This window comes from Micromonospora sp. 15K316, assembly GCF_004348525.1.
Lineage (GTDB): Bacteria > Actinomycetota > Actinomycetes > Mycobacteriales > Micromonosporaceae > Micromonospora.
The window spans coordinates 1-57,671 of sequence record NZ_SMKG01000003.1 but is presented as its reverse complement, the minus strand read 5'-3'; the positions used below and the strand labels follow the sequence as shown (position 1 = coordinate 57,671).

At 72.2% G+C, this 57,671-nt stretch carries 45 protein-coding genes and 1 pseudogene (1 of these 46 running past the window's edge); 20 read left to right on the top strand and 26 right to left on the bottom strand.

Features of this window, described 5'->3' with window-relative positions; translation table 11 throughout:
• On the top strand, positions 1–17 hold the 3' end of the coding sequence (locus E1211_RS01710) for a GntR family transcriptional regulator (protein ID WP_132344637.1). 202 nt of this gene lie to the left of the window's left edge; 17 of the gene's 219 nt are visible here — the last part of the coding sequence; the start codon falls outside the window, past its left edge; it ends in the stop codon at positions 15–17.
• Between the two features lie 22 nt (positions 18–39).
• On the opposite strand, the gene glgB is transcribed toward E1211_RS01710, so the two are convergent.
• Genes glgB through glgA form a run of 3 tightly spaced genes read right to left on the bottom strand, consistent with a single transcriptional unit; the run spans position 40 to position 5,497 of the window.
• Positions 40–2,154: a 1,4-alpha-glucan branching protein GlgB gene (gene glgB, locus E1211_RS01705; protein ID WP_132344635.1), complete on the bottom strand. Its 2,115-nt coding sequence runs from the start codon at positions 2,152–2,154 to the stop codon at positions 40–42.
• On the bottom strand, positions 2,142–4,238 hold the full coding sequence (locus E1211_RS01700) for an alpha-1,4-glucan--maltose-1-phosphate maltosyltransferase (protein WP_132344633.1): 2,097 nt from the start codon (positions 4,236–4,238) through the stop codon (positions 2,142–2,144). Before E1211_RS01700 ends, glgB begins: the two co-directional genes overlap by 13 nt.
• A 38-nt stretch (positions 4,239–4,276) precedes the next feature.
• Positions 4,277–5,497: a glycogen synthase gene (gene glgA, locus E1211_RS01695; RefSeq protein ID WP_132344631.1), complete on the bottom strand. Its 1,221-nt coding sequence runs from the start codon at positions 5,495–5,497 to the stop codon at positions 4,277–4,279.
• A 70-nt stretch (positions 5,498–5,567) separates the two neighbouring features.
• Here glgA and glgC point away from each other — a divergent pair, with 70 nt between their 5' ends.
• Positions 5,568–6,800, top strand: coding sequence for a glucose-1-phosphate adenylyltransferase (gene glgC, locus E1211_RS01690; protein ID WP_132344629.1), 1,233 nt, complete (start codon positions 5,568–5,570; stop codon positions 6,798–6,800).
• A 77-nt stretch (positions 6,801–6,877) separates the two neighbouring features.
• Complete coding sequence (gene pgm / locus E1211_RS01685; RefSeq protein ID WP_132344627.1) at positions 6,878–8,521, top strand: phosphoglucomutase (alpha-D-glucose-1,6-bisphosphate-dependent); 1,644 nt, start codon at positions 6,878–6,880, stop codon at positions 8,519–8,521.
• Positions 8,522–8,608: 87 nt separating this feature from the next.
• Here pgm and E1211_RS01680 read toward each other — a convergent pair whose 3' ends face one another.
• A complete protein-coding gene (locus E1211_RS01680) occupies positions 8,609–9,532 on the bottom strand; it encodes an NAD(+)/NADH kinase (protein ID WP_132344625.1) in 924 nt (307 codons plus the stop codon).
• Positions 9,533–9,682: 150 nt separating this feature from the next.
• On the opposite strand from E1211_RS01680, the gene E1211_RS01675 reads away from it, so the two are divergent.
• Positions 9,683–11,095: an oligosaccharide repeat unit polymerase gene (locus E1211_RS01675; protein WP_132344623.1), complete on the top strand. Its 1,413-nt coding sequence runs from the start codon at positions 9,683–9,685 to the stop codon at positions 11,093–11,095.
• 125 nt (positions 11,096–11,220) lie between these two features.
• Positions 11,221–12,525 carry a lipopolysaccharide biosynthesis protein gene (locus E1211_RS01670; RefSeq protein WP_165947133.1) on the top strand — a complete coding sequence of 435 codons (1,305 nt, stop codon included), beginning with the start codon at positions 11,221–11,223 and terminating at the stop codon, positions 12,523–12,525.
• A gap of 93 nt (positions 12,526–12,618) precedes the next feature.
• Here the strand turns inward: E1211_RS01670 and wecB (E1211_RS01665) are convergent, their stop codons facing one another.
• Together wecB (E1211_RS01665) and E1211_RS01660 are read right to left on the bottom strand one after the other, a co-directional pair.
• Complete coding sequence (gene wecB, locus E1211_RS01665) at positions 12,619–13,695, bottom strand: non-hydrolyzing UDP-N-acetylglucosamine 2-epimerase (protein WP_132344619.1); 1,077 nt, start codon at positions 13,693–13,695, stop codon at positions 12,619–12,621.
• Between the two features lie 7 nt (positions 13,696–13,702).
• Positions 13,703–14,908, bottom strand: a complete 1,206-nt coding sequence (locus E1211_RS01660) for a glycosyltransferase (protein WP_132344617.1) — start codon at positions 14,906–14,908, stop codon at positions 13,703–13,705.
• A gap of 239 nt (positions 14,909–15,147) precedes the next feature.
• Between E1211_RS01660 and E1211_RS01655 the strand changes: the two genes are divergently transcribed.
• The 4 genes from E1211_RS01655 to wecB (E1211_RS01640) are packed head-to-tail and all read left to right on the top strand — an operon-like array spanning position 15,148 to position 19,665.
• Complete coding sequence (locus tag E1211_RS01655; protein ID WP_132344615.1) at positions 15,148–16,188, top strand: SDR family NAD(P)-dependent oxidoreductase; 1,041 nt, start codon at positions 15,148–15,150, stop codon at positions 16,186–16,188.
• Positions 16,182–17,309: an NAD-dependent epimerase/dehydratase family protein gene (locus E1211_RS01650; RefSeq protein ID WP_132344613.1), complete on the top strand. Its 1,128-nt coding sequence runs from the start codon at positions 16,182–16,184 to the stop codon at positions 17,307–17,309. Before E1211_RS01655 ends, E1211_RS01650 begins: the two co-directional genes overlap by 7 nt.
• Positions 17,306–18,544, top strand: coding sequence for a glycosyltransferase family 4 protein (locus tag E1211_RS01645; RefSeq protein WP_132344611.1), 1,239 nt, complete (start codon positions 17,306–17,308; stop codon positions 18,542–18,544). Before E1211_RS01650 ends, E1211_RS01645 begins: the two co-directional genes overlap by 4 nt.
• On the top strand, positions 18,541–19,665 hold the full coding sequence (gene wecB / locus E1211_RS01640) for a non-hydrolyzing UDP-N-acetylglucosamine 2-epimerase (protein ID WP_132344609.1): 1,125 nt from the start codon (positions 18,541–18,543) through the stop codon (positions 19,663–19,665). The genes E1211_RS01645 and wecB (E1211_RS01640) overlap by 4 nt, the downstream gene beginning before the upstream one ends.
• A 204-nt stretch (positions 19,666–19,869) precedes the next feature.
• Here the strand turns inward: wecB (E1211_RS01640) and E1211_RS01635 are convergent, their stop codons facing one another.
• The 6 genes from E1211_RS01635 to E1211_RS01610 all read right to left on the bottom strand — a co-directional run bounded on the left by E1211_RS01635 (position 19,870) and on the right by E1211_RS01610 (position 28,085).
• Positions 19,870–21,744: a polysaccharide biosynthesis protein gene (locus tag E1211_RS01635; protein ID WP_132344607.1), complete on the bottom strand. Its 1,875-nt coding sequence runs from the start codon at positions 21,742–21,744 to the stop codon at positions 19,870–19,872.
• A gap of 144 nt (positions 21,745–21,888) precedes the next feature.
• Complete coding sequence (locus E1211_RS01630) at positions 21,889–22,533, bottom strand: acetyltransferase (protein ID WP_132344605.1); 645 nt, start codon at positions 22,531–22,533, stop codon at positions 21,889–21,891.
• A complete protein-coding gene (locus E1211_RS01625) occupies positions 22,530–23,681 on the bottom strand; it encodes a DegT/DnrJ/EryC1/StrS aminotransferase family protein (protein WP_132344603.1) in 1,152 nt (383 codons plus the stop codon). The genes E1211_RS01630 and E1211_RS01625 overlap by 4 nt, the downstream gene beginning before the upstream one ends.
• Positions 23,678–24,361, bottom strand: coding sequence for a sugar transferase (locus tag E1211_RS01620; protein ID WP_305792191.1), 684 nt, complete (start codon positions 24,359–24,361; stop codon positions 23,678–23,680). The genes E1211_RS01625 and E1211_RS01620 overlap by 4 nt, the downstream gene beginning before the upstream one ends.
• A gap of 244 nt (positions 24,362–24,605) precedes the next feature.
• A complete protein-coding gene (locus tag E1211_RS01615; RefSeq protein WP_132344601.1) occupies positions 24,606–25,073 on the bottom strand; it encodes a hypothetical protein in 468 nt (155 codons plus the stop codon).
• Between the two features lie 594 nt (positions 25,074–25,667).
• Positions 25,668–28,085: a Tex family protein gene (locus E1211_RS01610; RefSeq protein ID WP_132344599.1), complete on the bottom strand. Its 2,418-nt coding sequence runs from the start codon at positions 28,083–28,085 to the stop codon at positions 25,668–25,670.
• 62 nt (positions 28,086–28,147) lie between these two features.
• On the opposite strand from E1211_RS01610, the gene E1211_RS01605 reads away from it, so the two are divergent.
• On the top strand, positions 28,148–29,659 hold the full coding sequence (locus tag E1211_RS01605) for a deoxyguanosinetriphosphate triphosphohydrolase family protein (RefSeq protein ID WP_132344597.1): 1,512 nt from the start codon (positions 28,148–28,150) through the stop codon (positions 29,657–29,659).
• On the opposite strand, the gene E1211_RS01600 is transcribed toward E1211_RS01605, so the two are convergent.
• The 4 genes from E1211_RS01600 to E1211_RS01585 all read right to left on the bottom strand — a co-directional run bounded on the left by E1211_RS01600 (position 29,656) and on the right by E1211_RS01585 (position 34,170).
• Positions 29,656–30,804: an MBL fold metallo-hydrolase gene (locus tag E1211_RS01600; protein WP_132344595.1), complete on the bottom strand. Its 1,149-nt coding sequence runs from the start codon at positions 30,802–30,804 to the stop codon at positions 29,656–29,658. The genes E1211_RS01605 and E1211_RS01600 overlap by 4 nt on opposite strands.
• A 125-nt stretch (positions 30,805–30,929) precedes the next feature.
• Positions 30,930–31,958 carry a serine hydrolase gene (locus tag E1211_RS01595; protein ID WP_243709286.1) on the bottom strand — a complete coding sequence of 343 codons (1,029 nt, stop codon included), beginning with the start codon at positions 31,956–31,958 and terminating at the stop codon, positions 30,930–30,932.
• An 86-nt stretch (positions 31,959–32,044) separates the two neighbouring features.
• Entirely contained in the window at positions 32,045–32,989 is a 945-nt protein-coding gene (locus tag E1211_RS01590; protein WP_132344593.1) for an SDR family NAD(P)-dependent oxidoreductase, read from the bottom strand.
• Positions 32,986–34,170 carry a zinc-dependent alcohol dehydrogenase gene (locus E1211_RS01585; RefSeq protein ID WP_132344591.1) on the bottom strand — a complete coding sequence of 395 codons (1,185 nt, stop codon included), beginning with the start codon at positions 34,168–34,170 and terminating at the stop codon, positions 32,986–32,988. The genes E1211_RS01590 and E1211_RS01585 overlap by 4 nt, the downstream gene beginning before the upstream one ends.
• A gap of 146 nt (positions 34,171–34,316) precedes the next feature.
• On the opposite strand from E1211_RS01585, the gene E1211_RS01580 reads away from it, so the two are divergent.
• Both E1211_RS01580 and E1211_RS01575 read left to right on the top strand, forming a co-directional pair.
• Positions 34,317–34,886: an RNA polymerase sigma factor gene (locus E1211_RS01580; protein WP_132344589.1), complete on the top strand. Its 570-nt coding sequence runs from the start codon at positions 34,317–34,319 to the stop codon at positions 34,884–34,886.
• A 19-nt stretch (positions 34,887–34,905) separates the two neighbouring features.
• Positions 34,906–35,871 (top strand): CU044_5270 family protein, encoded by a 966-nt coding sequence (locus E1211_RS01575; RefSeq protein WP_132344587.1) that lies wholly within the window; start codon positions 34,906–34,908, stop codon positions 35,869–35,871.
• Between the two features lie 102 nt (positions 35,872–35,973).
• Here E1211_RS01575 and E1211_RS01570 read toward each other — a convergent pair whose 3' ends face one another.
• Genes E1211_RS01570 through E1211_RS01560 form a run of 3 tightly spaced genes read right to left on the bottom strand, consistent with a single transcriptional unit; the run spans position 35,974 to position 39,408 of the window.
• Positions 35,974–36,735 (bottom strand): succinate dehydrogenase/fumarate reductase iron-sulfur subunit, encoded by a 762-nt coding sequence (locus E1211_RS01570; protein ID WP_132344585.1) that lies wholly within the window; start codon positions 36,733–36,735, stop codon positions 35,974–35,976.
• Positions 36,732–38,669 (bottom strand): fumarate reductase/succinate dehydrogenase flavoprotein subunit, encoded by a 1,938-nt coding sequence (locus tag E1211_RS01565; RefSeq protein ID WP_132344583.1) that lies wholly within the window; start codon positions 38,667–38,669, stop codon positions 36,732–36,734. Before E1211_RS01565 ends, E1211_RS01570 begins: the two co-directional genes overlap by 4 nt.
• A 1-nt stretch (position 38,670) precedes the next feature.
• Entirely contained in the window at positions 38,671–39,408 is a 738-nt protein-coding gene (locus E1211_RS01560) for a succinate dehydrogenase cytochrome b subunit (protein WP_132344736.1), read from the bottom strand.
• A 29-nt stretch (positions 39,409–39,437) separates the two neighbouring features.
• Here E1211_RS01560 and E1211_RS01555 point away from each other — a divergent pair, with 29 nt between their 5' ends.
• Positions 39,438–40,373 (top strand): LysR family transcriptional regulator, encoded by a 936-nt coding sequence (locus E1211_RS01555; RefSeq protein WP_132344581.1) that lies wholly within the window; start codon positions 39,438–39,440, stop codon positions 40,371–40,373.
• A gap of 74 nt (positions 40,374–40,447) precedes the next feature.
• Here the strand turns inward: E1211_RS01555 and E1211_RS33180 are convergent.
• Positions 40,448–41,089 (bottom strand): annotated as a pseudogene (locus E1211_RS33180) (DUF998 domain-containing protein); the annotation flags it as partial.
• 95 nt (positions 41,090–41,184) lie between these two features.
• The gene (gene hrpA / locus E1211_RS01545; protein ID WP_132344577.1) at positions 41,185–45,225 is read right to left on the bottom strand and encodes an ATP-dependent RNA helicase HrpA; all 4,041 of its coding nucleotides are present in this window, start codon (positions 45,223–45,225) and stop codon (positions 41,185–41,187) included.
• 118 nt (positions 45,226–45,343) lie between these two features.
• Here hrpA and E1211_RS01540 point away from each other — a divergent pair, with 118 nt between their 5' ends.
• Positions 45,344–45,784, top strand: coding sequence for a cytidine deaminase (locus tag E1211_RS01540; protein ID WP_132344575.1), 441 nt, complete (start codon positions 45,344–45,346; stop codon positions 45,782–45,784).
• A gap of 28 nt (positions 45,785–45,812) precedes the next feature.
• Here the strand turns inward: E1211_RS01540 and E1211_RS01535 are convergent, their stop codons facing one another.
• Positions 45,813–46,172 (bottom strand): YciI family protein, encoded by a 360-nt coding sequence (locus tag E1211_RS01535; protein WP_132344573.1) that lies wholly within the window; start codon positions 46,170–46,172, stop codon positions 45,813–45,815.
• Positions 46,173–46,323: 151 nt separating this feature from the next.
• Here E1211_RS01535 and E1211_RS01530 point away from each other — a divergent pair, with 151 nt between their 5' ends.
• Genes E1211_RS01530 through E1211_RS01515 form a run of 4 tightly spaced genes read left to right on the top strand, consistent with a single transcriptional unit; the run spans position 46,324 to position 50,387 of the window.
• A complete protein-coding gene (locus E1211_RS01530; RefSeq protein ID WP_132344571.1) occupies positions 46,324–47,370 on the top strand; it encodes an iron ABC transporter permease in 1,047 nt (348 codons plus the stop codon).
• A complete protein-coding gene (locus E1211_RS01525; RefSeq protein ID WP_243709285.1) occupies positions 47,367–48,461 on the top strand; it encodes an iron chelate uptake ABC transporter family permease subunit in 1,095 nt (364 codons plus the stop codon). Before E1211_RS01530 ends, E1211_RS01525 begins: the two co-directional genes overlap by 4 nt.
• A gap of 46 nt (positions 48,462–48,507) precedes the next feature.
• Positions 48,508–49,437, top strand: coding sequence for an ABC transporter ATP-binding protein (locus tag E1211_RS01520; protein ID WP_132344569.1), 930 nt, complete (start codon positions 48,508–48,510; stop codon positions 49,435–49,437).
• Positions 49,437–50,387: an ABC transporter substrate-binding protein gene (locus E1211_RS01515; RefSeq protein ID WP_132344567.1), complete on the top strand. Its 951-nt coding sequence runs from the start codon at positions 49,437–49,439 to the stop codon at positions 50,385–50,387. Before E1211_RS01520 ends, E1211_RS01515 begins: the two co-directional genes overlap by 1 nt.
• 134 nt (positions 50,388–50,521) lie before the next feature.
• On the opposite strand, the gene E1211_RS01510 is transcribed toward E1211_RS01515, so the two are convergent.
• Both E1211_RS01510 and E1211_RS01505 read right to left on the bottom strand, forming a co-directional pair.
• Positions 50,522–51,415: an endonuclease domain-containing protein gene (locus E1211_RS01510; protein WP_132344565.1), complete on the bottom strand. Its 894-nt coding sequence runs from the start codon at positions 51,413–51,415 to the stop codon at positions 50,522–50,524.
• A gap of 164 nt (positions 51,416–51,579) precedes the next feature.
• On the bottom strand, positions 51,580–52,224 hold the full coding sequence (locus tag E1211_RS01505; protein WP_132344563.1) for a hypothetical protein: 645 nt from the start codon (positions 52,222–52,224) through the stop codon (positions 51,580–51,582).
• A 232-nt stretch (positions 52,225–52,456) separates the two neighbouring features.
• Between E1211_RS01505 and E1211_RS01500 the strand changes: the two genes are divergently transcribed.
• Positions 52,457–53,449: a DUF4331 family protein gene (locus E1211_RS01500; RefSeq protein WP_132344561.1), complete on the top strand. Its 993-nt coding sequence runs from the start codon at positions 52,457–52,459 to the stop codon at positions 53,447–53,449.
• Positions 53,450–53,455: 6 nt separating this feature from the next.
• On the opposite strand, the gene E1211_RS01495 is transcribed toward E1211_RS01500, so the two are convergent.
• A complete protein-coding gene (locus E1211_RS01495) occupies positions 53,456–55,960 on the bottom strand; it encodes an RNA helicase (protein WP_132344559.1) in 2,505 nt (834 codons plus the stop codon).
• A 217-nt stretch (positions 55,961–56,177) separates the two neighbouring features.
• Positions 56,178–56,807: a tRNA (guanosine(46)-N7)-methyltransferase TrmB gene (gene trmB, locus E1211_RS01485; RefSeq protein ID WP_243709284.1), complete on the bottom strand. Its 630-nt coding sequence runs from the start codon at positions 56,805–56,807 to the stop codon at positions 56,178–56,180.
• Positions 56,808–57,029: 222 nt separating this feature from the next.
• Here trmB and E1211_RS01480 point away from each other — a divergent pair, with 222 nt between their 5' ends.
• Positions 57,030–57,656: a hypothetical protein gene (locus E1211_RS01480; RefSeq protein ID WP_132344555.1), complete on the top strand. Its 627-nt coding sequence runs from the start codon at positions 57,030–57,032 to the stop codon at positions 57,654–57,656.
• Positions 57,657–57,671: the final 15 nt, after the last annotated feature.

The following is a 57,671-nucleotide window of genomic DNA, read 5'->3' as shown; positions in this document are numbered from 1 at the left end:
TCTACGTGGCGGAGTGACACCGCCTCCGCGGCGTAGCGTCTACCGAGAACTGTCACCAGGGCTGAGCCAGAGGACGCCGAGCGGGGGCACCTGGAGCGCCGCGGACGCCGGTAGGCCATGCCACGGCACGTCCTCGGCGTGCACTTCGCCCAGGTTCCCCACGCCGGAGCCGCCGTACGGCTGGGCGTCGGTGTTGAGCACCTCCCGCCAGGTGCCGGCCGCGGGCAGGCCGACCCGGTAGTCGGGCAGCGGTTGCGCGGAGAAGTTGGCCACGCAGACCAGCGTCTGCCCGTCCGGGGCGATCCGGATGAACGAGACGGTGTTGTTGGCGACGTCGTCCCCGGCGATCCAGCGGAACCCGGCCGGGTCGGTGTCCTGTGCCCAGAGCGCCGGGGTCTCCCGGTAGCGGCGGTTCAGGTCGGCGACGAGCCGCTGCACGCCGGCCCGCGCCGGGTCGTGCAGCAGGTACCAGTCGAGGCCGCGCTCCTCGCTCCACTCCCGGTCGTCGCCCAGCTCGCAGCCCATGAAGAGCAGCTGCTTGCCCGGGTGCGCCCACATGTACGCCAGCAGCGCCCGCACGTTGGCCAGCTTCTGCCAGGTGTCGCCGGGCATCTTGCCGACCAGCGAGCCCTTGCCGTGCACCACCTCGTCGTGGCTGATCGGCAGCACGTAGTTCTCGCTCCAGGCGTACGCCAGGGAGAAGGTCAGCTGGTGGTGATGGTGCTGGCGGTAGATCGGGTCCTTCGAGGTGTAGAGCAGGGTGTCGTGCATCCAGCCCATGTTCCACTTGAACCCGAAGCCCAGCCCGCCGTCCGAGGTGGGTCGGGTCACCCCCGGCCAGGCCGTCGACTCCTCGGCGACCATCAGCGCACCCGGGTGGTGCTTGTAGACGGTCGCGTTGACCTCCTGGAGGAAGGCGATGGCCTCCAGGTGCTCCCGGCCGCCGTACTGGTTGGGGGCCCACTGCCCCTCCGGACGGGAGTAGTCCAGGTAGAGCATCGAGGCGACCGCGTCGACCCGCAGCCCGTCGACGTGGAACTCCTCCAGCCAGTAGAGCGCGTTGGCGACCAGGAAGTTGCGCACCTCGCGGCGACCGAAGTCGAAGACGTACGTGCCCCAGTCGGGATGCTCGCCCCGGCGCGGGTCGGGATGCTCGTAGAGCGGGGTGCCGTCGAAGCGCGCGAGGGCCCACTCGTCGCGGGGGAAGTGCGCCGGCACCCAGTCGAGGATCACGCCGATCCCGGCGGCGTGCAGCCGATCCACCAGGTGGCGGAACTCGTCCGGGTCACCGAAGCGCGACGTCGGCGCGTAGTAGCCGCTGACCTGGTAACCCCAGGAGCCGCCGAACGGGTGCTCCATCACCGGCAGGAACTCCACGTGGGTGAAGCCCAGCCCGGTGACGTACTCGGTCAGCTCCTCGGCCAGCTCCCGGTAGCCGAGACCGGGCCGCCACGAACCGAGGTGCACCTCGTAGACGCTCATCGGCTCCTGGTGCGGCAGCGCCTTCGCCCGCCGGTCGAGCCAGGCCGCGTCGGACCACTCGTACGTCGAGCGGTGCACCACCGACGCGGTGGCCGGCGGCACCTCCGCGTACGCGGCGAGCGGGTCCGCCTTGTCCCGCCAGTGGCCGTCGGCGCCCAGCACCCGGTACTTGTAGCGGGCGCCGGCCCGCACCCCCGGCACGAAGATCTCCCAGACGCCGCTGGAGCCGAGCGAACGCATCGGCCAGCCGTCGTCCGGGGCCCAACCGGTGAACTCGCCGACCACCCGCACGCCGCGCGCGTTCGGCGCCCACACGGCGAACGCGACCCCCTCGTCGAAGACCCGCGCGCCGAGCGCCTCCCAGAGCCGCTCGTGCCTCCCCTCGCCGATCAGGTGCAGGTCCAGCTCACCGAGGGTGGGCGGGTAGCGGTACGGGTCGTCGTGGGCCGCCCCGTCGACCTCGACCCGGTAGTCGAGCACGGTGCCCGGCACGGTGGTCTCGAAGACACCTGCGTCGTGGACCCGCTTCATCGGGTGGCGCTCGCCGTCGACAAGCGCGGCGACGTCGGTCGCGCCCCGGCGCAGGGTACGGATCGTGGTCCGGCCGTCGGCCGGGTGCGCACCGAGCACCGAGTGCGGGTCGTGGAAGTGGCCGGCGATCAGCTGGTCCATCGGAGCTCGTCCTTCTGGGCGGGGGTGGTCGGGGCGGCGCCGCCGGAGAGGTCCTCGGGAACGGACTCGGTGGTGAGCTCCGCCGGGGCGGTGGCGAACCCGGTCGGCGTCTCGGGCGGGGCCGGGCGGCGCACGGTCAGCACGTGCGCGGGTTGCAGGTACGGGTCGAGCCGCACCGCGTTGCGCTGCCCCCAGTCGTAGCTGGCGCCGGTCAGCTCGTCGTGCACGGTGAACCGTTCGTGCCAGTCCAGACCGAGCGCCGGCATGTCGAGCGTCGTGTTGCCCCACTGCACCCCGCCGGGGTCGAACGAGCAGACCACGATGACCGTGTCGCCGGTGTCGGCGTCCCGTTTGGACCAGCAGAGCAGCGCCGGGTTGTCGATGTCGTGGAAGCGCAGGTTGCGCAGCCGGTGCAGGGCGGGATGCTCCCGGCGTACCCGGTTGAGGGTGGCGACGAACGGGGCCAGCGACCGCCCCTGCTCCTGGGCGCCGGCCCAGTCGCGGGGACGCAGCTCGTACTTCTCGTTGTCCAGGTACTCCTCGGCGCCGGGGCGGGCCTCGTGCTCGAAGAGCTCGAAGCCCGCGTACATGCCCCAGGAGGGGGAGAGCAGCGCGGCCAGCACCGCCCGGATCTTGAACATCGGCGGGCCGCCGTGCTGCAACGACTCGTGCAGGATGTCCGGGGTGTTCGGCCAGAAGTTCGGCCGCATGTAGTCGGCCGCCGCCACCAGCTCCTCGCAGTACTCCCGCATCTCCGCCGCGCTCGTACGCCAGGTGAAGTACGTGTACGACTGGGTGAAGCCGATCTTGCCGAGCCCGTGCATGATCGCCGGTCGGGTGAACGCCTCGGCGAGGAAGAGCACGTCCGGGTCGACCTTCTTGACCTCCCGGATCAGCCAGTGCCAGAAGTCGAACGGCTTGGTGTGCGGGTTGTCGACCCGGAAGATGCGGATGCCCTCGCCGACCCAGTGCAGCACCACCCGCAGAATCTCCGCCCGGATCCCCTCCGGGTCGTTGTCGAAGTTCAGCGGGTAGATGTCCTGGTACTTCTTCGGCGGGTTCTCCGCGTACGCGATCGTGCCGTCGGCCCGGGTGGTGAACCACTCCGGGTGCGCGGTGACCCACGGGTGGTCCGGCGCGCACTGCAACGCCAGGTCCATCGCCACCTCCAGCCCCTGCTCGGCGGCGGCGGCGACGAACTCCCGGAAGTCCTCCGCCGTACCCAGGTCGGGGTGGATCGTGTCGTGGCCACCTTCCGCGGCGCCGATGGCCCAGGGGGAGCCCACGTCGTCCGGCCCGGCGGTGAGCGAGTTGTTGGGGCCCTTGCGGTTGACCCGGCCGATCGGGTGGATCGGCGGCAGGTAGAGCACGTCGAAGCCCATCGCGGCCACGCCGGGCAGTCGCTGCGTCGCCGTGGCGAAGGTGCCGGAGCGGGCCGGCGCGTCGACGGTCGCCGCGACGGCGCCCTCGGAGCGGGGGAAGAACTCGTACCAGGCGGAGAAGAGCGCCCGCTCCCGGTCCACCCAGAGCCGGTGCTCGTCACCGGCGGTGACCAGTTCCCGCACCGGGTGGGCCCAGAGCAGGTCGGCCAGCTCCAGCGCCGGCCCGACCCGCCGTGAGAGCTCGCGGTCGGCCTCGCGCAGCGCGGCGGCGGCGCGGGTCACCCGCTGCCGCTGCGCCGCCGGCACCCCGGACACGGCGGTCTCCAGCAGCTGGGCGCCCTCGGCCAGGTCGTTGGCGAGCTCCACCGGCCCCTGTCCGGCGGCGAGTTTCTTCGTCACCGCGTTCTGCCAGGTGAGGTACGGGTCGGCGAACGCCTCGACGTGGAACGTCCACTCGCCCACCGCGTCCGGCCGGATGGTGGCGTGCCAGCGGTCCTGCCCCGGCTCGCCGGGGCGCATCCGGGTGAACGGCCGGGTCACGCCGTCCGGGCCGCGCCACACCACGTTGCAGCCGAGCGCGTCGTGCCCCTCGCGGTAGGCCCGGGCCGCCACCGGCACCAGCTCGCCGACCACCGCCTTGGCCGGGTAGCGACCGCACGAGACGACGGGGGAGACGTCTTCGATCGGGAACCGTCCACTCACCCCGCCAACCTACTGCGTGTGATCCGCTTCCGCGCGGCTCAGCCGGCGGCGCCCACCGACCGGTAGATCTCCAGCGTCCGCGCCGCGATTGCGTCCCAGGAGAAGTGCTCGACCGCGCGGCGCCGGCCCGCCTGCCCGAACGCCGCCACCCGCTGCGGGTCGCCCAGCAGCTCGTTCATCCGCGCGGCCAGGTCGGCGACGAAGCGCTGCGGATCCAGCGGTCGCCCGGAGCCGTCGGCGGCCTGCTCGATGGGGACCAGCAGGCCCGTCTCACCGGCGGCCACCACCTCCGGGATGCCGCCCGTCGCGGTGGCCACCACCGCCGTCTCGCACGCCATCGCCTCCAGGTTGACGATGCCCATCGGCTCGTAGATCGACGGGCAGACGAAGAGCGTGGCGTGCGTGAGCACCTGGATCACCTCGTGCTTCGGCAGCATCTCGGCCACCCAGATCACCCCGGACCGGCTCGCCCGCAGCTCCGCGACGAGGCCCTCCACCTCGGCCGCGATCTCCGCGGTGTCCGGCGCGCCGGCCAGCAGCACCAGCTGGGTGTCGGCCGGCAGCTCCCGGGCGGCGCGCAGCAGGTACGGCAGCCCCTTCTGCCGGGTGATCCGGCCGACGTAGACCACGCTGGGCAGCGCCGGGTCGATGCCGAGCCGGTCGAGCACGTCCGTGCCCGGATCCGGCGCGTACTGGGTGGTGTCGATGCCGTTGTAGACCACCCGCACCCGGTCGGGGTCGACCTCCGGGTAGGCGGTGAGCACGTCCCGCCGCATCCCCTCGCTGACCGCGATGACCGCGTCGGCGGCGAGCACGGCCGTGCGCTCGCACCACGAGGAGAGCGCGTAGCCGCCGCCGAGCTGCTCGGCCTTCCACGGTCGCAGCGGCTCCAGGCTGTGCGCGGTGACCACGTGCGGCACCCCGTGCAGCAGCTTCGCGGTGTGCCCGGCCAGGTTCGCGTACCAGGTGTGGCTGTGCACCACGTCGGTGCCGGCGCAACCCGCGGCCATCTCCAGGTCCACGCCCATGGTGCGCAGCGCGGCGTTCGCCCCGGTCAGCCCCGGGGGCTCGGCGTACGCGGTGACGCCCGGCTCGGTGCGCGGCAGGCCGAAGCAGTGCACCCGTACGTCGGCGAGTCGGCGCAGCTCGCGGGCGAGGTACTCGACGTGGACGCCGGCTCCGCCGTACACCTCCGGCGGGTATTCACGAGTGAGCAGATCGACGCGCAGCTGGCCGGCTGAGGGGGCGGAGTCGGTCATTCCCGCACCCTAGTGCAGAAGTCCGACCGTACGAGTGGTGAAGTCGTACGTGGCTGGTTAGCGTCTGACCATGGCTGCCAAGGTGCTCGCGATCGTCCTGGCCGGCGGAGAGGGCAAGCGCCTCATGCCGTTGACCGCGGACCGGGCCAAGCCGGGCGTCCCGTTCGGCGGGATGTACCGGATGGTCGATTTCGTCCTCTCCAACCTCGCCAACGCCGGCTACCTCAAGATCGTCGTGCTGACCCAGTACAAGTCGCACTCCCTGGACCGGCACATCACCAAGACCTGGCGCATGTCGACGCTGCTCGGCAACTACGTCACCCCCGTGCCGGCCCAGCAGCGCCGGGGCCCGTGGTGGTTCGCCGGCTCGGCGGACGCCATCTACCAGAGCTTCAACCTGATCAACGACGAGCAGCCCGACTACGTGATCGTCTTCGGGGCCGACCACATCTACCGGATGGACCCCCGGCAGATGGTGGAGGCCCACATCGCCTCCGGCGCGGGCGTCACTGTCGCCGGGATCCGGCAACCGCTCTCGATGGCCGACCAGTTCGGCGTCATCGAGGTCGGCGAGGACGGCCGGCGCATCCGGGCGTTCCGCGAGAAGCCCACCGACGCCGTCGGCCTGCCCGACGCCCCCGACCAGATCTACGCCTCGATGGGCAACTACGTCTTCACCACCAAGGCGCTCTGCGAGGCGGTGGAGCGCGACGCGGAGGACAACACCAGCAAGCACGACATGGGCGGCAGCATCATCCCGATGCTGGTCGAGCGGGGCGAGGCGAACGTCTACGACTTCAAGGACAACGAGGTGCCGGGGAGCACCGACCGCGACCGCGGCTACTGGCGGGACGTGGGGACCCTCGACTCGTTCTACGACGCGCACATGGATCTGATCAACGTGCACCCCGTCTTCAACCTCTACAACTTCGACTGGCCCATCTACACCGAGCAGCCCCCGTACCCGCCGGCCAAGTTCGTCCACCAGTGGGGGGAGCGGGTCGGGCGGGCGGTCGGCTCGCTCGTCTCGCCCGGCGCGGTGATCTCCGGCTCGCTCGTCGAGAACTCGGTCGTCTCCCCGAAGGTGCGGGTGCACTCGTGGGCGCACGTCGACGGCGCGGTGCTCATGGAGGGGGTGGAGATCGGCCGGCACGCCGTGGTCCGCCGCGCGATCCTCGACAAGAACGTCTTCGTACCCGAGGGCGCCGAGATCGGCGTCGACCTGGAGAAGGACCGGCAACGCTATGTTGTCTCCGACAATGGGGTCGTGGTGATCGGCAAGGGCCAGCGCGTCGAGCCGTGACGCCGATCGCCGTACGCATGGAACCGGGCGCCGCCGGGAAGAGAACGGCGTCCACCCCGTCCGAGGAGGTTGCCGCAGTGGCCCACCCCCGTGCCGGTCAGCCGGCCCAGCCCGCCGACCTGGTCGACGTGCCCCGGCTGGTGACCGCCTACTACGCCGAGCACCCGGACCCGGGTGACCCGGCGCAGCGGGTCTCCTTCGGCACCTCCGGCCACCGGGGGTCGAGCCTGCGCCGCGCGTTCAACTCCGACCACATCGTCGCGGTCACCCAGGCGCTCTGCGACTACCGGCGGCAGCAGGGCGTCGACGGCCCGCTCTTCCTGAGCCGGGACACCCACGCCCTCTCCACCCCCGCCGCGGTCGACGCGCTGGAGGTGCTCGCCGCCAACGACGTCACCGTGCTGCTCGACAGCCGGGACGGCTACACCCCGACCCCGGCGGTGTCGCACGCCATCCTCAGCCACAACCGGGGACGCACCGGCGGGCTCGCCGACGGCATCGTGATCACCCCGTCGCACAACCCGCCCGACGACGGCGGGTTCAAGTACAACCCGACCCACGGGGGACCTGCCGACACCGACGCCACGAAGTGGATCCAGGAGCGGGCCAACACCATCCTCGCCGAGGGGCTCGCCGGGGTCCGCCGGATCCCGTACGCCCGGGCCCGCGCCGCCGACACCACCGGGACGTACGACTTCCTCGGCCGGTACGTGGATGACCTGCCGGCGGCGATCGACGTCGACGCGATCCGCGCCGCCGGGGTGCGGATCGGCGCCGACCCGCTGGGCGGGGCGAGCGTCGACTACTGGGGTGAGATCGCCCAGCGGCACGGTCTCGACCTCACCGTCATCAACCCGACGGTCGACCCCACCTGGCGGTTCATGACCCTCGACGGCGACGGGAAGATCCGGATGGACTGCTCCTCGCCGAACGCGATGGCGTCGCTGATCGCCGCCCGCGCCGACTACCAGGTCTCCACCGGCAACGACGCGGACGCCGACCGGCACGGCATCGTCACCCCCGACGGCGGCCTGATGAATCCCAACCACTACCTGGCCGTGGCGATCGGTCACCTCTTCCGGACCAGGTCCCAGTGGGGCCCGGCGGCCGCGGTCGGCAAGACCCTGGTCTCCTCGTCGATGATCGACCGGGTCGCCGCCGACCTCGGCCGGCCGCTGCTGGAGGTGCCGGTCGGGTTCAAGTGGTTCGTGCCCGGCCTGCTCGACGGGGCTGTCGGTTTCGGCGGTGAGGAGAGCGCCGGCGCCTCGTTCCTGCGCCGCGACGGTGGCACCTGGACCACCGACAAGGACGGCATCCTGCTCTGCCTGCTCGCTGCGGAGATCATCGCGACGACCGGCCGGACTCCCAGCGAGCACTGGACCGAGCTCGCCGAGCGTTTCGGCGCGCCGGCGTACGCCCGGATCGACGCCCCGGCGACCCGGGAGGAGAAGGCCGTGCTGGGCAAGCTCTCCCCGGAGCAGGTGACCGCCACCGAGCTGGCCGGCGAGCCGATCACCGCGACGCTCACCACGGCCCCCGGCAACGGCGCGCCGATCGGCGGGCTCAAGGTCACCACCGAGTCGGGCTGGTTCGCGGCCCGGCCCTCCGGCACGGAGGACGTCTACAAGATCTACGCCGAGTCGTTCCACGGGACGGAGCACCTGACCCGGATCCAGCAGGAGGCGAAGGACCTGGTCACCGAGGTACTCAAGCAGGCCTGAGCCGTTCGCGCGGTCGCCGGCGCGGGAGGGGCCAGGAAGGTGCTCCCGTGCCGGGCCGCGTGCCTCCGCCGGTCGCGGCCGTCCCGGTCAGCGTGGTATCTCCCGGCGGTCGAGCTGCTCGCGGAAGGTCTGCGGGAGCAGCTCGCGGAGCTGGTCGGGCAGCAACGGCAGATCCATCAGGCTGAGCTTGAGCTGGTTGCGCTCCTGGTAGCGGCGCGGGTCGAGGCGGACCACCATCCCGGCCTCCCGGCGGTAGGTGATGTCGATCGCCCCCTCGGAGGTCGCCTCCCGGAAGACCCGGCCGTCCACCTCCACCGCCACCGGCCCGGAGTCGGGGGTGAGCTCCAGCCGTACCTTCTCCTCCGGGGAGAGCACCACGGAGCGGCTGATGCCGGCCATCGGGGCCGAAGGGGTGACCACCACCGCCTGGGTGGCCGGCGAGACCAGCGGGCCGCCCGCCGCGTAGCTGTACGCGGTCGAGCCGGTCGGCGTACTCACCACGAGCGCGTCGCAGCGGTAGTAGCCGTAGCGCTGACCGTCCACGGCGAGGGTGGCGATGACGAGGCCCGTGCCGGGGCGGCGGATCAGTGCGATGTCGTTGAACGCCACCACGTCGTCGCCGCAGACGTCGCAGGCCAGGCAGCTGTGTGCCTCCACGGTGAATTTCTTCTGCGTGAGTCGGTCCAGCGCCTCGGGTAGCTCGGGTGGTTCCACCTCCACCAGGAAGCCCAGCCGCCCCAGATGCACGCCGAGCACCGGCTTCGGGTTGTCGACCGTCGACCGGAGGGCGCCGAGCATCGTGCCGTCCCCGCCGATGCTGATGAGCGCGCTGACCCGCTTGACGAGTTCGCCGGTGGGGAACGCCTCGACGTTCGCGGGCACGCGGTGCCGGTCCTCCTCGCGTACGGCGAGACCCTTTCCGTGCCGGGCCGCCCAGTCGGCGATGATCGAGATGATCTCGGTGGCATCCCGGGTCGGGTGCAGCACCAGCCCGAGCAGCCTGCGGTCCATGGGTACAGCTCACCACAAATCGGGTCGCCGAGGCGGGCGGATCATCCGGACCGGCGGCATTCGCGTAGCGGGCGTCGGCGGGACGCGGGCACCGTGACCTGAACGGAGGCCTCTCGTTGAGTCAACGTCGGTGGAGAACGGGGGCCGAGAATGATTCTGCTGTTTTTGCCGGTCCTTGGATTGGCTGTTGTTCATTACCTTGTCGCAATTCGGCGGTACGGCATCCTCTCGCCGGACGGGCTGTTCGTGGTGTGTCAGTTGCTGATGCTCTACGGCACGCTCCGACTGATCAACCCGGCGTCTGACACCGAGGTCTTCTACGGACAGCTCATGGCTGCTGCCATCGCTCTCTACATCGGCGCCAGCCTGGTCACCTACCTCTGGGTCAAGCACAGCGAGGCGGCGTCGGCCAAGCCGAGGGTCACCTACTCGGCCTACCGGGTTTCGCTGGTGCGGCCGACACCGACGATCCTGGCCGTGGTCGTGATTTCGATCGTCGTGACGGCTGCCTACTTCACCGCGGTCGGTTACAGCGCCTTCATCGAGGGTTTGCGGGGCCAGCTCAACGGCCTTCCGGCGGACATCGCCACACTCCGCCTCGAGTCGTACGCGGGCAACGCCTACTTCTTTCCCGGCTACGTCAATCAGTTCAAGAACGTGATACTGCCGTCGCTGGCTCTCGTTCTGGTCGTCTGGTCGTTCAGTCGGGGCGGGCTCCTCGCCCGGGTGGCCTCGATCGCTCTCTCCGCCGTCGCCCTCCTCGCGCTCATGGCTACCGGTCAGCGCGGCGCGTTGGTGCTCTTCCTGCTGACCGTGATGGTCTACACGTTTCTGCACAACCGTCGGCGGCTGCCTCGAGCGGCTCTGTTGGTTCCGGTGGTCATCGGTCTACCGCTCATGTTGCTGTCGACCTACGTGCTGGCGAGGAGCGCCGGCAGCACCGAGAGTCCGATTCGGGCTGCCATGAACGACCTCTTCGCGCGCTTCATCAACGACAACCAGGTGTCGGGACTCGCCGCCTTCAACTACACCTCCGGCAGCCCTGTCCGTAACGGCGGCGAGTGGCTCGACGGGCTGGCCGGCGTCCTGCCGGGCAATCGTGGCAGCACCCTGAGCGCCGAGGTCTTCTACACGATGTACGGGTCGACCCGTGGGACATCGCCACCCTCGTTGTGGGGCTCGATCCACTACAACGTCGACACCATGGGCTTGATTCTCATCGCCGCGCTACTCGGGGTGCTCCTTCAACTTCTCACTCAGCGGACCATGCGTGCCGCCAGCTACAACTCCCTGGAACTCGTGGGGTTCTCCGGGGTCACGGTCGTTCTCGGCACGTGGATGGCGGGAGGCCTCGAGACGCCGCTGAACGTCGGCCTGGTCGCCTATCTGGGTCTGTGGTACTGGGGTAGTCGGACCAGCTCGGGTCAACGGCACCTCAGTCGTCGTTCGACCGCGCTGACGAGGAGACCGCTGCCGAGGCCGGCATTCGCCGGAATGGTCACCGGGCTTGCCTACGCACCCCGCCACTCGTCGCGACTGCGGTACGGGACCTGGCGCCCTTGACCGGATCGCTCCGGCGAGAGCAGGCTTCCGCCCCCGAGAGTGCCCCCTCGCTCAGCGGCCGGGCGCGTGCTGCCTCTGCGCTCTACGCAGCGGTTCGCGGTCGGCTGGGCGACAGCCGCCGGGGCGTGTTGAGCATCGTCAGCGGCACCGCCGCTGGTCAGCTGCTCCTGTTACTTGCCGCGCCGCTGCTCGCGCGCCTGTACAGTCCCTCGGACTTCGGGGTCTTCGCGGTGCTGTCCACCCTCGCGGCGATACTCGGGACGGTGGCTGCCGGCCGGTTCGAGCTGGCGGTGCCGCTCCCGGAGCGGGACCGCGACGCGCACGCCCTCGTGGCCCTCGGACTCGTCATGGCACTCGCTACCGGGGTGGTGGGAACGGTCGTCGTGGCGGCGGCGAGGGATGAGATCGCAGAACTCTTCAGCCAGCCCGCGCTCCGCTTCTGGCTCTGGTTGACGCCGTGGACCGCGGCCGCCATGGGCGCTGTCCTCGTGCTGAATCAGCTGGCGATCCGGTACCGGCGGTACGGCGCTATCGGCCGACGCAATCTGCTCCAGTACAGCGCGATGCTGGTCACGCAGGTCGGCGTCGGCGTGGCCGGAGTGCGGTCCGGCGGGATGGCGCTGGGACTGGCGATCGGCCAGTGTGTCGGCGCACTCAGCCTGGCACGCGGAGCGCGTCGACGATCGGTGGATGAGCCTGTCACGGCGCGCCGGCCCACCCTGTGGGAGACGGCCGTGCGCCACCGTCGCTTCCCGCTGCTGCTGGCGCCGTCCGGGCTGCTCAACGTCGTCGGACTGCAGCTGCCCGTCCTGCTCATCGCCTACCACTATGGCGCTGAGGTTGCGGGCTGGCTCGGCCTGACCCAGCGGATTCTGGCGATGCCGGCGGCGTTGCTCGGGATGGCGGTGGCTCAGGTCTACCTGGCGGAGCTGTCCCGCGCCGCGCGAGGCGGTGACGAGGAACGTCCGAGGCTGCTGTTCGTCAAGGCGAGCCGGCAGCTCGCGGTGGCCGCAGCTGTGGGACTCCTGGCTCTGATCTTCGGCGCGCCGTCGGCCTTCTCGGCGCTGTTCGGCGAGGAATGGCTGAACAGCGGCCGTTACGCGCAGGCACTGGCGGTCTTCGTCGCGACGCAGCTCGTCGCCTCCCCCCTGTCGCAGACGCTCGTCGTCTTCGACAGGCAGGGTCTGCAACTGGTCTGGGATGCGGGGCGTGTGGTGTTGGTGACCGGCGCAACCTGCGCGGCAGCCTGGTCGGGCGCGTCGGCCCTGGCGGCGGTGTGGGCCTTCGGGGTGTCGGCGGCGATTTCGTACGTGGCCGGCTGGCTGCTGTCGCTCTGGGTGGTCACCAAGGGGCGGCCCTCGGCGTCGTTGGAGTCCTCTGGAACTCAGGCGTCGGTCTCTCGCCGCTCCCGGGCAGGGGTGGTCACCTGACGTCGGGCCGATGTCGTTCGGGGCCCTCGCATCGTTCGGGCGGTGCCGCGCGATAGTGCCATTGTTCGCCCCGACCGCCGGGATCAGCGCACCTCACAGAAAATCGACGATCACGTCGGCGATCCGACCGCCGGCCCGTCCGTCCCACAGTGGCGGCGTGACCGGTTCGGCCGGCCGCGGCGAGGCCAGCGCGATACGTACCTCTGCGGGAAGGTCGGCCCGGTCGACCAGCCGGTTCGTGCCGTGCGAGATGGTCACCGGCCGTTCGGTGTCCGGCCGCAGGGTGAGGCACGGGACACCGAGCACGGTGGTCTCCTCCTGTACCCCGCCGGAGTCGGTGATGACGGCGGCTGCTCCGCGGACCAGGCTGAGGAATTCGAGATAACCCAGAGGATCCACGACCCGCACCTGCGGGTGGTCGAACATCCCCGCCGCCGCGAGGGTGGCGCGTCCGCGCGGGTGTACCGGCATGACGAGCGGCAACTGGTCGGCCGCAGCGTGGATCGCCTTGGTCAGCTCGGCGGCGTCGCTCGCGTCATCGACGTTAGCGGGGCGGTGCAGGGTCGCGACCAGGTAGCGTTCGGGCAGCCGGGCGGTGGCGCGAACGCGTGTCACGTCGAGCCGCTCCAGATTGGCCAGCAGAGTGTCGATCATCGGGTTACCGACGAAGTGGATCCGTTCGGCGCTGACGCCTTCGGCGGCGAGATGGGCCACCGCGTCCGGGCTCGTGGCGAAGAGCAGGTCCGCGAGACGATCGGTCACAAGCCGGTTGATCTCCTCCGGCATGGCACGGTTGAAGCTGCGCAGCCCGGCCTCGACATGGGCGACGGGGATCTCCAGCTTCGCGGCGACGAGCGCGCCGGCCAGGGTCGAGTTGACGTCGCCGTAGACCACCAGGAGGCGTGGACGTTCGCGCAGCAGGAGGGCTTCGAGACCGGTCATGATGGCGGCCGTCTGCACCGCGTGACTACCTGACCCCACGCCGAGGTTGACGTCCGGTTCGGGAAGGTCGAGCTGCCGGAAGAAGACGTCGGACATCCGCTCGTCGTAGTGCTGGCCGGTGTGCACCAGCTGCTGCTCGACGTCCCGCTGGTGCAGCGCACGGATGACCGGAGCGGCTTTCGGGAAGTTCGGTCGGGCGCCGGTGACGTGTAGAACCTGGACCGACATCGCTCTCCTAGCTGTGGGTGAGGCTTTCGGCGCCGATCAGGCGCTTCTGCAGTGGCAAGGTCTCGATCTCCCAGATGAACTCGGTGCGACCGACGTGGTGGCAGTGCGCGGCGCGCGCCCGTACCCCCGTCAGGTCGCCGGCCAGGTCGACCAGCAGGTCCCGCAGCGGGCCGACCGCGACCGGGCAGGTCCAGCCCAGCTGGTGGCGCTCCACCAGCGCACTGTTCTCGGGAAGGTTCCCGGCGATCACCGGGCGGCCGGCCACCACCCCCTCGAAGATTTTGTTGGAGAGCGAGTCGTTGGCCGCGTCGACGGCCTCGTAGAGCGCGGTGCCGACGTGCGCACGCTGGTAGCAGTGGACCACCTCGGCGGGAGCACAGGCGCCCTCCAGGTGGATGTACGTCCCCGCCTCGGCGGCGTCGATGCGGTCGCGCAGCGACTGCCGGTACTCGGCACCGGCCGGACCGGTGATGGTCAGCCGCACCGGCGCGCCGGCGGCCCGTGCGGCGACCACGGCGTCGATCAACGCCTCGATCCCCCGCCCGGGGTAGAGGCTGCCGACGCAGGCGACCCGCAGCTCGTGGCCGCCCGGCGGGGGCGCGAAATCCGGCGCGAAGGAGGCCATGGGCACGTTCCGCGCCACCAGCACGTCCCTGACGCCGAGCTCGCGGAACCCGGCGGCGTGACTCTCACAGACCGCTACGACGGTGAAAACGTGCCGGCGCGCAGCCCGCCGGATCATCCACGGTTCAACCCGCGAGAACCACGTGGCCAGTGAACCCTTGGTGCGGACACCTCCGGGTCGTTCGCGGCTGCTGATGATCACCTGGCTGCCCCAGCGCCGACGATGGGCGAGGCCGAGCCAGAAGAGTGCGCTGTGACCCACGAGGATCGTCCGGGCCGGCGTGGCGAGTACCCGTCGACGGAGTCGCCAGAGCGCTGGTAGATACCCCACCAGCAGGTTGCGAACCGAGGCGGTGAGGGTGCGCCGGTCCTCGATCTCACGCACGGGCAGTTGCTCGACCTCGACACCGTCGATCACAGACAGCCCGGGATGGTCACTCATCCCGAGCCGGCCGACCCGGGAGAGGGTGATCGCGCTGACTTCGCCCGGCCGCCCGGGCGCGACCGTGCTCGCGATCTTGCGGGTCCGGGTCGAGTGGCGGTACGGCGCCAGATCGCAGAGCAACAAGCTACGGCTGATCGTCTTCATCTATGCCCTTCTGGTCGCGTCGAGGGAAGTGGCCGACTCGACGCCCGATGCGGGCGCGCAGTCTGTGGACGGCGGCTGCCAGAGGCTCAACGAGAGATTGCCGGCAGTGTCACGCCTTGCGAATCGTCCCCGATTATCCGTTTCTTCACCGGCGGGTGGCTCGTTGCCGGGAATGTGGCTGCTGCCCCTGGGCCCAGCGGGCTCGGCCGGTGCCACCGCCCACGACGAACGGAGCTCGAGTGACTTCCACGACGATCAAACGCCGCGTGCTCATCACCGGCGGCACCGGGTCCTTCGGCCAGACCATGGTGCGCCGGCTCCTGGAACAAGGCGTCGGCGAGGTCCGGGTGTTCAGCCGGGACGAGGCCAAGCAGGACGCCATGCGGCGGGTGCTGGGCGACGACCGGGTCCGCTACTACGTCGGGGACGTACGGGACTACGACTCGGTGCTCAAGGCGAGCCGGGGCATCGACTACGTCTTCCACGCGGCCGCGCTCAAGCAGGTGCCTTCCTGCGAGTTCTTCCCGCTGGAGGCGGTCCGGACCAACGTGCTGGGCAGCGCCAACGTCATCGAGGCGGCCGAGCGCACCGGCGTCGGCTCGGTCGTGGTGCTCAGCACCGACAAGGCCGTACACCCGGTGAACGCCATGGGCATGAGTAAGGCGATGATGGAGAAGGTCGCCCAGGCGCACGCCCGGAACAACCCCCACAGCGCCACCACCGTCTCCTGCGTCCGGTACGGCAACGTCATGTACTCGCGCGGATCGGTGATCCCGCTCTTCATCGAGCAGATCAAGGCCGGGCGGGCGCTCACCGTGACCGACCCGGGGATGACCCGTTTCCTGATGTCGCTGGCCGACTCGGTGGAGCTGGTCGAGCACGCCTTCGCGCACGCCCGGCCCGGCGACATCTTCGTCCGCAAGGCCGCCGCCTGCACCATCGGCGACCTGGCCGAGGCGATCTGCCAGCTCTTCGACGTGCCCGCCAAGTTCGACACGATCGGCGTACGGCACGGCGAGAAGTTGGACGAGACCCTGGCCAGCCGGGAGGAGTTGATCCACGCCGAGGACTTCGGCGAGTTCCTCCGGGTGCCACTGGACGCGCGGAACCTGAACTACGCCCTCTACGTCTCCGAGGGGGAGCTCGTTGACGAGCCGACCGAGGACTTCAACTCGGCGAACGCGCCGCGCCTCGACGTACCCGAGATTGTGGAGCTGCTGAAGACGCTGCCGGAGGTGCGGGCGGAGCTGGCCCTGCGGGATCCGGTGCTGGCGTGCTGAGGCTGGCCGTCACGGGAGCCGGCGGTTTTCTCGGCTGGCACGTACGGGTGCTGCTGCACGCGCTGGGCTGGCCCGCGCCGGCCGTGATCAGCCGTACCGACCTCGCGGACCCGGCGACGGTGGCGGCCAAGGTCGCCGGCGTCGACCGGGTGCTGCACCTGGCCGGGGTCAACCGGGGCGAGCCCGCCGACGTGGCGGCCGGCAACGTGCAGCTCGCCGCGCAGCTCGCCGACGGACTGCGCCAGGCGGCCGTCCCGCCGGCATCAGTGGTCTTCGCCAACTCGGTGCAGGCCGGCAACGGCACCCCGTACGGCGACTCGAAGGCCACCGCGGCCGGCATCCTCGCCGACACCGGCCTGCCCCTCGACGACCTTCTCCTGCCGAACCTCTACGGCGAGCACGGCCGTCCCTACTACAACTCCGCGGTGGCGACCTTCTGCCGGGTGCTGGCCGAGGGCGGGCAGCCGGAGGTGCACGCCGATCGCGAGCTGGAACTCGTGCACGTCACCGACGCGGCGGCCCGGCTGGCCGGGGTGCCGGCGGGCGGATCGTGGGAACCGGACCTGCCGCCGCTGCGGACCGGCGTACGGAGCCTGGCCGACCGGCTCGTGGCGATGGCCGCCACCTACCGCACCGGTGAGGTCCCGTCCCTGTCGGACCGGCACGACGTGCGGCTGTTCAACACCTACCGGTCGCACTGCTTCCCGGCCCACTACCCGATCCCGCTGCCGCGGCGCGCCGACGCCCGCGGCGCCCTGGTCGAGACGGTGAAGGTGCACGGCGGCGCGGGGCAGACCTTCTGCTCCACCACCCGCCCCGGCGTCACCCGGGGCGAACACTTCCACCTCGCGAAGGTGGAGCGGTTCGTGGTGCTGCGCGGCTCGGCCGAGATCAGCCTGCGGCGCGTGGGCGACACCGAGGTGCTGCGTTTCCCGGTCAGTGGTGACGAGCCGGTGCTGGTCGACATGCCCACCATGTGGGTGCACAAGCTGGTGAACACCGGCTCCGACGAGCTGCTCACCCAGTTCTGGACCAACGAGCTCTTCGACCCGGACCGGCCGGACACCTGGCCCGAGCCGGTCGAGGAGGCACGCACCGCGCCGGTGGTGGTCGGCGCGTGAGGATCGGCCTGATCAGCCAGTGGTACCCGCCCGAGGGAGTCTTCATCCCGGGCAACCTGGCTCAGCAGCTGGCCGAGCGCGGTCACGAGGTGCGGGTGCTCACCACCTTCCCGAGCTACCCGTACGGGCGGGTCTTCCCCGGCTGGCGGCAACGCTGGCGGCACCGGGAGACCGACGGGGCGGTGGCGGTACGGAGGGTGCCCGCCTATCCGAGTCACGACACGTCGGCCCTGCGCAGGGCACTGAGCCATCTCTCCTTCGGCGCCACCAGCGCGGCGGCCGGGGTGCGGTGGCTCGCCGGCGTCGACGTCACGTACGTCTACCACCCGCCGCCCACCTCCATCGCGGCGGCGACCCTGGCGCGGGCCGTACGACGGACGCCTGTCGTGCTGCACGTGCAGGACCTGTGGCCCGAGTCGGTGGTGCAGTCGGGCATGGCGCCCACCGGACGGGGCGGGCGCGCGTTGGAGCGGACGCTCGGCGGGTTGATGCGCCGGACGTACCGGTCGGCGGACAGCATCGTGGCCATCTCGCCCACGATGGCCGAACGGGTGGTGGCGCGCGGCGCCGACCCGGCCAAGGTCCGAGTGGTCTGGAACTGGACCGACGACGCGCTCTTCCGCCCGGTGGCGGCCACCGACGGCGCCCGGGCGGTGCTCGGTCACCGGGGGCGCTGCACGGTGATGTTCGCCGGCAACCTCGGCCTGCTCCAAGGTCTGGAGACGGCCATCCGGGCGGCGGCCGCCGTGCGGGACCGGGTGGACCTGGTGCTGGTCGGCTCCGGGGCCGACGAGACCCGGGCCCGCCGTCTCGCGGCCGAACTCGGCGCCGAGAACGTCCGCTTCGTCGGCCGGCGACCGGCCGAGGAGATGGCCGAGCTCTACGCGGCCGCACAGTGGCAGCTACTCTGCCTGCGCGACGTGCCCGCCCTGCGCGCCGCCGTCCCGTCGAAGCTGCAGGCCGCGCTCGCCTGCGGGGCCCCGGTCATCGCCTCGGTGTCCGGCGACACGGCCGCGCTGGTCCGGTCGACAGACGTCGGCCTCACCTGCCCCCCGGAGGACTGGCGGGCGCTCGCCGAGCGGTTCGCCGAGGCGGCCGCCCTTCCCGACGGTGTGCGCGAGGAGATGGGACGGCGGGCCCGGCAGGTCTATCAGGAACGGATGTCGCTGCGGGTGGGCGTCGACCAGTTCGAGGACATTCTGACCAAGGCGGCAGCAGAGGGAGGACGGGCATGACCCGGATCATGACGGTGGTCGGCACCCGGCCGGAGATCATCAGACTGTCCCGGGTGATCGCCCGGCTCGACGAGACGGTCGACCACGTGCTGGTGCACACCGGACAGAACTGGGACAGCACCCTCTCCGACGTCTTCTTCACGGAACTGCGGCTGCGCGAGCCGGACCGGTTCCTGCGCGTCGACACGTCGTCGCTCGGCCGGGTGCTGGGCGGTGTGCTCGTCGGGGTGGAGGCGGCGATCGCCGAGTACCGGCCGGACGCGCTGCTGGTGCTCGGCGACACCAACAGCTGCATCGCCGCGCTGATGGCCCGGCGGATGCGGGTGCCGGTCTACCACATGGAGGCCGGCAACCGCTGCTTCGACCTGAACGTGCCGGAGGAGACCAACCGCCGGCTGGTCGACCACGTCGCCGACTTCAACCTGGTCTACACCGAGCACGCCCGCCGCAACCTGCTCGCCGAAGGGCTGCACCCGCGGCGGATCCTGCTCACCGGCTCGCCCATGCGCGAGGTGCTGGAGCACTACCGGACGGACATCGCCGCCTCGAACATCCTTCGGCAGCTCGAACTCGAGCCCGGACGCTACTTCGTGGTCAGCGCGCACCGCGAGGAGAACGTGGACTCGCCGGCCCGGCTGCAACTGCTGCTGGACTGTCTCCGGGCGGTCCACGACCGCTGGGGTCACCCGGTGCTCGTCTCCACGCACCCGCGTACGCGCAAGCGGCTGGAGACGCTGGCGCCCGACGCCGACGCGCTCGAGGGCATCGCCTTCCACGAGCCCTTCGGTCTGATCGACTACGTGCACCTGCAGACCCAGGCGTTCTGCACGCTCTCCGACAGCGGGACGATCAGCGAGGAGGCCGCGATCCTCGGCTTCCCGGCGGTCACGCTCCGGGAGTCGATCGAGCGGCCCGAGGCGCTCGACGCCGGCGGGATCATCATGACCGGGCTCGACCCGGAGGGCGTGGTGGAGGCGGTGCAGGTCACCGTGGACCAGGTCGCCGCGCAGGGGGTGCCCTGCCCGGCCGACTACCGCATCCCCGACACATCCCGCCGCGTGGTCGACTTCATCCTCTCCACCGTCCGCCGGCACCACGACTGGGCGGGCATCCGCCGCTGACCGGCCGGCCGGCGCCCCGGCACTCGCGAATCTCGGACAGTTACCGTTCCGCGGTAACTGTCCGAGATTCGTTTCTGCGGAGGTTTCGGGGCCGCGCGAACCCCGGCTCGACCAGCGGGCGGACGGCCGCGACCACGGGCCAGGAAGCGCCGGGACCTGGCGGGCATGCCGCCGGGCCCCGGCGCCGCCAGGGAGGACCAGCTATCAGCGCGACGACAGCCGTACGTCGACCGGGTTGTCCACGACCGGACCGACGGGCTGGGCGGAGAGGAGCGTGAGTTGCTCGATCACCTTCGCCGGCTCGGCGTACGGGTCGAGCCCGCTCACCTCCATCGGGTCCAGCGCGGGCACGGCGACGTGCGACACCAGGGGGTGGAACGGCCGGGTGTCGATCTCCCCGGTGCCGAAGAGGTCCTCGTGCAGCTTCTCGCCGGGGCGCAGTCCCGTGTAGACGATCGGCACCGGGCTGGCCGCCTGTTCGGCCATCTGGCGGGCCAGGTCGGCGATCCGGACCGGCTCACCCATGTCGAGCACCAGGGCCTCACCGTCGCGCCCGATCTCGGCGGCCTGGAGCACCAGGTGCACGGCCTCCTGCACGGTCATCAGGTAGCGGGTCACGTCCGCGTGGGTGACGGTCAGCGGCTTCCCGGTCTCGATCTGCCGCTGGAAGGCGGTCACCACGGAGCCACGGCTGCTCAGCACGTTGCCGAACCGGACGCTGAGGAAGGTTCCCGGGAACCGGGAGGCGGCGTGTGCGGTCAACCGCTCGGTGATCCGCTTCGAGTAGCCGAGCACGCTGATGGGGTCGGCTGCCTTGTCCGTGGAGATGTTCACGAACTTCGCCACGTCCCGGCAGGCGTCCAGCACCGAGAGGGTGCCCCAGACGTTCGTCATGATCGCCTCGCCGGGGTGGCGCTGGAGCAGCGTGAGGTGCTTGAGCGCCGCGGCGTGGAAGATGATCTCGGGCCGGCGTTCCCGGATGATCCGTCGAATCCGCTCGTCGTCGCGCAGGTCGGCGAGGATCAGCTCCGGTCCGTCCAGCAGGGCCTTGCCGGAGAGCGACATCTGCAGGCCGTGCAGGGCGGACTCGTCCCGGTCCAGCATCATCAGCTCACCCGGGTCGGCCTTCATCACCTGGCGGCAGAGCTCGGAGCCGATCGACCCGCCCGCCCCGGTGACCAGGATCCGCCGTCCGGTCAGGCCGTTCGTGCTCAGGGAGAGGTCACCGACCACCTGGCGGCGGCCGAGCAGGTCGCTGATCTGCACGTCACGCACGTCGGTGACGGTGATCCGGTGGTCGACGAGGTCCCGTACCGGGGGGAGCACCTTGAACGCCGCGCCGGTCCGGAGGGTGGCCTCGCGGATCTCGCGGATCAGCGCGGCGTCGGCGTTGGCCACCGAGAAGATCACGGAGCTCGCGCCGGTACGCCGGACCGCCGCCGCGATGTCCTGCCGCCCACCGAGCACACGTACCCCGCCGATGCGCAGGTCGCGCTTGTCCGGGTCGTCGTCGAGCGCGCCGACCGGCAGGTACCGGCCGCGCGGGTCGCTGAGCATGGCCCGCAGCAGCCCCTGCCCGGCGTCCCCCATGCCGAACAGCAGCACCGGCGTCGACGACCGGACGTCCGGCCGCATGGCCAGGTCACGCCGGTGGCGGTACGCGAACCGCGCGCCGAGCATGAAGAGCAGGGCCAACGCGCCACCGACCAGCGGCGTGCTCGCCGGCACCGGCCGGTCGGCGGACGGGAGGAGGCCGAGCAGCACGATCCCGGCGGTGGTGATGGTGGTCCCGGCGACACCCTGCACCTCCTGGAGGCTGCCGAGCGGGTGCCGTCCGCTGTAGAGGCGACGCAGCGCCGCCACCGCCACGTACATCACGGCGGCGCCCACCCCGATGATGGCGGCGCGGCTGAGCTGCTCCGCGGGGAGTTGGAACTCGTACCGGGTCCAGACGGCCGTGATGAAGCCTCCCACCCAGGCTGTGGTGTCGGTGGCGAGGAAACCGGCGGTGCGACGCCGAGCCGTGCTCCGGCGTGTTCGCTGGTCCGTGCGTTCGATGCTCGCTGTGTCCTGCGGCATGTAATGGCTCCTGTCCCGTCTCCCGGCCGCTTCCCATGCGCGGCAGGAGGATTCCTTACCCTCTGTCTTTGTTACATGCCATTCGTGTTGATTTGGGCGCTTTCATGTTCGCTGGACTGATCGTCGAGCAGATCCAGTCATCGGTCAGCGGGCCGGTACGCCCTTCACCACCGTCTGATCGGGCACGTCCCGCACCACGCAGGCGCCGGCCCCGACGGTGCTGTCCCGGCCGATGCGCAGCCCCTGGAGCACCGCGGCCGTGGTGCCGACCAGTACGCCCTCCGCCAGGTGGCACTCACCGGAGACCGCGGCGAGCGGGTTCACGGAGACGTAGTCGGCGAAGGTGCAGTCGTGGCCCACTGTGGCGTTCTGGTTGAGGTGCACGTGCCGGCCGACGGTGACGTTCGTGGTGACCCGGGCGCCCGCAAAGGCCACGAAACCGGGACCGCACCGGGCGTCGGAGCCGATCGTGGCGTCCGGATGGACCAGGCTCGCGGCAGGCGTGCCGTACCCGTCGATCCGCCTGCCCACCGCGCGCCGGACCCGCGGGTCGCCTATGCCGATCACGTGGTGCGGCTCGCCCGGCGCGTCGCGCAGCCGGTCGACTCCGCCGAGGTAAGGCACGTCGAGCCGCTGCAGCCGCTTCAGGTTCACCTCGCTGGGATGGTCGTCGACGAGGCCCAGCAGGCGCCAGAGTGGCCGCCCGGCGGCCTCGTTGACCGCCCGGACGATGGTGACCACCTCCCGGCCGTGCCCACCGCAGCCCACCACCACCAGGTCGAGCGTCACGCCGCCGACCCTCCCGTACCCGTGCTGAGGAACTCGTCGATCGCGGCGAACACCCGGGCGACCTGCGGCTCGCTCAGGGCGCTGCCGCTGGGCAGGGTGAGCCCGTGGTCGAAGAGCCGTTCCGCCGCGCCGGTCAGCAGGCTCTCCGCCGCGACGTGGACCGGCTGCAGGTGCATCGGTTTCCACACCGGCCGGGTCTCGATGTCCCGCCGGGCCAGGTGGGCGGCCAGGTCCGCGGCCCGCCAGCCGGAGCGCTCCGGGTCGACGGTGATGACGGTGAGCCAGCAGTTCGAGTCGGCGTCCTCCGTGCCCAGCAGCCGTACGCCCGGCATCGGGGCGAAGAGCTTGGCGTACCTGTCGCGCAGCTGCCGGCGTCGGCCGATCATCCCCTCCAGGCGGACCAGCTGGGCGCGGCCGAGCGCGGCGAGCAGATTGCTCAGCCGGTAGTTGTAGCCGAGCTCCCGGTGCTCGTAGTACGGCGTCGGCTCCCGGGCCTGGGTCGCGAGATGCCGCGCCCGGGCAAGCAGCGCGACGTCGTCGGAGACGAGCATCCCGCCGCCGGAGGTGGTCATGATCTTGTTGCCGTTGAAAGAGATCGCGCCGACCTGCCCGAAGGAGCCAGCGGACCTGCCCCGGTGGCTCGCGCCGAGCGCCTCGGCGGCGTCCTCGACCAGCGGCACCCCGGCCTCCGCGCAGAGCGGCTCCAACGCCGCGTAGTCGGCGCAACTGCCGAACATGTCCACCGGAACGACCGCGCCCACCCGCTCGCCCCGCGTACGCAGCCGGTGCAGGAGGTCGGCGACGAGACCCACGTCCACGTTGCCGGTCTGCGGGTCGCAGTCCACGAAGACCGGACGCGCCCCGATGTACCGCACCGCGTTGGCGGTGGCGATGAAGGTCAGGGTGGGCACGACGACCACGTCGCCGGGGCCGACGCCGACGCCGAGCAGGGCCAGGTGCAGGGCCGCGGTGCCCGAGCTGACGGCGACCGCTCCGGCCGTGCCGACGCGCGCGGCGACTTCGCCCTCGAACGCCTGGAGCGCCGGGCCCGCGGGCGCCACCCAGCCAGAGCGCAGCGCCTCGATCAGGTACGACTCCTCCAACGGCCCGACGTCGGGCGGTGACAGGTGGACCGTCCGGCTCGTCATACCGCTGTCCGATCCCGCTGCGCCGGCGCCGGCCGGCCGTGCGCGCCGAGGAACTCGTGGGCGGTCGCGCTCCCCTCGGCGTTGATGCCGTCGCGGCGGAGCACGGTCAGCACCGTCGCGCTGAGGATCGACAGGTCGAGCCGGAAGCTCCGGCTGTCCACGTACCGCACGTCGAGGTCGAGCTTCTCGTCCCAGTCGAGGCCGTTGCGGCCGCGTACCTGCGCGAGCCCGGTGACGCCCGGCCGCACCTCGTGCCGGCGGGCCTGCCAGGGGGAGTAGCGCTCCAGGTACTCGGGGAGCAGCGGCCGGGGACCGACGAGGCTCATCTCCCCGCGCAGCACGTTCCAGAGGGTGGGTAGTTCGTCCAGGCTGGTCGCGCGCAGCCAGCGGCCCAGCGGGGTCAACCGGTCGGCGTCGCCCGTCCGGCCCCGGTCCGGCGGGTGCATGGTCCGGAACTTCGTCAGCACGAAGGGAGCGCCGTCCCGGCCGGGCCGGCACTGCCGGAACAACACCGGTCGCCCGAGGGAGATGGCGATCAGCAGCGCCACCAGCACCATCAGCGGTGCGGTGAGCACGAGCAGGATCGCCGCCCCGAGAACGTCCAGCAGTCGTTTGGCCCGGTCGTAAGGCCTACGGGTGGCTGGGCCAGGGGGAGCGATCACGGTATGGGGTACGGGCACCGCTCAGCCTCCAAGGGACAATCCGGGACAAACCGCCTAAGACGTTCTATCAGGCTTGGACCTCGCGGCGGTGGCGAATGCCGACAGTCCGGCTGCTACGCCCCATCAACCTCGAAACGCGCCTGATGGTCACGGCTGCGCCGCCCGCCGTCGCGGCTGCGCGCGATCGGGGGACGAGCGGCAGACACCGGACGGACGGACGGGCGGAGTGGGCTGCCCGGACGGGCGATGGAGCAGCGGCTGCTCACCCCTGCGGTGCGGCAGCTCCGGTGGGGGAATCCGATTCATCGTCCCCGGCGTCCAGTCGCCTGCTGAGCAGGGCCCGCAGCGGGACCGACTCCCCGTCACGCCCGCCCTCGCCGACGATCAGCGGCGGCGGGCTGGGTTCGGGCTCGGCGCCGAGCAGCCGGGCCCGCAGGCCACCCGGCACGGTCAGCAGGTGCCAGCGCCCGTCGACGTCGATTGCCCGGGTCCGCGCCCGGTCCACGTACCAGCCGGTGAGCCGCGTCCGGTACCTGCCCCGGCCGGCGCAGGAGCGGGCGGTCAGCGGGGTCGGCCGCAGGCCCCGCCGCTTCGCCTCGGCCACGAACCAGGCCACGATCTCGGCGGCCTCCGCGTGCTCCGCCGCCCGCCGCCGGGCGTCGGCCTCCGCGTGGACCCGAGCCGCCCGCCGCTGCCGCTGCGCCCAGTCCAGGCCGTCGTCGCCGCTCACGCCCCGACGGTACGCCCCGCCGCTCCGCCGCCCGTCGTCCGTCCGCCGGTCGTGCGGTGGGCCTGCGCGGCGCCGCGCGAGGGCGGGGTGCGGGACGGCCTCAGGCCGCCGGCTGTCGTGCCACTCTCACCTGGGTTGCTGTGGGGCTGAATCGGCTACGTCATCGCCTGATGCGGAAACGACATCAGCTCCAAAGGACGCCCGAAGTACAACCTCCAGCAGTGTCAGCACCAGCGTGGAGTTGTCGAAGATGCCGGCGCGGCGGTGCCTGCCTGTCGGGGACCGACGGACTCCGGTGCGGCGCTCGTCGGATCCGCTCGGTCGGCTTCTGGGGCCGGTGCCCCTCAGGGATCGGCCGATCCGCCATGCATCGTGCGCCGGGCCGGTCGGCTGTTCGCTGCGTGTCCGGTGGGTCGGCCGTGCGCTGCGTGTCGGGTCGGCCGTCGCGCGCCCGGCGCGACGCGGAAGCGCGCGGGCCTCGGCCGCCGAGCGGGGCGGGGTCGGGCAAGCCCCACTCGACGGCCGTTCATCTACCGGGCGGTCGTCGACGACGTCCCGGCCCGGCTGACGCTGACGCCCGCGCCGGGCGGTGGCTCAGGCGAGCCCGGCGCGGCGCAGCGCCTCCGCCATCTCGCTGTTGGCCGGCGCCGCGGCGCCGCGACCCTGCCGCGCGCCACCCCGGTCACCCTGGCCACCGCGCGCGCCACCCTGACCGGGCTGGCCACCGCGCGCGCCACCCTGACCGCCACCGCGAGGGGTGCCACCACCGCGCGCGCCGCCCTGGCCACCGCGACCGCCGCCGTCACCCCGGCCCGCGCCGGCGCCGGGCTCGTCGTCCAGCCGCAGGGTCAGCGAGATCCGCTTGCGCGGTACGTCGACGTCGAGCACCTTCACCTTGACCACGTCACCGGACTTGACCACCTCGCGCGGGTCCTTGACGAACGTGCGGGACATGGCCGACACGTGCACCAGGCCGTCCTGGTGCACGCCGACGTCGACGAAGGCCCCGAAGGCGGCCACGTTGGTGACGACGCCCTCGAGGATCATGCCGGGCCGCAGGTCGCCGATCTTCTCCACGCCCTCGGCGAAGGCGGCCGTGCGGAACTCGGGCCGCGGGTCCCGTCCCGGCTTCTCCAGCTCGGCGAGGATGTCGGTGACGGTCGGCAGACCGAACGTGTCGTCGACGAAGTCGGTCGCCCGCAGCCCACGCAGAATCGTCGACTTGCCGATCAGCGACCGCACGTCCTGTCCCGTGCTGGCCAGGATCCGGCGCACCACCGGGTACGCCTCCGGGTGCACGCTGGACGTGTCCAGCGGGTCGTCGCCGTCCGGGATCCGCAGGAAGCCCGCGCACTGCTCGAACGCCTTCGGGCCGAGCCGCGGCACCTTCTTCAGGTCGGCCCGGGTACGGAACGGTCCGTTGGCGTCCCGGTGCAGCACGATGTTCTCCGCCAACCCCGCGCCTATGCCCGACACGCGGGTCAGCAGGGGCGCCGACGCGGTGTTGACGTCCACCCCGACCCCGTTCACACAGTCCTCCACGACCGCGTCCAGCGACCGGGAGAGCTTCACCTCGGAGAGGTCGTGCTGGTACTGGCCGACCCCGATCGAGCGAGGGTCGATCTTCACCAGCTCGGCGAGCGGGTCCTGGAGACGCCGGGCGATCGAGACCGCGCCGCGCAGCGAGACGTCCAGTCCGGGCAGCTCCTGAGCCGCGTACGCGGACGCCGAGTAGACCGACGCACCGGCCTCGGAGACCATCACCTTGGTGAGCTTGAGCTGCGGGAACCGCTTGATCAGGTCACCGGCGAGCTTGTCGGTCTCCCGCGAGGCGGTGCCGTTGCCGATCGCCACCAGCTCCACCCCGTGCGCGCCGGCGAGCCGGGCGAGGGTCTCGATGGAGGCGTCCCACTGCCGGCGCGGCTCGTGCGGGTAGATCGTGTCGGTGGCGACCACCTTGCCGGTGGCGTCGACCACCGCGACCTTCACACCGGTACGCAGACCCGGGTCGAGACCCATCGTCGGGCGGGCGCCCGCGGGGGCGGCGAGCAGCAGGTCCCGCAGGTTGGTGGCGAAGACCCGGACGGCCTCCTCCTCGGCGGCCTGCCACAGCCGCATCCGCAGGTCGGCCCCGAGGTGGATGAGGATGCGGGTACGCCAGGCCCAGCGGACCGTGTCGGTCAGCCACTTGTCGGCCGGCCGACCCTGGTCGCTCACGCCGAACCGGCCCGCGATCGCCGCCTCGTACCGGCTGGGGCCGGTCGGCACGGCGTCGGCCTCGCCGGCCTCCTCCGGCTCCATGGTGAGGTCGAGCACGCCCTCCTTCTCGCCCCGGAACATCGCGAGGATCCGGTGCGACGGGAGCGTCGGATACCCCTCGGCGAAGTCGAAGTAGTCGGCGAACTTCGCCCCGGCCGACTCCTGCCCGTCGCGTACCCGGGACACGAGCCGGCCCCGCGACCACATCTGCTCGCGCAGCGTGCCGATCAGGTCGGCGTCCTCGCCGAACCGCTCGATCAGGATGGCCCGCGCGCCGTCCAGCGCGGCGGCGGCGTCGGCGACGCCCTTCTCCGCGTCGACGTAGCCGGCCGCCGCGGCCGTGGGTTCCTGCGTCGGGTCGGTCAGCAGCGCCTCGGCGAGCGGCTCCAGGCCGGCCTCGCGGGCGATCTGCGCCCGGGTGCGCCGCTTCGGCTTGTACGGCAGGTAGATGTCCTCCAGGCGGGACTTCGAGTCGGCCGCCATGATCTGCGCTTCCAGAGCCTCGTCGAGCTTGCCCTGGCCGCGGATCGACTCCAGCACCGCCGCCCGGCGCTCGTCCAGCTCGCGCAGGTACCGCAGCCGCTCCTCGAGCGTGCGCAGCTGGGTGTCGTCGAGCAGGCCGGTGGCCTCCTTCCGGTAGCGGGCGATGAACGGCACGGTGGCGCCGCCGTCGAGCAGCTCCACGGCCGCCCGTACCTGCCGCTCGGCCACGCCGAGCTCCTCGGCGATCCGCTGATGAACAGAGAGGGTCACGATCTCGATCCGCCTTCGCGTGTGGTTTCCGCCCAGCATTCTGCCGCGCTAGCGTGGCGATCATGGAACCACCTGTGGAGCCCCGGGCGCGGCGGCTCTTCGGGGGCAGCGCCCGCGCCCTCGGTGACCTCGCGGCCAGCCCGTTCCGGGCCGACCGTGACCGGATCGTGGCCTCGCCGTTCTTCGCCCGCCTCGGCGGGGTCACCCAGGTGATCAGCCCGGTCGGCTCCGGTTTGCTGGTGCACAACCGGCTCACCCACAGCCTGAAGGTCGCCCAGGTGGCGCGGGCGATCGCCGAACGGCTCACCGCCGAGAAGTGCCAGCGTGAACTGTGCGACCGGCTGGGCGGCTGCGACCCGGACGTGGTGGAGGCGGCGGCGCTCGCCCACGACCTGGGCCACCCGCCCTTCGGGCACCTCGGGGAGCGGGTCCTGGACCGGCTGGCCCGGGAACGGCTCGGGCTCGCCGACGGCTTCGAGGGCAACGCGCAGTCGTACCGGATCGTGACCAGCACCGAGATCCGCGGCGCGGCCACCACCGGGCTCGACCTCACCGCGGCCGTGCGCGCCGCCCTGCTGAAGTACCCGTGGACCCGGCTCGACCATCCGGACCCGCACCCGCGGCTGATGGACCCGCCACCGCGCGGGGCGACCCCGCCGCCGCACGACCCGGAGAGCGGGTCGGCGAAGTTCGGCGCGTACCGGACCGAGATCGACGATCTCCGGCAGGCCCGGGAGCCGTTCGCGGGCCTGATTCCGGACTGGCAGCAGACCGTCGAGGCGTCGGTGATGGACACCGCCGACGACATCGCGTACGCCATCCACGACGTCGAGGACTTCTACCGGGTCGGCGTGCTCCAGCAGGGCGCCGTCTCCGCCGAGCTGATGGCCTGGCAGCGGGAGGCCGGGCACTTCCGGGCGATCACCGACGCGGCGCTGGCCACGGCGGCGCGGCGGCCCGGCGCGGCGATCGAGCGACTCCGCCGGCAGCTGCACCGCAAAGACGCCTGGGTGGCCGACGACGACGCCTTCGCCGCGGCGGTCGAGCACGTCCGGGAGGAGCTGGTGGACGGGCTGCTCGCGCTGCCCTTCGACGGCTCGATCGAGGCCGAGCAGTACGTGGCGCGCTTCTCCGCCCGCTGGTCCACCCGGTTCGTCGAGGCGGTCACCGTGACCGGGCGCCCGGCGGTGCGCTCCGGGCACGTGCTGCTCGCCCCGGCCCAGTGGCACGAGGTGCAGGTGCTCAAGTTCGTGCACCACCGGTTCGTGCTGGCCCGCCCCGACCTGGCGCTGCACCAGCGCGGGCAGGCCCGGCTGCTGGGCACCCTGGTGGAGGCGCTCTGGGAGTGGCTGCTCGACCCGGAGGAGGAGTCCCGCCTGCCGCGGCGCCTGCACGATCTCGTGGAGCTGGCCGAGGCGGAGCTGCATCCGCGGACGCCGGATCGCATCGGACGCGCCCGGGGCCGGGCGATCATCGACTTCGTCGCCCAACTGACCGACGGCCAGGCGGTGGCGATGCTGGACGCGCTCTCCGGCCGCTCCGGGGCGCTCTGGACCGACGCCTTCGTGCTCTAGGCCACCGCCTGCCACCAGCCGTCGACAGGTGGTGGGTCGTCCACCGGCACCCGTTCGCCCGGGCGGGGCACCGCCAGCCGGACGTCCCGGGCCTTCGCCTCCGCCCAGAGCCGGTCCACCGGCTCGGCCCAGTCGTGCAGGGCGAGGTTGAAGGTCGCCCAGTGCACCGGGATGAAGAGGCCGCCCCGCAGGTCGAGGTGGGCGTCGACCGCCTCCTCCGGGTACATGTGGATGCTCGGCCAGGCCCGGTCGTACGCGCCGATCTGCATCAGCGTCGCGTCGAAGGGGCCGTGTTCGGCGCCGATGGCGGCGTAACCGGCGAAGTAGCCGGAGTCGCCGGTGTAGAAGACCCGGCGCTGCTCCCCGGCGATCACCCACGAGCTCCAGAGCGTGCCGTCGCGGCGCAGCCCCCGGCCGGAGAAGTGCTGGGCGGCGGTGGCCGTGAGCGTCAGATTGCCCACCCGGTGACTCTCCGACCAGTCCAACTCGATGATCCGCTCCGCCGGCACCCCCCAGCGGTCGAGGTGCGCCCCGACTCCGAGCGGCACCACGAACGGCGCGTCCTGGCCGGCCAGCAGCCCGCGCACGGTGGGCAGGTCGAGATGGTCGTAGTGGTCGTGGGAGATGAGGATCGCGTCCAGCGCGGGAAGCTCGTCGAGCCGGACGGGGGGCTCGTGCAGCCTTCGGGGGCCGACCAGCGCCGACGGCGAGCAGCGTTCGCTCCAGACCGGGTCGAGCAGCACCCGCCGGCCCTCGATCTCGATCAGCGCCGAGGCGTGGCCGTACCAGATCACGTTGAGTTCCCGCCCGGACCCGGCGCCCTCGGGCGCGGCGGGCGGACGCAGCAGCGGAACGGGTGCGCTCGGGCGGCGCTTCTGCTTGCCGAAGAAGAGCTCCCAGAGCAGGTTGCGCCCCGGCTCGGCCGTCGCCGAGCGGGCATCCGGCGGGTTGCGGAAGGTGCCGTCGCGGAACTGCGGTGACCGGGCCGCCCGTTCGGCCCGGGCCCCGGTCAGCCGGCCGCCCAGTGCCAGCGGCACGTCCCGGGCGGCCCAGGCGAGCCCGGTCAGCGCCGCCAGCGCCGCCGCCCCGCCCAGCCGCCGCCCGGGGGAGCGTTCGAGTTCCCGTCGTCCCGCCGCGTCGCGCATGCTCGTCCCCTCCGGCTCTCCCGCATTACACGGTAACCACCCGCCCCGGCGCCGCTCACCGGAAACAGCCACCGAGCGCCACCGCGCTCCCGATCGCGGAGCGCGGTGGCGTGCGTCGGCGACGCTCAGCCGCCGTTGCTCGGCAGCCGGGGGCTGGGCTGGTGGCGTCGGCCGCTGCCGGCCAGCCGCGCGGTGGCGTCCATCATGATCCTGCCGAGCCGGGCGCGGGCCTGCACGGCGGGGTGGGTGGCGCCGAAGTCGTCGGCGCCGGCCTGACCGTCGGCGAAGAGCGCGTACGTCAGGACCGCCGTGCCGGCCGAGTCGAAGATGACGCCCGCCTCGTGCCGCGCCGTGCCGAACCAGCCCGCCTTGGTGGCGACGCGCGCCCGCTCCTGCGACGACATGGTGCGCCGGACGCCGTCGGTGAAGGCGATGGGGGAGCGGAGCAGGTCGAGCAGGAACGCGGTGGAGGACGGGGAGAGCAGGGTGCCGGCCACGTGGGCCCGCAGCAGCTCGTGGGTCTCCCGCGGGGTGCTGGTGCCGAGGAAGAAGCGGTTCGGGTTGGCCACCGGCTCGACCTGGGTGTTCGGGAAGCCCTTCGCGACCAGGATGGCGTTGAGTTCGGCGGCGGGGCAGACCAGACCGCAGAGCCGGACGGCGGTGTCGTCGGAGACGGTGAGCAGGGCCGCGAGGGCGTGCCCGAGGGTGACCGAGCTGGGGTAGGCGTTGTCGAGGCTGAAGATGCCGTCGCCGCCCGGCACCACGATCCCGGCGGTCACCTCCAGCCGCTGGTCGAGGCTGAGCAGCCCGCGATCCACCTTGTCGAGCACCGCCGTGGCCACCGCGATCTTGTTGACGCTGTACGCCTCGAGCCGCTGGTCGGGCTCGTCCGCCACGGCCACCACGGGAGTCCCGCCGGAGCCGGCGACGCTGATCTGGGCCTGCCAGTTCCCGCCGGCCCGCGTCGTCTCCCGCCGGTAGGCCTGCGCCACCCGGGCGGCGACCCGCTCCGGCGTGGCGGCGACCCCGTCGTCGAGGTCCGGCTCGGTCCCGCTGCTCGTGGCGGAGGCCGGCGCGGCCGTGCCGAGCACGGTGCCGGCGGTCGCCATCGTGCCGAGCCCGAGCGCTGTCCTGCGGTCAACCCTGATAGTCAATCGTCTCTCCCGTCGTGGCGCACCCGGATGATCCCCGGCCTGCCAGACTAGGCGAATCGATCGACGAGCGTGATCCCGTCGGCTCTTCACCGCGCCCGTCTCAGGAGGCGCGCGCCGACCGCGACGGGCAGCGCGGTGGCGGTGCGCATGAGGTGACCGAGGTCGGGCAGCCAGTCGCCGCGCACCGTCTCGCTGCCCGGATCCGGCTCGAACACCACCCCGTCGTGTGCGGCCACCGGCTCGTCGGCCAGCCCGAGCCGCCGCATCAGCGGCCCGACCAGTACGTCGTACAGGCCGGGCAGGCAGGTGAAGCCGACCCGCATCAACGGGTTGAGCCGGCCGATCGACACCTCCCGGCGCGGCCGTTCGGCACACGCCACGACCGCCCGGGCGACGCGCTCCGGCGTGGCGATCGGCGGGGGTGGCCGACCGGCGAGGCCGAGGTGGTTCGCCGCCCGCTGGTAGATGCGGGTGTCCACACTGCCGGGGCTGACCAGGCACACGTGGATCTCCGGCGCGTCGCGCAGCTCCTGCTGGAGCGTGCGGACCAGGCCGGTCAGCCCCCACTTCGCGGCGACGTATCCGCTCATGTACGGCGCCGTGATGTGCCCGAGCACCGATCCGGTGAGCACGAGGGTGCCCGAGCCGGTGGACCGGAAGTGGCGCAGCGCCACCCGGGCCGCCTCCGCGGCGGCCAGCAGGTCGGTCCGGACCACCTGGTCGAAGATCCGCCCGGGCAGCCGGTCGAAGCGCCCGTACGCGGTGACCGCCGCGGTGTGCGCCCAGACGTCGATGCGGCCGAACCGCTCGACCGCGGCGGCGGCGAGCGCCTCCAGGGCCCCGGGCTCGGTGATGTCCGTCGGCACGACGAGCACCTCGGCGCCCTGCGCCGCGCACTCCGCGCGTACCTCGTCGAGGGCCTGCGGGGCGCGGGCGGCGAGCACCAGACGGTCGCCGCGGCGGGCGAACTCCCGGGCCACCACCCGACCGATCCCGCTGCTGGCGCCGACGGCCACCACCACCCGGCTCACGGCTCGAGTACCACCTTCACGCAGCCGTCCCGCTTGGCCTGGAACATCTCGTACGCCTCCGGCGCCCGCTGCAGCGGCATCCGGTGGCTGCACAGGTCCGCCACGCCGAGCGGGTCGTCGTCCCGGTCGAGCAGCGGCAGGATCTCGTCGACCCAGCGGCGTACGTGGCACTGGCCCATCCGCAGCTGCACGCCCCGGTCGAACATCTCCATCAGGGGCAGCGGGTCCAGCTCGCCGCCGTAGACGCCGGAGAGGGAGACGGTGCCGCCGCGGCGGACTGATTTGAGCGCGGCGTGCAGCACGGCGAGCCGGTCCACACCCACCCGGTCGGTCATCGCCTGGGCGAGCCGGTCGGGGAGCAGGCCGACGGCGGCCTGGGCGAGCTTGCCGGCGGGGGAGCCGTGCGCCTCCATGCCGACGGCGTCGATCACCGCGTCCGGGCCGCGCCCGTCCACCAGGTCGATCAGCGTGCCCGGCACGTCGTCGACGTCCCGCACGTCGAGCACCTCCACGCCGTACCGGCGGGCCATCTCCAGCCGTTCCGGCACCAGGTCGAGGCCGATCACCCGGCCGACGCCGAGGTGCTGGGCGGCCCGGGCGCAGAACTGCCCGACGGGGCCGAGTCCGAAGACGGCGAGCGTGCCGCCGGGCGGGGTGTCGGCGTACTTCACCGCCTGCCAGGCGGTGGGCAGGATGTCGGAGAGGTAGAGCCAGCGCTCGTCGGGGCCGGTCTCCGGGACGGTGATCGGGCCGAACTCGGCGTGCGGCACCCGCAGGTACTCGGCCTGGCCGCCGGGCACCGAGCCGTAGAGGCGGGTGTACCCGAACAGCGCGGCCCCCTTGCCCTCGGCGCGGACCTGGGTGGTCTCGCACTGGGCGTACAGCTGGCGCCGGCACATCCAGCAGGTGCCGCAGGCGATGTTGAAGGGCACCACCACCCGGTCGCCCGGCTTGAGTCGGGTCACCCCGGCACCGACCTCCTCGACGACGCCCATGGCCTCGTGGCCGAGGATGTCGCCCGGCTCCAGGTACGGTCCGAGAACCTCGTAGAGGTGCAGGTCGGAACCGCAGATCGCGGTCGAGGTGATGCGCACGACGGCGTCGGTCGGCTCCTCGATCCGCGGGTCGGGCACCTCCGCGACCCGTACGTCCCGTTTGCCCTGCCAGGTCAGTGCCTTCATGTCCGCTTCCCTCCGGGTGGCCTCCCCGAACTGCTACCCGGGCGGGCGGAGTTGAACCGGCGGGATCCGAGCCGGGGCCGGATCCGGTAACGGTCGTGCCCCGCCGTACGAAGAAGAGGTGTAACGGCTACCAGAGAGGACGGCCTGTGCATGACCCTGACCCAGCGGAGGGCGACATCTCCCGCATCGGAGTCGACCCCGTGGCCTTCGAGGCCTTCTACCGGCGGCACGTGGCGGCGGTGGGCCGGTTCGTGGCGCGGCGGGTCGACGACCCGCACCTCGCCGCCGACCTGACCGCCGACGTGTTCCTGGCGGTGATCGAATCGGCGGCCGGTTACCGACCGGACCGGGGTGGCCAGCTCGGCTGGCTGTTCGGGGTGGCCCGCAACGTGGTCGCCGACGAGCGGCGTCGGGCGGCCCGACGGCTGCGGGTGACCGGCCGGATCGCCGGGCGGCGGGACCTGGACGCCGACGACATCGCCCGCATCGAGGAGCGGATCGACGCCGAGTCGGCGGCCCGCCGCACCCATGGGGCGTTGAGCGAGCTGCCCGAGCGGACCCGGGCGCTCATCGAATTCGTCGCGGTGGACGGCCTCACCGTCGCGGAGGCGGCCGCGGTGCTCGGGCTCTCCCCGGTGGCCGCCCGGGTCCGCCTGCATCGCGCCCGTCGCGTCGTCCGGGCCGTGCTGGCCCGCCCGGCCGCCACCCTCGCCTGATGAGAACGGAGATGACGCCATGACCAGGAGAGAAGAGCCGCCGCTCGGCTTCGAGGAGCAGCTCCTCACGGATCTGAGGGCGCACGTCGTCCGGCGGGCCGAGACGGTTCCGGCGGCCCGCCCGATCGGACACCGCACCCGGTTCCCGCGCGGTCGGCGTCTCGCCGGCGCGTTCGGGCTGGTGGTCGTACTGACCGTCGGGGCGCTGGCGGTCCAGACGGTGGGGGTGGGCGACCGCCCACCGCCGACGGCCAGCGCGGCGGAGATCTTCCGGCTGGCGGCCGACGCCGCCCGGGAGCAGCCCGAGCTCACCGCCCGACCCGACCAGTACGTCTTCACCGAGGAACTGGCGACGACACGGGAGTTGCCGGACAGCGGCCCGTACCTCACCCATCGGGTGCAGAGATGGGAGTCGGCCGGGGGGCTCGCGCACGTGCAGGCGCGGTACCGGCCGGAGAACGAGCCGAACGGGTGGGGTGAGCTGAAGGTGCTGCGTCCGGGCGATCCGGCGGACCCCACCAAGGAGCTCGACGAGCTTCCGTCGCCCGCCTACCACGGCGATCTGCCCACAAACCCGGACGAACTGCTGCGCTACCTGCGGGAACACCCGGTCGACCTGCACCTGCCGGAGGGCGCCGACGAGGAGGCCGTGTACGGCAGCGAGAGCATGGCGTACACGACGGCGCGGTCGATGCTCGACGGCTACGTGCCGCCCCGTGCGTTGGCGGCGCTCTACGAACTGCTGGCGCGGGAGCCCGGAGCGGTGGTCATCTCGGGTGACGTGGTGGACGCCGCAGGCCGCCACGGGGTGGCGATCCGGATGCCCGGCGTGATCGGCGGTAACCACGATCTCATCTTCGACCGGGACACCCACGTCTACCTGGGCTACCGGGGGTCCGTGATACGCGGCGGCAAGGAGTCGCTGCACGCTGCGGCCGCACGGCTCCGGGTCGCGATCGTCGACCGGCCGGGCCAACTGCCCTGACCGGTGGTGACCGCCCCGGCGGTGGGCTCCGACGGGGGCCGGGGAAACGATTGGGCCGCCGCACCCGGCAGGGTGCGGCGGCCCGTCGTACGGACTGACCGGTCAGGAGCCGGGCTTGCCGGCCGCCTTCTTGGTGGCGGTGAGGAAGTCCCGGTTGAGCCGGCCGATGGTGTTCAGCGGGATGCCCTTCGGGCAGGCCACGGTGCACTCGCCGGCGTTGGTGCAGCCGCCGAAGCCCGCCTCGTCGTGCGCGTCCAGCATGCCGATCACCCGGGTGTAGCGCTCCGGCTGGCCCTGCGGCATCAGCGAGAGCTGGGTGACCTTGGCGGCGGTGAAGAGCATGCCGGAGCCGTTCGGGCAGGCCGCCACGCAGGCGCCGCAGCCGATGCAGGCCGCCGCCTCGAAGGCCGCGTCCGCGTCGGCCTTGGCGACCGGCGTCGCGTGCGCCTCGGGGGCGCTGCCGGTGGGCGCGGTGATGTACCCGCCGGCCGCGATGATCTTGTCGAAGGCGCCGCGGTTGACGACCAGATCCTTGATCACCGGGAAGGCCTGGGCCCGCCACGGCTCGATGTCGATCGTGTCGCCGTCGGAGAACTGCCGCATGTGCAGCTGGCAGGCGGTGGTGCCGCGCTGCGGCCCGTGCGCCATACCGTTGATCATCATGCCGCACATGCCGCAGATGCCCTCGCGGCAGTCGTGGTCGAAGGCCACCGGGTCCTCGCCGGCGAGGATCAGGCGTTCGTTGAGCACGTCGAGCATCTCCAGGAACGACATGTCCGGGGAGACGTCGTCGACCTGGTACGTCACCATCCGACCCTTGTCCTCGGGGCCGGTCTGGCGCCAGATGCGCAGGGTCAGGTTCACTTGTAGCTCCGCTGCGTGGGGTGGACGTATTCGAACTGCAGGTCTTCCTTGTGCAGCACCGACGGCTGGTCGGTGGCGGTGAACTCCCAGGCCGCCACGTACGAGAAGCGCTCGTCGTCGCGCTGGGCCTCGCCGTCGGAGGTCTGGTGCTCGGCCCGGAAGTGGCCGCCGCAGGACTCCTCGCGGTGCAGGGCGTCGATGCACATGAGCTCGGCCAGCTCGAAGAAGTCGGCCACCCGGCCGGCCTTCTCCAGCGACTGGTTGAGCCCCTCGCCGTCGCCGAGTACCCGGACGCGCTGCCAGAACTGCTCGCGCAGGGCGCGGATCTCGTCGATCGCCTTGCGCAGGCCGGCCTCGGTGCGCTCCATGCCGCAGTGGTCCCACATGATCTGGCCCAGCTCGCGGTGGAACGAGTCGACGGTCCGGTCGCCGTTGATCGACAGCAGTCGCTGGAGACGATCCTCCACGTCCTGCCGGGCCTCGACCGCCGCCGGGTGGCTCCCGTCGACCTTCTCGAACGGGCCGGCGGCCAGGTAGTTGGCGATCGTGTTCGGCAGCACGAAGTAGCCGTCGGCGAGGCCCTGCATCAGCGCGGACGCGCCGAGCCGGTTGGCGCCGTGGTCGGAGAAGTTCGCCTCACCGATCACGAAGAGGCCGGGGATGGTCGACTGGAGGTCGTAGTCGACCCAGAGCCCGCCCATCGTGTAGTGCACCGCGGGGTAGATCCGCATCGGCACCTCGTACGGGTCCTCACCGGTGATGCGCTCGTACATCTCGAAGAGGTTGCCGTACTTGGCCTCGACGGCCTTGCGGCCGAGGCGGCCGATCGCGTCGGCGAAGTCGAGGTAGACGCCGAGCCCGCCGGGGCCGACACCGCGACCCTGGTCGCAGACCGCCTTCGCGGCCCGGGAGGCGATGTCCCGGGGCACCAGGTTGCCGAAGGAGGGGTAGATCCGCTCCAGGTAGTAGTCCCGCTCGTCCTCGGGGATGTCCTTCGGGTTGCGGTCGTCGCCCTTGGCCTTGGGCACCCAGACCCGGCCGTCGTTGCGCAGCGACTCGCTCATCAGGGTCAGCTTCGACTGGTGGTCGCCGGAGACCGGGATGCAGGTCGGGTGGATCTGCGTGTAGCAGGGGTTGGCGAAGTACGCGCCCTTGCGGTGGGCCCGCCAGGTGGCGGTGACGTTGCAGCCCTTGGCGTTGGTGGAGAGGTAGAAGACGTTGCCGTAGCCGCCGGAGGCGAGCACCACGGCGTCCGCGAACTCGGTGGTGATCTCGCCGGTGACCATGTCCCGGACCACGATGCCCCGGGCCCGGCCGTCCACGACGATCAGCTCCAGCATCTCGTGCCGGGCGTTCATCTCCACGTTGCCGAGGCCGATCTGCCGCTCGAGGGCCTGGTACGCGCCGAGCAGCAGCTGCTGACCCGTTTGGCCCCGGGCGTAGAAGGTGCGCTGCACCTGGGCGCCGCCGAAGGAGCGGGTGTCGAGCAGGCCGCCGTACTCGCGGGCGAAGGGTACGCCCTGGGCGACGCACTGGTCGATGATGTTGACCGAGACCTCGGCCAGCCGGTGCACGTTCGACTCGCGGGAGCGGAAGTCACCGCCCTTGACCGTGTCGTAGAAGAGCCGGTGCACCGAGTCGCCGTCGTTGCGGTAGTTCTTGGCGGCGTTGATGCCGCCCTGCGCGGCGATGGAGTGGGCCCGGCGCGGGCTGTCCTGGTAGCAGTAGGACTTGACCTGGTAGCCCTGCTCGGCCAGCGTGGCGGCGGCCGAGCCGCCGGCCAGGCCGGTGCCCACCACGATCACGCTCATCTTCCGGCGGTTGGCCGGGTTGACGAGCTTGGACTCGAAGCGGTGGCGTTCCCAGCGGGTCTCGATCGGGCCGTCGGGAGCCTTGGTGTCGGCGATCGGGTCGCCCTCGGTGAAAAGTTCCATGTCAGGACACCAATCCGGTGAGTACGGCGAACGGGATCACCAGGAAGCCGCCGCTGATCAGGATGGCGACGGCCAGCGCGGAGGCGCGCGCCCAGCGCTCGCCCTTCGGCGTCTGCTGCCCCAGGCTGCGCAGCGCGCTGAACACTCCGTGCCGGAGGTGGAAGCCCAGCGTGACGATCGCCAGGGTGTAGAAGAGGGTGACGTACCAGCGCTCCGGTGCGAAGTCGGCCACCACGTTGCTGTAGGGCTTGCTGCCGTCGCCGACCGGGTTCAACGTGCCCACGCTCAGGTCCAGCAGGTGGTAGATCACGAAGAGCAGGATGATCACCCCACCCCAGCGCATCGTGCGGGCCGCGTAGCTGCCCTGGATCTTCGGGCGGTGGGCGTACCGCACCGGGCGGGCGGCGCGCGCCCGCAGCGCCAGCACGGTCGCGGACCAGATGTGCGCGACGACGGAGACCGTGAGCGCGAAGCGCAGGATCCAGAGGAACCAGACGCCGGGCAGCAGCGGCTTGCCGATGTCGCGCAGCCAGTGCGCGTAGTGGTCGAACGCCGTCTCGCCCGCGAAGGCCTTCAGGTTTCCGACCATGTGCGCGATCAGGTACAGCACAAAGAAAATGCCCGACACCGCCATGACGGCCTTGAGGCCGACGTTGGAGCGGATCGGCGACCGGGTTCTCGTCGTCGTGACTACCACAGCGCCGACGCTAGGAGCAGTTAGATCAGTCGTCCAATGCATCGACAGCGCAGTCTTGATAGCCATAGGCTATGAGCATGCAGCTGCATCAGCTCAGGTACTTCGTGGCGGTGGCCGAAGTACGACATTTCACCCAAGCCGCCGACATCGTCGGCATAACCCAGCCGTCGCTGAGTAAGCAAATTCACGCCCTGGAGGGCGACCTGGGGGCGCCGCTCTTCGAACGAGTAAGAGGCAACATCGCGCTCACCGCGGCGGGAGAGGTGCTCCTGCCGTTGGCCAGACGGATCCTCGCCGACGTCGACACCGCCACCCGCGAGGTGCAGGAGCTGGTCGGGCTGCGGCGCGGGCGGGTCCGGCTCGGCGCCACCCCGAGCCTGGCCACCTCGCTCGCCCCGCCGGTGCTGCGCCGGTTCCGTGACGCGCACCCGGCGGTGGACCTGCGGGTGGAGGAGGGCGGCTCGCAGGACCTGGTCCGCGACCTGCTCCGCGGCGACCTGGACCTCGCGTTGATCATCATGCCGGGCCAGGGCGCGGACCCCGGGCTGCGCGTCGACCCGATCCTGCGGGAGAGCCTCGTGGTCGCCTCCGTGGCGGACCCGGCGGCCGGCCCGGCCGACGGCGAGCTGCGCATCACCGACCTGCGCGACCGGCCGATGGTGATGTTCCGGGAGGGCTACGACCTGCGCGACGCCACCATTCAGGCGTGCCGCGCCGCCGGCTTCGAGCCGACCTTCGCCGTCGACGGCGGCGAGATGGACGCGGTGCTGAGCTTCGTCGAGGCCGGGCTCGGCATCGCGCTGGTGCCGGGCATCGTGGTCGCCCGCCGCCCCGGCGTACGCATCACCCGGCTCGCCCCGCCCGGCGTGACCCGGACCATCGCGGTGGCCCGGCGCCGGGACGTGGTGCCCACCAACGCGGGCCGGGAGCTACGCCGCATCCTGCTGGAGTACGTCCGCGACGCGACCGCCGACGGTGAGCTCCCGCCGGGTGTGGAACCGCTGTAGGCGGGCGTGACCCGGCCGCGAGCGCGGTAGGCCGGCGTGACCCGGTGACGGTCGCCCAGGTGGGCGACGAGCAGCAGCAGGCCGACCTCGGCGAGGCAGACGAGGCGTTCGAGCAGGCCGACGAACGGGCGCAGCGGCGAACCCACCAGGTAGGCGGCCACGAAGGGGACCAGCGCGACAACGCACCCGACCGCGCCCGCCACCACCGCGCGGGCGAGCCGCCCCGGATGCCGTACGGCGACGAGCAGCGCCCCCACGGGCAGGCCGGAGAGCGCGGCCACCGCCGCCCAGCGGTGGATCTCCCCGGTGATCGTCACCGGTACCCCCGGCGCGTCGCGGGGGCAGACGACCAGGACCACCAGCCCGAGGCACCAGGCGGCCAGTCCGGCCGGCCCCACCGCCGCCGGCAGCCGCCCCCGCCGGAAGGTCGGCGGCCCCGACCGGCGCAGCGCCGGGGCCAGCAGCAGGACCGATCCCGCGGCCAGCGTCAGGACGGCCAGGTCGAAGAGCCAGCCGTGCCGCGACAGCGCGTAGTCGCTGACCGTGTCGCGCACCGGGTGCACCGGCTGCCCGGGCAGGTGCAGGACGCCGAAGAGGAGCATCGCCGCCGCCGCGCAGACCAGCCCGCCGAGGCGGACGAGGCCGGCGGCGCGGGCCGGCCGGGCACCGGTCGCGGTGGTGGGAGTCGATCCGGGCGGCGCGGAGGCGGTGGGCACGAGCTCTTCTCCTCAGCCGTCGGCGCGCCCGGACGGCACGCGGGGCGAGCGTCTTCCCGCTGCGCCCCGCGCCACACCCCCGGTCAGGGGTCGGCTCAGCGACCCTCGGCCTCGTCCATGGCCCGGTAGATGCGCTGCTCCGACACCGGATAAGGGGTGCCGAGCGCCTGGGCGAAGACGTTCACCCGCAGCTCCTCGATCATCCAGCGGACCTGCCGGGCCGCCGCGGACTGCCGTCGCGCCGGCGGCAGCGCCGCCAGCATGTCCTGGTACTCCTTCTGCACCACGGCGATCCGGTCCTGCTGCTGCTTGTCCCGCTGCGGGTTGCCCGGCAACCGGTCCAACCGGCGCTCGATCGCGGTGAGGTAGCGCAGCACGTCGGGCAGGCGGGCGTACCCGGCCTCGGTGAGGAACCCGGCGTGCACCAGCCCGCTGAGCTGGTTGCGGATGTCGGCCAGCGCCGCCACCACCGCCAGGTTCCTGGTCGCCCCCAGCCGCTGCTCCACCGCGTACCCGGCGGCGAGCACCCGCCGGGCCCGCTCCATCACCTCGACCACCGTGTCGACCAGGTCGGCGCGGACCCGCTCGCGCAGCGCCGCGAAGCCGTCGGCGTCCCAGGCCGGACCGCCCGCGTCGGCGACCAGCTTGTCGATCGCCGCCCCGGCCGCGTCGTCGATGAGTGCCTGCACCCCGCCGTGCGGGTTGCGGCTGAGCGCCAGCTTCGCCTCGTTCGACAACCGGCCCTGGAGGAACTTCGCCGGTGAGGGCACGGTCAGCCGCAGCAGCCGCCGGGTGCCGGCCCAGTGCGCCGCCTCCGCCTCCGCGGCCGAGTCGAAGACCCGTACGCCGACGGTGGCGCCCTCGTCGACCAGCGCCGGGTACGCGGTCACCGCGTACCCGGCCCGGACCTGCTCGATGGTGCGGGGCAGGGTGCCGATGCTCCACTCGCGCAGCCCGGTGCGGGCCACGTCCGGCGCGGCGGCCGCCACCACCTGCCGTACCTCGGTCTTGAGCTGGCGTTGCAGCGCCGGCAGGTCCTTGCCCTCGGCGACCGGCTTGTCGTCCTCGCCGAGCACCCGGAAGGTGACCCGCAGGTGCGGCGGGAGCTTCGCCAGGTCCCAGGCGTCCCGGGGAACGGTGACCCCGGTCATCCGGCGCAGCTGACGGGTCAGGGCGTCCAGCAGCGGCTCCTCGCCCGCGGGCATCGCGGCGAGCGCCGCCCGGGCGTAGTCGGGCACCGGGACGAAGTTGCGGCGCACCGCCTTGGGCAGCGACCGGATCAGCGCGACGACCAGCTCCTCGCGCAGCCCCGGCACCTGCCAGTCGAAGCTCTCGGCCGGCACCTGGTTCAGCAGCGGCAGCGGGATGTCCACCGTGACCCCGTCGGTCTCGGTGCCCGGCTCGAAGGTGTACGTCAGCGGCAGGGCGACCCCGTCGGCCCGCCACTCGTCGGGGAAGTCGGCCTCCGCCACCCCGCCCCGGCCCGCGTTGACCAGCAGCTCACGGGTGAAGGTGAGCAGGTCGGGCTGCTCCCGCCGGGCCTTCTTCCACCAGCTGTCGAAGTGCCGGCCGGAGACCACGTCGGCGGGGATGCGCGCGTCGTAGAAGGCGAAGATGGTCTCGTCGTCGACGAGGATGTCCCGCCGCCGGGCCCGGTTCTCCAGCTCCTCGATCTCCCCCAGCAGCCGCTGGTTGTCGCGCCAGAACTGGTGGTGGGTCTGCCAGTCGCCCTCGACCAGCGCGTGCCGGACGAAGAGCTCACGGCTGAGCGCCGGGTCGATCCGGCCGAAGTTGACCTTCCGGGAGGTGACCAGCGGGATGCCGTAGAGGGTCACCTTCTCGTACGCCATCACGGCCGCCTGCTTCTTCTCCCAGTGCGGCTCGCTGTAGCTGCGTTTCACCAGGTGCTGGGCGAGGGGCTCCACCCACTCCGGCTCGACCCGGCCGGCGATGCGGCCCCAGAGCCGGGACGTCTCCACCAGCTCGGCGGCCATCACCCAGCGCGGTGGCTTGCGGAACAGCGCCGAGCCGGGGAAGAGCGCGAACTTCGCGCCCCGCGCGCCCAGGTACTCGTTCTTCTGCGTGTCCTTCAGACCGACGTGCGAGAGCAGCCCGGCCAGCAGCGACTGGTGGACCTTGGGAGTGTCGATCTCCTCCGGCAGGTCCGCGCCGCCGCCGCGCCGGCCACCGTCGCTCGCGCCGGCCTCCCGCGCCGGTCGCCCGCCGCGCCCGCCACCGCCCTGTTCGGGGGTACGCAACACCTGGCGCAGCTGGCTGACGATGTCCTGCCACTCGCGTACCCGCAGGTAGTTGAGGTACTCGGCCCGGCACATCCGGCGGAAGGCGCTGGAGGAGAGCGTCCGCTGCTGCTCCCGCAGGTAGCGCCAGAGGTTCAGCAGCGCCACGAAGTCCGACTCCCGGTCGGTGAACCGGGCGTGCGCCTGGTCGGCCTGGGCCTGCTTGTCCGCCGGCCGTTCCCGCGGGTCCTGGATGGAGAGCGCCGCCGCGATCACCATGACCTCGGTGGCGCAGCCGTTGCGCTCCCCCTCGACGACCATGCGGGCCAGCCTCGGGTCGACGGGCAGCTGCGCCAGCCGCCGTCCGAGCGGGGTGAGCCGCTTCGCCGGGTCGGCCTCGGCCGGATCCAACCCGCCCAGCTCGTGCAGCAGGTTGACGCCGTCGGTGATGTTGCGCCGGTCCGGCGGCTCGATGAACGGGAACGCGGCGATGTCGCCGAGCCCGATCGCGGTCATCTGGAGGATGACGGAGGCGAGGTTGGTGCGCAGGATCTCCGGATCGGTGAACTCGGGCCGGGAGAGGAAGTCCTGCTCGTCGTAGAGGCGGATGCAGATGCCGTCCGAGGTGCGGCCGCAGCGCCCCTTGCGCTGGTTCGCCGAGGCCTGGGAGACCGGCTCGATCGGCAGCCGCTGCACCTTGAGCCGGTTGCTGTACCGGGAGATCCGCGCGGTGCCGGGGTCGACCACGTACTTGATGCCGGGGACGGTCAGCGACGTCTCCGCCACGTTTGTGGCGAGCACGACCCGCCGTCCGCCGTGCGGGGCGAACACCCGGTGCTGCTCGGCGGCGGAGAGCCGCGCGTACAACGGCAGGATCTCGGTGCCGCGCAGCAGCGGCTTCTTCTCCACCAGCCGGCCCAGCGCGTCGGCGGTGTCGCGGATCTCCCGCTCGCCGCTGAGGAAGACCAGGATGTCGCCGGGGCCCTCGGCGGCCAGCTCCTCGACGGCGTCGCCGATCGCCTGGATCTGGTCGCGGACGTTCTCCTCGTCCCCGTCCTGCTCGTCGGACTCGGTGACCTCGACCAGCGGCCGGTAGCGCACCTCCACCGGGTACGTCCGGCCGGAGACCTCGATGACCGGCGCGGGCCGGCCCTCGGCGTCGGCGAAGTGCCGGGCGAAGCGGTCCGTCTCGATGGTCGCCGACGTGATGACCACCTTGAGGTCGGGCCGGCGCGGCAGCAGCTGCTTCAGGTAGCCGAGGATGAAGTCGATGTTGAGGCTGCGTTCGTGCGCCTCGTCGATGATCAGGGTGTCGTACTGCCGCAGCATCCGGTCGGTCTGCAACTCGGCGAGCAGGATGCCGTCGGTCATCAGCTTCACCAGGCTCCGGTCGCTCACCTGGTCGGTGAAGCGGACCTTGTAGCCGACCACGTCGCCCAGTTCGGTGCCGAGCTCCTCGGCGATCCGGTCGGCGACCGTACGCGCGGCCAGCCGCCGGGGTTGGGTGTGCCCGATCAGCCCGGTGATCCCCCGACCCAGCTCCAGACAGATCTTGGGCAGCTGGGTGGTCTTGCCGGAGCCGGTCTCGCCGGCCACGATCACCACCTGGTGCTCGCGGATCGCGGCGGCGAGGTCGTCCTTGCGCTCGCTCACCGGCAGGCCGGCCGGGTAGGTGACCGTCGGCACGGCGGCCCGCCGATCGGCGAGCCGCTGCTCGGCCCGCTCGACCTCGGTGGTGATCTCGGCCAGCGCCGCCGCCCGCCGCTGCGGGTCGCGGAGCTTCCGAGCGCCGTCCAGTCGCCGCTGGAGCCGGCGCTGGTCGCGGAAGATCAGGGGAGTGAGGCGGCGGTGCAGCTCCCGGACGGCGTCGGGTGCGGCGGGTACGGCTGGATTCTGCATGTCGTGGCCAAGGATAGGCCGCGGCTCGGGAGCCGCCTCCTGGTTTACCGCCCGCAGCGCGCGGCCCGCCCGGCCGCCCCGGCTAGAGTGGCCGCCGATCGACCATCGGGGGAGCGGCATGGAGATGCGGGACACCGACCGGGCGCTGGTGCAGGCCGCGACAGCCGTCGCGAAGCTGCGCTGCCGCAGCGAGAACCACACGGTGGCCGCCGCGGCCCGTACCGCGGACGGCCGGGTCTTCACCGGCGTGAACGTCTACCACTTCACCGGCGGGCCCTGCGCCGAGGTGGTCGCGATCGGCGCCGCCGCCACCCAGGGCGCGACCGAGCTGGAGACCATCGTCGCCGTGGGCGACCGGGGGCGGGGGGTGATCCCGCCCTGCGGGCGATGCCGGCAGGTGCTGCGCGACTACTTCCCGTCGATCCGGGTGATCGTCGGGCCGACGGACGCGCCGCGCGTCGTGTCGATCGGTGACCTGCTCCCCGAGACGTACGTCTGGGCCGACCACCAGATCGAACCGGCGGCCGAGCCCGTGCCGGCGCCGCGACCCGGCGACTGACCGGGACCGCCGGAACACGGTCCGCGGGTCAGTCGCCGGCCGCCGCCTCGAGCATCGAACGCGGCACCGGCACGCCCTCGAACCGGAGGTTGCCCTCGGGGACCATCCAGCTCATCACCCGCGCCTCCAGCAGCCCGGCGCGCACCGCCGGATCGTTGTGGAAGAGCTCACGCGCCATGTCCGGGTGCACGGAGAGCACCACGAAGCCGCGGAGCCGTTCGTCGTCCGCGGCCACGAAGGGGCCGGCCGCGAGGACGAGGTCCTGCTCCACCAGCCCGGCCTGGTGGGCCAGGTGCGCGGCGTGCAGCCGGTCGAACGCCTCGGGCGGCATCTGCGGGGCGTCCGGGGGGTACGCCAGCAGGACGACCGTGTGCTGGTCGTATCGCATCCCCCCACCCTAGGGGGGTACGTGCCCGCCGGTGCCCGGTTCGCGGTCGTCCGCGCAGGTCAACGAGGTTCGATGAAGGGTTGCCGGTTAGGTGCGCCTAACCGGGTCGGCTAAGGTAAGGCGTACCTAAGCGCGAATCCGCAGGAGCTTCGTGACCACCCTTCTCAGCCGGCCGGTCGACCCCGGCCGCCGCACCGGCACCCGTCGCGGGCGCCGGATCGCGGTCACCTCCGCCGCCGCGCTGGTGCTACTGCTCACCGTGCTGGCCAGCTTCGCCCTCGGCAGCCGGCCGATCCCCGTCGACCAGGTGTGGCACGCCCTCGTGTCGCCCGACGGCGGCGAGGCGAGCACCATCGTCCGCGAGCTGCGTCTGCCGCGTACCGCCCTCGGTCTCGCCGTGGGCGTGGCGCTCGCGGTCGCCGGCGTGCTCCTCCAGGCCCTCACCCGCAACCCGCTGGCCGAGCCGCGCATCCTCGGCATCAGCGCCGGCGCGTCCTTCGGTGTGGTGCTGGCCATCTCCGTGTTCGGCGTGAGCACGCTCGCCGGGTACGTCTGGTTCGGCATCGGCGGCGCCTTCCTCGCCGGGCTGCTGGTCTTCGCCGTGGCCGCCCGCGCCCGCGAGGGCGCCAGCCCGGTCACCCTCGCGCTGGTCGGCGCCGCGCTCGACGCGAGCCTCGGCTCCGTGGTGTTCGCCCTGCTCAGCATCGACGCCCGCACCTTCGAGGAGTACCGGTTCTGGGTGGTGGGCGGGCTCACCGGACGCGACCTCTCCGTCGCCGTGCAGGTGCTGCCGTTCGTGCTCGCGGGACTCGCCCTGGCCGCCCTGGTCGCCCGTGGCCTCGACGCGCTGGCCCTCGGCGACGACGTGGCGCGCGGGCTCGGCAACCGCGTCGGCCTGGTCCGGCTCGGCGGCGGGATCGCCGCCGTGCTGCTCACCGGCGCCGCCGTGGCCGCCGCCGGGCCGGTCGCGTTCGTCGGTCTGGCCGTGCCGCACCTGGCCCGCGCGCTGGTCGGCGCCGACCACCGCTGGACCCTGACCGTCTCGGCGCTGCTCGGACCGGCCCTGCTGCTCGGCGCCGACATCGTGGGGCGGCTCATCGACCCGCCCGGCGAGGTGCCGGCCGGCATCATCACCGCCCTGGTCGGCGCGCCCCTGCTCGCCCTCCTGGTCCGCCGCGCGAAGGTGGTGACCGCGTGACCGCCCCCAGCCGCGAGCGGACCTCCGCCGTCGAGTCCCGCGGCGTCACGCCCGGCATCGTCCGCCTGCCCGGCCGCTCACTCCTGCGGATCGGCTCGCTGAGCGTGCAGATCCGTCGCCGCTCCGTGCTGGTCGCCGCCGTACTGCTGGTGCTGCTGGCGGTGGCCTCCGTGCTCAGCCTCTCCCTCGGCACCCCGTACGTCGCCGCGGGAGACGTGCTGCGTTCGCTCTCCGGCGCCGGCACCCCGTACGACCTCGTCGTGCTCGACCTGCGGTTGCCCCGGGTCGTGCTGGCCGCCGTGGCCGGCGCGGCGTTCGGGGTGGCCGGCACGCTGATCCAGAGCGTGGCGCGCAACCCCCTCGCCAGCCCGGACGTCATCGGGGTCACCCAGGGCGCCGGCCTCGCCGCGACGGTGGCGCTGACCAGCGGCGCGGCGGCGGTGGTCGTCGGGCCGGCGGCCCTCGCCGGTGGGTTGGTCGCCGCCGCCCTGGTGCTCGCCCTCGGCGCCCGGCACGGGCTGGCCGCGCAGCGGTTCGTGCTGGCCGGCGTGGCGGTCGCGTTCGCCCTGAAGGCGCTCACCGAGATCGTCATGCTCACCGCCGAGGCGATCGACGGGCAGCGCGCCCAGATCTGGCTGATCGGCACCCTGGCCGGCAAGGGCTGGACCGAGGCCGCCTGGATCGGCGGCACCCTGCTCCTGCTCCTGCCGGTGCTGGCCTGGGCGGGCTGGGCGCTGAACAGCAGCGCGCTCGACGACGACACCGCCCGGGGTATCGGACTGCGCCCGGTGTCCCGCCGGATCGCGCTCGCCGGCACCGGCGTGCTCGTCGCCGCGATGGTCACCGCCCAGGTCGGCGCGGTCGACTTCGTGGCCCTCGTCGCCCCGCAGGTGGCCCGCCGGCTGGTACGCGCCGAACGCCCACCGCTGGTCTGCGCCGCGCTGATGGGCGCGCTGCTGCTCGTGCTCGCCGATCTCGTCGGGCGGCGGCTCTTCGCCCCGACGCAGCTGCCCGCCGGCGTGCTGACCGCCGCCATCGGTGGTCCGTACCTGATGTACCTGCTGCTCCGCGGCCGCCGGAGGTCGTCGTGACCCACCGTCCCCTTCCCCATTCGTCGACCACCCTTCGGGAGGCGTGATGCTCTCCACCCGCGACCTGGTCGCCGGCTACGACGAGCGGACCGTGCTGGACGGGCTGGACCTGGAGCTGCCCGCCGATGCGTTCACCGTGATCGTCGGACCGAACGCCTGCGGCAAGTCGACCCTGCTGCGGACGCTGGCCCGGCTGCTCGTCCCGCGCCGTGGCGCCGTGCTGCTGGACGGCAAGGCCATCCAGGAGCTGCCCACCCGGGAGGTCGCCCGGCGGCTCGCCGTGCTGCCGCAGAGCCCGCTGGTGCCCGAGGGGGTCACCGTGGCGGACCTGGTCGGCCGGGGCCGGCAGCCCTACCAACGCTGGTGGCGGCAGTGGTCGGAGGAGGACAGCTCGGCCGTGGACCGCGCGATGGCCCTCGCCGACGTCGCCGGCCTCGCCGACCGGCCGGTGGACACGCTCTCCGGCGGGCAGCGCCAGCGGGTGTGGATCGCCATGACGCTCGCCCAGGACACCGAGGCGCTGCTGCTCGACGAGCCGACCACCTTCCTCGACCTGGCCCACCAGGTGGAGGTGCTGGACCTGCTGCACCGGCTGCGCGTCGAGCGGGGCCGGACCGTCGTCGCCGTGCTGCACGACCTCAACCAGGCCGCCCGGTACGCCGACCACCTGGTCGCCATGCGGGCCGGCGCCGTGGTGGCCGCCGGGCCGCCGCGCGAGATCCTCACGGCGGACCTGGTCCGCGAGGTCTTCGGGCTCGACTGCGTGGTCGTGCCCTGCCCGGTGACCGGCGCGCCGCTGGTGGTGCCCGCGCTCACCAGCCCCACCCTGGCCGACCCGGCGGCGCGGACGCCCGAGCCGGCTCCGGCCGGTGCCGCCGCGGCCCCCGAGGCCAGCTCACCCACCGGATCCACCGGTGGAACCCCAGCCGGCGGCGCGACCGCCCTCGCCGGCTCGTACCCTTCGGAAGGACACTGATGCGTCGTCGTCTCGTCGCCGCTCTCGCCGCGGCCGTCGCCCTCGGCGTCGGACTCACCGCGTGCGGTGAGAGCGACCCGGTTGCCGGCAGCAACGCCGGCGGGGAGACCCGGGAGATCACCCACGCCATGGGCACCACCAAGGTGCCCGCCCACCCGCAGCGCGTCGTCGTGCTCGACAGCGACAAGATCGACACGATGCTCTCGCTCGGCCTGACCCCGGTCGGGGCCACCAACACGGGTGAGGCGAAGGGCTGGCCGACCTACTTCGGCGAGGAGAAGCTCGCCAGCATCAAGGACGTCGGGCAGATCAGCGAGCCCGACATCGAGGCGATCAACGCCCTGAAGCCGGACCTCATCCTGGGCAGCAAGTTCCGCCAGGAGAAGTTCTACGACGAGCTCTCCGCCATCGCGCCGACCGTGTTCACCGAGAAGGTCGGCATCACCTGGAAGGAGAACTTCCTCCTCGACGGCAAGACGCTCGGCAAGGAGCAGGAGAGCAAGGACCTGCTGACGCAGTACGAGACCCGGGCCAAGGAGTTCGGCGCGAAGCTGGGCGCCGCCGCCGCGCAGAAGATCTCCATCGTCCGCTTCCGCCCCGGCAGCATCCGGGTCTACGGCCCGGATTCCTTCTCCGGCATCGTGCTCGGTGACGCCGGGCTCGCCCGCCCCGAGCGGCAGCTGCTGGCGAACAAGGAGGACAAGCGCTTCGACGAGGTCAGCCCCGAGCGGATCAGCGAGGTCGACGGTGACGTCATCTTCGTTACGGCGTTCGGCGAGAAGGCCGCCGCCGAGCAGGCCAAGGTCACCGGCGGCAGCCTCTGGAAGAACCTCTCGGCGGTCAAGGCCAACAAGGTGTACGTCGTGCCCGACGAGGTCTGGATGACCGGCATCGGTGTCGGCGCCGCCAACAAGATCCTCGACGACCTCCAAAAGCACCTCACCGCCTAACCCCCCCCAGATCCGCAAGATCCACCCGGGGTCCTGCCTCAAGATCCGCGCACTTTCGGGGAAGTTGCTGCTTCGGCTCGCTCCGAGGCGGCAACTTCCCGGAAGTTGCGCGGATCTTGCCGTTCTGGCCGGCGTCAGCGGGCTCGGGAGCGGAGCGCCTGGCGTATCTCGGTCACGACGCCCTCGAAGTCCTCCTTGAGGCGCTTCGCGGTCACGTGCAACACCGTCCAATCCTGGCCGACGAGGCGGTTCAGGCGACGGCGGTCGCGGTGCAGCTGCTCGGGATCGTGGTGCCAGACGCCGTCGTACTCGACCGCGACCTTGAACTGCGGCCACGCGAGGTCGACCCGGGCGAGGAACCTACCGTCCCGTTCCACCACGAACTGGGTGACCGGTCTCGGTAGACCCGCCATCACGAGTCGAACCCGCAGCACCGACTCGGGAGGTGACTCCGCTCCCGGATCCGTCAGATCCGCGACGCGGAGCATCCGTTTCCACCCGCGTAGCCCCGTCCGGGCGCGCGCGTAGCCCTGCACGGTGTCGACCCCCACCAGCCGCTGCCGGACGAATCCGTCGACGAGCGCCACCGCTTCCTCGACCGGAAGCCACTGGGCCAGATCCCAGCAGGTGCGCACTGCCGTGGTCACCCGAATTCCGGCGCGGACTCGCAGATCGGCCTCGGTCGACGCCGCCGTGTGGATGTCGAGCCCGGTGACAGGTCCGAACCGGTGCCCCATCGGCACCAGGACGTCGAGTGGCTGTGCCGGGCCCACCGAACCGATCCCGTAGAGGGCGGCCGCGCTTCGTCCGGCGATCGCGGCCTGGTCGGGTAGCACCCACCGCGCCGCCGCCAGGCAGCGAGTGTGGTGCGAGACCGCCAGCTGGGCGTCGGCGTAGACGTCCCGGAAGAGCGGTCGCCACGCTCGGCTGCGTAGTTCGCCCCGGGTCAGGAGCCCTCGGGCGACGGCGTCGGAGCCGCGGAAGACGCGCCCCCGCAAGGGAACGGGGCGACGAGGTGAGACGGGCATGCCGCCACTGTGGATGCCAGGCAGGCCCCTGCGCAGACCCTGTGGATAACCCTGGTGGCACCCCGACCCGGATGTCCGCGCAACATCCGGGACGCCGTGCCTTCGCCGAGGCGGAGGTAGCGACTGCCCGGATGTTGCGCGGAACGCGACCGAGGTGGGGTGGGTCAGGCGGCGGTGGACCAGAGGGCGCGGAACGCGGCGGCCTCGCCGGCGAGCCAACGTTCGACCTGGTCGGGCTTGACGCCCTCGGGCATCCGGTACGCCTGGCCACGCCGCACGTCGACCAGGACCGGCTCGGCGTGCGGGAGCACGGCGTCCATGTGGCGGGCCATCAGGTGCAGGGTGGCGAGCACCGCCTCCTCGCTCGGCGGGGTCTCGTCGAAGTGCAGACGGATCGCCTCGACGCGCCCGTCGGCGTGCCGTACGCCGAACTGCGGGTTGATCTTGACGGGCAGGTCGCCGAGCATGGCGAGGGCGTCGCGGGTCTGAGCCAGATCGATCGAGGCGGGCTCGCCGAGGGAGCGCAGCCAGGCAGTCGCGCCCGGCACCAGCGCCTGGTAGAGCGGACGCCAGCGGGGCTTGACCTGGTCGGCCACCTGGTCGAGGTGGGTGCCGCCGGTGTGGAAGGCGATGTCGGCCTTGAGCGCCTTGACGAACTGGCCGTGTGGGTTGAAGCCGTGCCGGCTCGCCCGCTGCTTGCGCAGGCCCCCGACGAAGGTGGCCTTCGTGGGGCCGGTGCGGTCGACGTAGCGGGTGAAGCCGAGCAGCGTCGCGTACGGGGTGAGGGGGGTGGAGGTGGGCGCGGTCACGGGCGTCCTCCCAGCTCAGCAGCCGTGATTAGTACATACATTCTAATCGACGGGGCTGACATCGCCCAGTGCACGAAAAGGGCGGAACCGGCCGTTCACCCGGTCGGGCGCGAGTCCACGAAACGCCTGTGATTAACCGTCGGGCTCACTAGCGTCCCCACGTGAACGCGCCCAGCAGCCGTGCCCAGCGGCCACAGGCGCTGCCGGACTCCCTCCGCTACCGAGGAGCACCATGTCCAACCACTTCAGCGCCGACAACCTGGGGTTTCCGGGTGACGACCGCCGGCTCGAACTCACCGACCTGTTCGCCTTCACCTCGATGGAGGACCCCGACCGAACGATATTGATCATCGATGCGAACCCGACTGTCGCCCCGCCTCCGGTACCGCCGGCCACCACCGGCCCGGAGTTCTATCCCGGCGCGGTCTACCGGATCAACATCGACACCGACGGCGACGCGCAGGCCGACATCGCCTTCACGTTCACCTTCTCCGAGTACGACAACGGCCGCCAGACGGGGACCGCCTGGTACGCCACGGGGGCCGACGCCCGACAGCCGGAGCCCGCCGGCCAGGTGATCGCCGAGTCCTTCCCGGTCAGCTTCGACGGCACGGTCCAGCCCGTCCCCGTCGACGAGCCGGGCCCGATGCGGCTCTGGGCCGGGCTGCGCAGCGACCCGTTCTTCGCCGATGTCGAGGGCGCCCTGCACGGGATGAAGTGGACCGGGAACGACGACTTCGCCAACAACAACGTCGACAGCATCGCGCTGGACGTCCCCTCCGACCTGCTCGGCGGGACGACGATCGGGGTGTGGGCGTCGATCAGCCGGCGCCGCGACGACGGGATGCTCGAGCAGATGGACCGTGGTGGGCACCCGACCATCAACCCGTTCATCAACCCCGACGGCGAGAAGAACCGGTACAACTCGCGGCAGCCCGCCGACGACGTGGCGAACTACCTGGGCCCGTGGTCCCAGCTGCTGGAGAAGGGCGGCTACTCGCCGGAGGAGGCCAGGACGACCGCCCTCCAATGCCTACCCGACATCCTTCCCTACGACCGGTCGAAGCCCGCCGCCTACCCGAACGGTCGGGCCCTCGTCGACGACGTCTTCAGCTACCGCTTCGCCTGGCTGACCAAGGGCAAGCTGCCCCCGACCGGGCTCCAGCCGCACGACGACATGCTGGCGTACTTCCCCTACCTCGGCGTGCCCAACCCCGTGTCGTGAGTGGATTCAGAGCTGCCCGACGGAGGTGATCCGGACGACCGCCTCGCCGGCCTCGTCCGACGCGGCCAGGTCGATCTCCGCGTTGATGCCCCAGTCGTGATCGCCCTCGGGGTCGTCCAGGATCTGCCGGACGGTCCACCGCTCCCGGCCCTGGTCGATCATGAGCAGGGCCGGGCCGCGGGCATCCGGCCCGGTGCCGACGGCGTCGTACGTGTCGAAGTAGGGCTCCAGCGCGTCCGCCCAGGCGTCGGCGTGCCAGCCGTGCCCACCGTCGAGGTCGCCGAGCAGGTCCCAGCGGCGTAGGGCGGCCAGCTCGACCCGGCGGAACAGCGCGTTGCGCACCAGCACCCGGAACGCCCGGGCGTTGCGGGTCACCGCCGCGGGCCGGTCGTCGAGCGAGGCGGCGACCTCGTCGACGTCGGACGGGTTGCGCAGCCGCTCCCACTCGTCGATGAGGCTGGAGTCGACCTGCCGGACCAGCTCGCCGAGCCACTCGATGAGGTCGATCAGCTCCTCGGTCTTGGCGTCCTCGGGGACGGTCTGCCGCAGCGTCTTGTACGCGTCGGCGAGGTAGCGCAGGACGAGCCCCTCGGAGCGGGACAGCCCGTAGAACTGGACGTACTCGGAGAAGGTCATCGCCCGCTCGTACATGTCCCGTACGACGGACTTGGGGGAGAGCTGGTGGTCGGCCACCCACGGGTGCCCCTGCCGGTACATCTCGTACGCCGACTCCAGCAGCTCGGCGAGCGGCTTGGGCCAGGTGACCTCGTCGAGCAGTTCGAGGCGGGCCTCGTACTCGATGCCCTCGGCCTTCATCGCGGCGACCGCCTCGCCGCGCGCCTTGAACTGCTGCGCGGAGAGCACCTGGCGCGGGTCGTCGAGGATCGACTCGATCACCGACAGCACGTCAAGGGCGTAGGACGGGGACTCCCGGTCCAGCAGCTCGACGGCGGCCAGGGCCAGCGGGGAGAGCGGCTGGTTGAGGGCGAAGTCGAGCTGGAGGTCGACGGTGAGCCGGACCCGGCGGCCGGTCTCGTCCGGCTCGGCCAGCTCCTCGACCACCCCACCGGCGCGCAACGCCCGGTAGATGGCGATCGCCCGGCGGATGTGCCGGCGCTGCGCGGCCCGGTCCTCGTGGTTGTCGGTGAGCAGGTGCCGCATGGCGGCGAACGCGTCACCCGGCCGTCCGATGACGTTGAGCAGCATCGAGTGGCTGACCTGGAAGCTGGAGGTGAGCGGCTCCGGCTCGGCATCGACGAGGCGCTGGAACGTCGCCTCACCCCAGCCGATCGAGCCCTCCGGCGGCTTCTTCTTGACCACCTTGCGCCGCTTCTTCGGGTCGTCACCCGCCTTGGCGAGGGCCTTCTCGTTGTCGATCACGTGCTCCGGCGCCTGCACCACGACCCGGCCGATGGTGTCGAAGCCGGCCCGGCCGGCGCGCCCGGCGATCTGGTGGAACTCCCGCGCCTTGAGCAGCCGGGTGCGCACCCCGTCGTACTTGGACAGGCCGGTGAAGAGCACGGTGCGGATCGGCACGTTGATGCCGACGCCGAGGGTGTCGGTGCCGCAGATGACCTTGAGCAACCCGGCCTGGGCGAGGGTCTCGACCAGCCGGCGGTACTTGGGCAGCATGCCCGCGTGGTGTACGCCGATGCCGTGCCGTACCAGCCGGGACAGGGTCTTGCCGAAGCCGGAGGTGAACCGGAAGTTCCCGATCGCCTGGGCGATCATGTCCTTCTCGGCGCGCGTGCAGACGTTGACGCTCATCAGCGCCTGGGCGCGTTCCAGGGCGGCGGCCTGGGTGAAATGCACGACGTAGACCGGGGCCTGCTTCGTCTCCAGCAGCTCCTCCAGCGTCTCGTGCAGCGGCGTCATCGCGTACGAGAAGAGCAGCGGGACCGGACGCTCGGCCGAGCGGACGACGGCGGTCGCCCGCCCGGTACGCCGGGTCAGGTCGTCGACGAAGCGGGTGGTGTCGCCGAGGGTGGCCGACATCAGGATGAACTGGGCCTGTGGCAGCTCGATGAGTGGCACCTGCCAGGCCCAGCCGCGGTCGGGCTCGGCGTAGAAGTGGAACTCGTCCATGACCACCTGGCCGACGTCGGCCCGGCTGCCCTCACGCAGTGCGAGGTTCGCCAGGATCTCTGCGGTGCAGCAGATGATCGGGGCGTCGGCGTTGACGCTGGCGTCGCCGGTGAGCATCCCGACGTTCTCGGCGCCGAAGACCTCGCAGAGGGCGAAGAACTTCTCCGAGACCAGCGCCTTGATCGGGGCGGTGTAGAAGGTCGTCCGGTCGTCGGCCAGGGCCGCGAAGTGCGCCGCGATCGCGACCAGGCTCTTGCCGGAGCCGGTCGGCGTATTCATGATCACGTTGGCGCCGGAGACGATCTCGATCACCGCCTCCTCCTGGTGGGGGTAGAGGTCGAGGCCACGCTCCTTGGCCCAGCCGGCGAAGGCGTCGTAGAGGGTGTCGGGGTCGGCGGTCGCGGGCAGCGCGGCGGTGAGCGTCATAGCCCGTCAATGGTGCCTGGATCATGACGCCTTCCGCCAACCGGGGTGACGGATCATCAGAAAGCGACAGCCCGCCCCGCCGCCACCTCCTCGGCGGCGCGGCGGCGGAGCCAGGGCAACCCTCGGCGGCGGTGGTGGTGGAGCGGGGGACTCGGTCAGCGGCGGCGGCCGAGTCGGGGCCGCGCGCTCGGTGGCGGCGGTGGCGCGGGCGGCTCCGTCAGCGGCGGCGGTAGATCAGGTCGGCGACGGGGCGGTCGGCCAGCAGGGCGCGCCGTTCGAACTTCGTCACCGGCCGGTGCGCCGGGCGGGGCGCGAAGCCCTCGTGCGGGTTGACCAGCTCCGGGTCGGCGTCCAGCGTCTCCCGCATCGCCTCGGCGTACTCGGCCCAGTCGGTGGCGCAGTGCAGCACGCCACCGGGCGTGAGCCGGTCGCGCAGCAGGGCCACGTGGGTCGGCTGGATCAGCCGTCGCTTGTGGTGCCGCGCCTTCGGCCACGGGTCGGGAAAGAAGACGTGCACCGCGTCGAGCGAGCCGGACGGCAGCCGGCGCACCAGCTCCAGCGCGTCGCCCTTCGCCACCCGCACGTTGCGCAGGACGTGCCGCTCGACGAGGTCGAGCAGGTTGGCGATTCCCGGCGTGTGCACCTCGACCGCCAGATAGTCTCGATCCGGGTCGGCGGCGGCCATCGCCGCGGTGGTGTCGCCCATGCCCGATCCGATCTCCAGCACCACCGGCGCCGTCCGGCCGAAGAGGCCGGCCAGGTCGATCGGGGCGCCGGGTCCGTCCGGCACGTCCAGGCCGTACGCCCGGAAGAGTCGGTCCAGCGCGTCGGCCTGCCGCCCGGTCATCCGGCCCCGCCGAGGATGGAAGGTGCGGATCGTCCGAAGGGGTGGCCGCGGCGCGGCGCGCGTGGGGTCATGGTCGATGGAGGTCACAGCGACCTGAGCGTACGCGACCATCCCGCCGGATCGGATGTGATGTTCGCCCAGGAATGAGAGGATCCATCTCGTACGGCGGACGGGCAGCCCGCTGCCCGTCCGGCCACCCGGCGTCGGGAGGAGGCATCGCGCATGACCCGCGGTGAATTCGTCCTGTCGGCCATGATCGCCGGCCTGCTGCTGGTGGTGGCGGCCGGACGGGAGGCGGCCGTCGAGGGGCCGCCGACGCAGGTCACCGCCTCACCCGCCGCCTTCTCGCAGGCCGCCCCCGAACCCGGGGCGTCGGAGCCCGGCGGGCAGCCGGACCCGGTCGCCGCACCCCAGCCGAACCCGATCGTGGACGTCTTCGTGGAGGTCAGCCCGAGCACCGTCCAGCCGGGCTTCCTGGTCGGCGTCAAGGCCAGTTGCCGGGACAACTCGGTCCCCGCGATCGTGGTGTCGGACGCGTTCGGTCGCGTCCAGGTGCAGCCGCAGCGGGGGCTGCTCACCGCCGCGCCGATGGTGCGGGAGCGCACCCGTCCGGGCAACTACCGCGTGAAGCTCGAGTGCCGCGACGGCGAGACCGCCTCGACGATGCTCCAGGTGGTGAAGTCGGTGAAGCCCAGCCGAGGCCCGGCCACCGGGTACGGCGGCACCGCGGGTGGCTTCACCGGGGGGCTGCTGGTGCCGTTCGGGGTGGCGCTGGCCGTCGCCGGGCTGATCGTCGCCCTCGTCACGCTGCGCCGGCCCCGTACCGTCCGCCGCTCCACCCGGGGCTGAGCCGGATGCCCGCCC

Coding starts and splice junctions, on each gene's coding strand:
- glgB (WP_132344635.1), bottom strand. CDS start 2,154: ATGGACCAGCTGATCGCCGGCCACTTCCACGACCCGCACTCGGTGCTC.
- glgA (WP_132344631.1), bottom strand. CDS start 5,497: ATGACCGACTCCGCCCCCTCAGCCGGCCAGCTGCGCGTCGATCTGCTC.
- glgC (WP_132344629.1), top strand. CDS start 5,568: ATGGCTGCCAAGGTGCTCGCGATCGTCCTGGCCGGCGGAGAGGGCAAG.
- E1211_RS01680 (WP_132344625.1), bottom strand. CDS start 9,532: ATGGACCGCAGGCTGCTCGGGCTGGTGCTGCACCCGACCCGGGATGCC.
- E1211_RS01675 (WP_132344623.1), top strand. CDS start 9,683: ATGATTCTGCTGTTTTTGCCGGTCCTTGGATTGGCTGTTGTTCATTAC.
- wecB (WP_132344619.1), bottom strand. CDS start 13,695: ATGTCGGTCCAGGTTCTACACGTCACCGGCGCCCGACCGAACTTCCCG.
- E1211_RS01660 (WP_132344617.1), bottom strand. CDS start 14,908: ATGAAGACGATCAGCCGTAGCTTGTTGCTCTGCGATCTGGCGCCGTAC.
- wecB (WP_132344609.1), top strand. CDS start 18,541: ATGACCCGGATCATGACGGTGGTCGGCACCCGGCCGGAGATCATCAGA.
- E1211_RS01635 (WP_132344607.1), bottom strand. CDS start 21,744: ATGCCGCAGGACACAGCGAGCATCGAACGCACGGACCAGCGAACACGC.
- E1211_RS01625 (WP_132344603.1), bottom strand. CDS start 23,681: ATGACGAGCCGGACGGTCCACCTGTCACCGCCCGACGTCGGGCCGTTG.
- E1211_RS01605 (WP_132344597.1), top strand. CDS start 28,148: ATGGAACCACCTGTGGAGCCCCGGGCGCGGCGGCTCTTCGGGGGCAGC.
- E1211_RS01600 (WP_132344595.1), bottom strand. CDS start 30,804: ATGCGCGACGCGGCGGGACGACGGGAACTCGAACGCTCCCCCGGGCGG.
- E1211_RS01585 (WP_132344591.1), bottom strand. CDS start 34,170: ATGAAGGCACTGACCTGGCAGGGCAAACGGGACGTACGGGTCGCGGAG.
- E1211_RS01575 (WP_132344587.1), top strand. CDS start 34,906: ATGACCAGGAGAGAAGAGCCGCCGCTCGGCTTCGAGGAGCAGCTCCTC.
- E1211_RS01565 (WP_132344583.1), bottom strand. CDS start 38,669: ATGGAACTTTTCACCGAGGGCGACCCGATCGCCGACACCAAGGCTCCC.
- E1211_RS01560 (WP_132344736.1), bottom strand. CDS start 39,408: ATGCATTGGACGACTGATCTAACTGCTCCTAGCGTCGGCGCTGTGGTA.
- E1211_RS01555 (WP_132344581.1), top strand. CDS start 39,438: ATGAGCATGCAGCTGCATCAGCTCAGGTACTTCGTGGCGGTGGCCGAA.
- hrpA (WP_132344577.1), bottom strand. CDS start 45,225: ATGCAGAATCCAGCCGTACCCGCCGCACCCGACGCCGTCCGGGAGCTG.
- E1211_RS01540 (WP_132344575.1), top strand. CDS start 45,344: ATGGAGATGCGGGACACCGACCGGGCGCTGGTGCAGGCCGCGACAGCC.
- E1211_RS01535 (WP_132344573.1), bottom strand. CDS start 46,172: ATGCGATACGACCAGCACACGGTCGTCCTGCTGGCGTACCCCCCGGAC.
- E1211_RS01520 (WP_132344569.1), top strand. CDS start 48,508: ATGCTCTCCACCCGCGACCTGGTCGCCGGCTACGACGAGCGGACCGTG.
- E1211_RS01515 (WP_132344567.1), top strand. CDS start 49,437: ATGCGTCGTCGTCTCGTCGCCGCTCTCGCCGCGGCCGTCGCCCTCGGC.
- E1211_RS01510 (WP_132344565.1), bottom strand. CDS start 51,415: ATGCCCGTCTCACCTCGTCGCCCCGTTCCCTTGCGGGGGCGCGTCTTC.
- E1211_RS01500 (WP_132344561.1), top strand. CDS start 52,457: ATGTCCAACCACTTCAGCGCCGACAACCTGGGGTTTCCGGGTGACGAC.
- E1211_RS01495 (WP_132344559.1), bottom strand. CDS start 55,960: ATGACGCTCACCGCCGCGCTGCCCGCGACCGCCGACCCCGACACCCTC.
- trmB (WP_243709284.1), bottom strand. CDS start 56,807: ATGACCGGGCGGCAGGCCGACGCGCTGGACCGACTCTTCCGGGCGTAC.
- E1211_RS01480 (WP_132344555.1), top strand. CDS start 57,030: ATGACCCGCGGTGAATTCGTCCTGTCGGCCATGATCGCCGGCCTGCTG.